This is a genomic window from Sphingomonas sp. Marseille-Q8236, from assembly GCF_965112005.1.
Genome location: NZ_CBCOPO010000004.1, coordinates 1 through 56,242, shown reverse-complemented (window position 1 = coordinate 56,242; position 56,242 = coordinate 1). Strand labels below are relative to the sequence as shown.

Genomic DNA, 56,242 nt, shown 5'->3' with positions numbered 1-56,242 from the left:
CGTACGCTCTCATGACTGCCATCCGAGACGCTGGCCGAGTTTACCTTGTCGCTGGCCGCAAGACCAGCGTTCGCATTGACCTTGGCGGGTGTGCCGCGGACGCCTGATCGACGACGATTGATCATGCTCTCATCCGCGGGTTGGTTACCGCACTACCCGTATCCGTCGCTGGGCCTATCCTCCGTCTAAGTTCGGGCGTCGGACGAACCTGCCCCACCGTACACCGTGGATTGCCCATCACAGTCGGGTGCCCGCGGCACGCCGGCCAAGGCTATGCAGTTGGTGCCCTGGCGCCTCCTCCTGGAATTGTTCTGTGTGGATCAGCCGGCTATCGCTGGCGACACTCGACGGGCGATGTCCCAGGCATAGCCGACCAATTCACGCGCGATCGCGGTGGTCACCTTGGGCTGGGGCTTTCCGGTGGCCGCCAGGCGACGGTAGCGCTGGCACAGGCGAACCTGCGCCTTCCACCCGATCGCTTGGATGTCCTCGGGCAAGTCGATGACCCGTTCACGGTAGCGTCGCTCCTCGCGAGCGGGCAGCCGATACGACCAGCCCGCCTCGATCAACATCGTCCGTGCTTGCGCGTTGCCCGCGCGGGTAATCCGGCCCCGCTTGGTCTTGGCACCGCTGGAGTGCTCGGACGGCACCAGGCCGACATACGCCATCAGTTGCTTGGGATTGTCGAAGCGGGTGAGGTCGCCCACCTCGGCGACCAGCGTTGCGGCACTGACCAGCCTGATACCGCGCAGGACCTGCAGATTGCGGACCAGCGGCGCAAAACACCACGCATCCACCGCTTCAGCCAGCGCCGCCTCCAGGCGCGCGACCCGTGCCTGGACCTCCAGCACCCGCTTCTGCATTTCCTCGAATGCCAGCTGCTGGTGGGGAAACTCAAACCGCTGCTCGGACAACCACCGCCAGTACATTTTCGTCCAAGCCGCCTTGCCGCCAAAACGACGATCATGCCGCAACAGGAAGCTGCGCACCGTCTGCTTGGCCCCGATGGCATCGTCCTGCGCGCTGCGTCGCGCGCGGATGAGATCGCGTACCGCCTCGTGCGCTTCGTCCGGCACCCAGATCGCGGTGAGTTCGCCGGCGCGTAGCAGCCGCGCCAGGGTCATCGCGTCACGCCGGTCCGTCTTAACATGGTCGCCCGGGCGTCGCGGCATCATCGAGGGGGCGATGACGATGCAATTCTGTCCCAGCTTCGACAGCAGCCGATGCAAGCCATACCCACAGGGTCCCGCTTCGTAGCAGACGTTCAACGTCACACCCGGTCCCGTCAGCCGCTTGACCAGCTTCCTGATCGCATCGTCCTCGTTGGCGACCGTGCCGACGAAACGTACCTCGCCTCCGCGTTCCCCATCGGCAACCGCGACCGCGATGGTTTCCTTATGAACGTCCAGACCAACGTATTTCACTGCCTCCGTCATGACTCGTCTCCGCTGCTGACAAATCCATCATCAGCATCTCAGATTCGAGCCTCCGAGGCTCCGGCAGTCATGGGGTCTAAGGATTTGGGCCAGCGATATTCCCCGGTTAGATTGATGTGTTCCCATCCCAACGGCGAGACGTGGGCGAGTAGATCAGGCGCGATATGGGTACCGCTGGCGGCCCGGGTATTGACGACCTCGCCGAGCTTCATGGTGTTCCAGAATATGATGATGGCGGCGAGCAGGTTCATTCCGGCGATGCGATAGTGCTGGCCTTCGCCGGATCGATCCCGGATTTCACCTCGGCGGTGGAAGCTGATGGCGCGCTTTAGGGCGTGGTGGGCCTCACCCTTGTTGAGGCCGATCTGAGCCTGGCGCTGGAGGCCGGCATCAAGAATCCAGTCGATCATGAACAGGGTTCGCTCGATGCGGCCCACCTCTCGCAATGCGAGGGCCAGCTCATTCTGGCGCGGGTAAGAGGCGAGCTTGCGAAGAATCTGGCTGGGGGCGACGATCCCCGCTGCGATCGTCGCCATGATGCGCAGGATGTCGGGCCAGTTGCGCTCGATGAGCGGTTCATTGATCTTACCTCCGACCAGCGCTCGCACATTGGCCGGCGTCGCGTTGGGCGTGAAGGCATAGAGTCTTTTCTGAGGGAGATCGCGGATACGGGGGGCGAACCTGTAGCCGAGCAAGGCGCAGGCGGCGAACACATGATCGGTGAAGCCGCCCGTGTCGGCAAAATGCTGGCGAACGCGGCGGCCCGCGTCATTCATGAGCAGCCCGTCCAGGATATAGGGAGCCTCGCTGACCGTTGCCGGGATCACCTGGGTTGCGAACGGCGCATATTGATCGGACACATGGCTGTATCCCTTGAGGCCCGGGACGTTGCCATATTTCGCGTTGATCAGATTCATCGCCTCGCCCTGCTCGGTAGCAAGGAAGAACTGCCCGTCGCTGGATGCCGATTGCCCTTGTCCCCAGAAGGCGGCCATGGGCAGGGGGACTGTCAGGAATTTTGTGCGAGAGGCCGGTTACCGTCATTAGATGACGAAGCGCTCACCGAAGATTACGGCGAACTGACTTTTGGCCTCACCCCATTCGCGCGGTGGGCGCTTCCATTCGTCCGCCGCGTGATTGAGCACGAGATATAACAGCTTCATCGCGGCATCGTCACCGGGGAAATGGCCGCGGGTACGGACGGCACGGCGAACCTTCGAATTCAGGGCCTCGATGGCGTTCGTAACCGGTATGAGGATGCCGGTGCCAATGTTCCTGCTGCGACTCGCGAGTTGTGGCGTATGGTGCGACCATCCGGGACAGAGGCACCGGGAGCACGAATGTGCGGGCAGGCCGATGTATAGGATGAGCTTCGAGCTCGAGTTAGTAGCTGGCCGCCTCTGCGACTCGCCCGGTTGCGCCGAGAGCGCGGATCCGTAGGTGTCGTGTCGCCCGCCGCTCCCGTCATTGTGCTGACAGGAGGAACCAATGCGACGGAGACTGTTGAAAAACGCGTGCTTGCGACGGCGATGGAGGCGTGATTCACTCTTGGCAGACGGCAAGGGATCACGGACATGATGGGACGGCAGGTGGCACAGGGCGCGCTGTTCTACGGCTTCCGGCTTGATGAGCATGTGCCGGTTGACCACCTGCTCCGACGCATCGACGGCGTGTTGGACTTCGGCTTCGTGCGCGAGGCACTGGCGTCGAGCTACAGCGCGAGTGGGCGACCCTCGATCGACCCGGAGCTGATGCTCAGGATGCTGCTGGTTGGCTATCTGTTCGGCATCCGCTCGGAACGGCGTTTGTGCGAGGAGGTGCACCTCAACCTCGCCTATCGTTGGTTCTGCCGGCTTGATCTGGCCGACCGGGTGCCCGACCACTCCACCTTCTCCAAGAACCGGCACGGCCGCTTCCGCACCTGCGACCTGCATCGCCTGCTGTTCGAGCAGGTGGTCGCACGATGCGCCGTGGCCGGGCTAGTGGCGGGGCGCGACGTGGCGGTGGACGGCAGCACGATCATGGCCGACGCCAGCCGCGAGAAGAAGCTGAAGGGGGCCGACGCCGCAGACGAGCTTCGTGGCAGGGAAAGCATATCGCGACCCGTCGCCGAATACCTGGCGGCGCTCGATGCCGCGTTGCCGCCGGGCCCCGACGAACCGGCGCCCGTCGATCCGACCAGCATATCGCCGACCGACCCGCAGGCGGCGCTCACCTGCAAGCACGGACCGGCGCGATACGCATACGCCATCAACCCCCTGCTTGACCTCGACACCGACTGCATCCTCGACGTGGAGGCCACGCCCGCCCGCTTCGCAGCCGAGGTGGCGGCGACCCGGACGCTGGTGTCACGCGCCGGCACCAGGCTGGGCATCGAACCCGCCAGTCTCTCGGCCGACAAGGCGTATGGTAGCGGTCCGCTGCTCCGCTGGCTGATCGACCGGAACATCACGCCATACATCCCGGTCATCGACCGGACCCGCCAGCGGGACGCCTTCTTCACCCGGGATGCCTTCCGCTACGACCGGGAAGCGGATGCCTACCGCTGTCCGGCGGACAAGCTGCTCGGCTATTGCGGCACCAACCGGACCAAGCAGGTGCGCGTCTACCGAAGCCGGCCGGCCGATTGCGCCGCCTGCGAGCTGAAGCCGCAATGCACCATCGGTCCGAAGCGGGGTGTCACCCGGCTCGTCAGCGAGGAAGCCCGCGATACCGTGCGCGCCCTTGCCGGCACCGACGCCTATGTGCACGCACGGCGTCGAAGACAGCGGATCGAGCGCGTGTTCGGCCATCTGAAACGCAACCTGGGGCTACGAACGCTCAAGCTGCGGGGCCTGTCAGGAGCCGCCGAGGAGTTCACCATGGCTGCCGCGGCATACAACCTTCAGTTGCTCGCCCGGCAGGCCGCGGCGGCCTGATACGCGGCGTATCCCCGGTGGCCGGCGTCACCAGCCATCCGCCACGCCGATTTCGCGCAAGCCTTTTTCAACGGTCTCGACGGGTTGTTGGAATGGACATCCACCGAACGTTTGGCGAGGTGGTGATTTGGGAAGACGGAAAGCTTCGGCACGCGGGTCGGGTCGATATGACCAGAACGGGGCTGGAGGGGTTTTGCAAAAAGCTGCAGGCGACCGACGAGGTCGTGATCGAGGCGACTGGCAACTGCATGGCGGTGTCCCGTGTGCTGTCGCCGTTCGTGGCTCGGGTGGTGATTGCCAATCCGGTCCAGGTGAAGGCGATCGCGCATGCGCATGTAAAGACCGACAAGGTCGACGCAGGCACCTTGGCGAGCTTGTATGCGGCCGGCTATCTGCCGGAGATCTGGACGCCTGATGCCGCGACGGAGCGCAAGCGGCGGCTCGTTGCGCGCCGGTATCAGATCGTGCGGCACCGGACGCGGATCAAGAACGAGGTGCACGCCATCCTGCATGCGCATCTGATCCCGCTCTGTCCGCACGCCGACCTGTTCAGCAAGGTCGGGCGTGGCTGGCTCGAACGACAGCCGGTACCCGATGACGAGCGGGTCGCGATCGAGCGTCATGTCCGCGAGCTGGACCGGATGGGCGAAGACCTCGCCGCCCTCGACAAGGAAATCGCCGGCGAGGCGCTCGATGACGCTGACGTCGCGCGGCTGATTTCGATCACGGGCGTCAATCTGACGGTCGCGACCGGGCTTGTCGCTGCGATCGGCGACATCAGGCGCTTCGCGAGCCCCCAGAAGCTCGTGAGCTATTTCGGCCTCAACCCGCGGGTACGCCAGTCCGGTCTTGGCGCGGCTCATCACGGCCGCATCAGCAAATCCGGACGCAGCCACGCACGTGCGATGCTGGTCGAAGCGGCTTGGGCGGCGGCAAAAGCGCCGGGTCCGCTGCATGCCTTCTTCGTGCGGATCAGGGCGAAACGTGGGCACCAGATCGCCGCTGTCGCGCTCGCCCGCAAGCTCACCGTGCTCTGCTGGCATCTGTTGACCAAGCAGACCGATTACCGGTGGGCACGTCCAGCGCTGGTCGCGACGAAACGACGCGCTATGGAACTGCGCTCAGGCCAACCTCAGAAGAAGGGCAACAAGCCAGGTCCGGCACATGCCTACAACGTCAAGGCGCTTCGAGATCAGGAAATGGATGTCGCTCGACACGCCGAGCAGGCCTACGAGCACTTCGTTGCACAATGGAAGACCAGGCCGAAGGTGCGCGGACGCTCCAAACCGGAAGGACTGTCATGAGGCGGCCTGGTGGAACCTGCATCCGATGTTCCGCTCTTCGCCACGGAGTCGCCCGCGCAGGAGATCCATAGCACATTTTTCGCCTGGAGGTCTTGTCGATCTCATCCGTAGTGTAGATGATCCGGCGGACGCCCTCGGGAAAGGCGAAGAACGGGATCACCTGGTCCCAGTGTCGCCGCCAGCTTATGGCGATGGCCGGGTGTTTCTGGCCCCAGGGGCCTGCCTCGAACGCCTCCAGCGCAGCCATGCCGGCCTCGGGCGTCTCGGCACGGTAGACGCCGCGCAACGCCTGGGCGATGAACTTGCGCTCCTTCCAGGACGCAAAGCTCATGCTGTTGCGGATCAGATGGACGATGCAGGTCTGGACGATGGCCTCGGGGAAGACAGCGTTGATCGCCTCCGGGAACCCCTTCAGGCCGTCGACGACGGCGATCAGGATGTCGGCGACGCCGCGGTTCCTGAGCTCGTTCATAACGCGCAGCCAGAATTTGGCCCCCTCGGTCTGCTCGATCCAGATGCCGAGCACCTCCTTGGTCCCGTCCGGCTGAATGCCCAGCGCGATGTAGACCGCCTTGTTGCGGACGAACCCTTCGTCGCGGATCTTCACCCGGATCGCGTCGAAAAACACCAGCGGATAGCAGGCGTCGAGCGGCCGACCCTGCCATTCGGCAACCGCCTCCAGCACCGCATCGGTGACGGTCGAGATCAGGTCCGGCGAGACGCCGATCCCGTACAGCTCCTCGAGGTGCCCGCGGATTTCGCGCACCGTCATCCCGCGCGCGTACATCGAGACGATCTTGTCGTCGAAGTCGGGGAAACGGCGCTGGTATTTGGCGATGAGCTTCGGGTCGAACGTCCCCGCCCGGTCGCGTGGCACGTCCAGCGTCACCTTCGACGTGCCCGTCAGCATCGTCTTCCTCGATGACCCGTTGCGCCGGTTGATGGTGCCTGCGGCGCCTTCGCTTTCCAGATGATCGTCGAGCTCAGCCGACAGCATCCGCTCCGACAACGCCTTCTTCAGCTCGTCGAGCAGACCGTCCTTTGCAAACAGCTCCTGCGGGTCACGACCAGCCAGAAGCTGGTCCAAAACGTCCTTGTCGATTGCCATATCGATGGTCCCTTCCATTCCATCCTATGGCCTCCCGCACAAAATTCCTGACAGTCCCTCGGTCCGTTACCGGATGTCGGCCGCCAGGTTACCCGCGGTGAAGGACCTAGACGCCTTCGTCTTCGGCGACACTCCCATCAACGAGGGACTGGTGCGCTCGCTGTACAGCGGCTCGTTTCTTCCGGGCCAACGCAACGTCGTGCTGGTCGGTGGAACGGGTACCGGCAAGACGCATCTCGCCACCGCCATCACTGCCAATGTGGTACGAGCCGGCGCCCGCGGACGCTACTTCAACACAGTGGACCTGGTGAACCGGCTCGAGGAGGAAACGCGCCTCGGCAAGGCCGGCACGCTGGCGGCCCAGCTTTCGCGCCTCGATCTCGTGGTGCTCGACGAGCTTGGCTACCTGCCGTTTGCACGCTCGGGCGGTCAACTGCTCTTCCACCTCGTCAGCAAGCTCTACGAGAAGACCTCGGTCATCGTCACCACCAACCTGGCCTTTGGTGAGTGGCCGACCGTCTTTGGCGACCCCAAGATGACCACCGCGCTGCTCGACCGCATTACCCACCATTGCGACATCGTCGAAACCGGCAACGACAGCTGGCGCTTCAAACATCGAAGCTGAAGCCTGGGGCACCGGCAGAGAACGCTTCGTGCTGGTTGCGCCTCCGGTCGGGCTACGCCCGCCCTACGCCGCAACCAGCACGAACGGCACGCCCGCCATACCCGTCACACCGCTTGACAAACGGGGTCCCTTTTGGACGCCGATAGGGGGTCCTTTTTGGACGCCGATTGACATCGTAATCGTCAACCATGCGGACGCGGTGCTCGGCCGCGACGATGATCTGCTGCATGCCGTGGCTGCCTGGGAAGCGAGAACACCGGAAGCCGTTCGGCTGCGTGAGGTCCGCCGTTCGTTCGTCGAGCAGCATCCCGAACTCTATGGCAGGCGCTGACTGTCGTCGGGCACCTCACGGGTGTCTGCGGCGTCCGGCACCAAGCGCCTCCACGACCATCCAGCTCCCGCGAGCACCTCCTCAATCCACTGCGCGACCTGCCCCGGCTCGCCGCTGCAATACCAGGTGAGGTCGTCCCCCTCCTCGCGCACCCAAGCCACGGCATGACCGGCCCGCCGAAAGCCGTAGGAGACCTCCACTCCATCCGGCCCGAACCAACGAGTGTTGGTGAGCGCGCACCAGAGGTCGACGCCGCACGCGCCGTCCGCTCTCACCTGCTCGCCGAGAAGACGGTCGAGAACGGCCTCGAACGCCTTGTAGGGCCGGTAGGCGCGGCTGCTGGGCTGACCTTGAAAGTCGGTGCGGCTAAAGAACGGAAAGGCTGCCTCCATACGTTGGTCCGCACTGGCGCGGTCCCAGGACCATATCACCTTACGCCTTGCGCCACACCGCCGATCGCTCGGGCGGCTAACGCCGGCTTCCCGCGTCCGGAAACAACCCCGGCATCCAGCTCCCCGCCAGCTTGGCTGGAAAGGCGATCTGGAGAGGTGCCCGGGAGCTGTCGGCCGTCAGCACGCCGAGGCTCGTCAGCGCCGAGGTGACCCGGCGCGCCTGGCGTTCGCCGGTGCCGACGATGCTCTCCACCTCGCCACGCGGGAGCTCGCCTCGGTACAACGCTGCGTCGATCACCTGGATGGCCTTGGCCGGCAGCCTTCCCCGATCCGTCTCTTCGGCCGCCCAGCGCCGGATGCGACTGCGCAGCTGCTCGGGCTCGACCAAGCCGGCCATGAAGTCGACCTGGTCGATGCAGGTTTTGAGGAAGAAGGTTGTGAAGCTCGCCAGCTCCTCCTCGCTCAGCGTGCCCCTCCCATCGAGGTCGTTGCGGCGGGCCAGGTCGCAGGCGGCAAGGTGTCGCTTGTAGGCCTGCACGTTGCGGCCGAGGCCGCGCGCGATCGACCACACGCCGCCCGTGTCGAGCGCATCGAGCAGCATGGCATGCGACATGAGGCGGGCGACCCGACCGTTGCCGTCGAGAAACGGATGGATCCAAGCGAACCGGTGGTGCGCGGCCGCCAGCGATACGATGGCGTCGGTTGCGCCGCGCTTCTGATACGCCCAGGCGAAGTGCTCGAGGAAGCGCGGCACGGCCCCGGGACTAATCGCAATGTGCTGCCCGACCCGGACATCGCGGGTCCGCAAGGCACCGGGCTCGACCGGAACGCGCTCGCCGCCGTCGACCGGTTCGATCCAGAGCATCGACTCGGGCAGATGCTCGCAGAAGCGCCGATGGACCTCACGCAGGCCCTCCACGCTCGTCGCGCGGCCCCCCAGCCCTCCCCCATCAATCCAGCCCTGGACTGCGATGTGCGCGGTCGCTTCCAACTGGAGGTCACGCTTGGCCGGGTCGGCGCTGAAATCGTTCTTCAGCGCCCGTTCGATGTCGACGGGATGAGTGTCATGCCCCTCGATCAGGTTGCTGTAGTAGCAGTTCATCGCCCGGACGAGGTCGGCGAGCCCCATCCGCATGGCGGGTGGCAGGCTGCTGCGGAACGCGGCAGATTTGGCGGTCAGTTCGAGCGCGAGATCGACGGCTTCACGGTATCGTGAACCGCCCTCCCCTATCTTCATGGGCTGCATGGCCCCGATGCCCTCGCCCCGGTCGGCGACCGCCTGGATGTCCGGTTCTTTGGCCATGTCCCGCAGCCTCTAGATCACTCTCTTGCCTTGCTAACGTTGTCCTATGCACGTGATACCGGGCCGCTACAATGTCCGGTTTGGAGGCCGGCAAATCAGTGAACATTGAAAAGAACAAAGCTGATCCGCCCGCCCATATCGCCTTGCGATCCCTCACATGTCGAAGTCGTAATCGTGGTCGATTTCGATCTCGGGCTCCTTTATCAGCTCTTTCACGGGAACCGGCGCTTGCCGGATAGCCTCCGGGGCTGGTTTGGTAGGCTCGCTGCCAATGGATCGGAGGGCGGCGCTCATTGCGTCCAGCTGGCGACGATCGCTTGCGCCTGGATCGTCCAGTCGGGGCAGCTCGCCCGTGGCTGGATCGAACCGCTCCCTGCCGGAAAGTGAGAGCTCGGGTGCCACGTCGCTTGCGTGCGGAACGTCACCACGATGCGCTTCGATCGCGCTAGCGAGTGCTTTCTTGTCGTCGGTGTGCAGCGACACGTCCTCGCGCGCGCGGGTCTGGAGCACGTAGTAGAGGCTCTCGCTGTTGAGCAGCCTGTCGCGGCTGTCCATCACCGTGATCGCGCGATCGACCGTCATCCCTTGCGCACGGTGCATGTTGATCACGGCGCCATGGCCAAGCCGCTCGCGCATCGGGTCGTCGGGCCCGATCACATGATTCCGGTCACGGCCGGACAGGTGGAGCGTGTCGCCATCGATCGCAGTAAGGGTCACTGCGGCACCGTTCGACATCCCACGCTTCAGGTCGCTGACCGTAAAGACCAGGCGATCACCCTCGCGCACCTCGATCTCGCCGGGAACGGAGAGCGCGGCCCCCTCCCCCCCCGATCGGAGGCTCTTGGGATCGAAGAGCCCGGTGTGACCGTCACGGGCGAGCTCGAGCATACCGCTCGCCCGATCGATCAAGCCAACCTCGTAGGATCCCGGCACAAGCCCTGACTGGTGGCGATAGATGTCGAGCCGCATACCCTCAGCCCAGTGCCGGATCTGGCGCAGCTCCTCACGGGTAAGGTTCAGCGTATCCCAGCTGCGCAGGCTCACGGCATCCTCGCCAAGCTTGCCCTGAGCAAGCAGCTCGGCCCTGACCGTTTCCAGCACGGCTTCGCGCAGGACGTGGCCTGAGGTGAGCAAGGCGGTGCGGTCGCGCTCCTCGGGCAAAAGCTTCAGATACTCGACGACGGCCGCTCCCGCCGGATGAGCGCTCTCCTGCACCTTGTCCGCGAGCCGTTCGAAGGCGGCAACGACCCTGCCCTCGCGCGCAAGGGAAGCGGCATCACGGAGCACATCGGTCTTTTGGCGCCGGTTCTCGGTGAGCCGCACCGTCGGAGCTCCCGCCTCCTGCAGCAGCGCGAAGGGTCGCCCCGCCTCAACCGCCGGGATTTGCTTCACATCGCCTACCAAGACCAACTTGGCGACGTCGCCGTTCCGGGCGACCTCGAACAGCCCGGCAAGCTGACGCGAGGACACCATGGAGGTCTCCTCCAGCACCACAACCTTGCCCTTCATCAGCGCCGAAAGTTGCTCGTTCGGCTTGGCCGGGCCGGCGCGGCTACCATGCTCCTTCAGCACGGATGCGAGCGAGCGCACCTCCAGCCCCCGTCCGGTCAGGTCATCCAACAACTTGTTCTGCGGGACCAGTACCAGCATCCGCGCCCCTACTTCCGCGCCAATCTCCCGTACGAGTTCGAAGAGGAACGACTTGCCGGTGCCGGCATCGCCTTGGACGACCTGGATGCGGTTGGTGCCGGACAGCATGGCGTGCGCCGCAACGCGCTGTTCAGCGGAAAGTGTGACCTCGCGCCGATCGGCCGCGCGGTCGAGTGCGGTGTCGACCGAGGCCGCATCGAGGATGGGTGTCCCCTGCCCCACCCCGCCATGCGCGGCCGCAACCAGCGCCTTTTCCGTCACCAGCATGTCGCGGGTCGTGAGCCGGTCTGCGTGCAGGCTGCCACGCGGCCCCGAGATGAGGACACCCGCCTCGCGCAGCCGCTCGATGCGCGCCTCGATACCGCGCACCGTCGCGCCCTTCTCGGCCAGATCGAGGCTGCTCTTCAGCAGGTCCGCGTAGGTGAAGCTCGCTTCTCGCTCGCCGAGGTGCCGAACGCCGGCCGCGACCGCGTAGCCGCTCGCCAGTTCGCCGCTCCGGCGCACCGCATCCGTGCCGTGGAGCAGCGGCTCGGGTCGTGGTCCGAAGGCATGGGTGATGCGCTCGAGCAAAGCGGCACCCCAGGCACGCACAGTGCTCAATACCGACCGCGGCCGCTCGACTCCTCGCGCGGCGTCCACGACGGCGGAGATGGCGGCACCATGTACCTCGGCCTTCTCGGCCCACATGGCGCGGGCAACCGTGGCATCGCCCGCCTGTTTGGCATCGCGGGTACTGACCGCGATCGTCTCCATCGCCTTGGGGCCGGAGGCGCCGAGCTCAGCCGCCCGGCTGAGGATCTGTTCGCGCCGGGCGCTAAACGCATCGATTGCGGCACGCGGTATACCGCTGATCTCGAATTGGCCGTGCTTGCCGGTGATCTCGGTCCGGTAGCCGAGCTGCTCCAACCGGGCACGGAAGTCGGCGTGGAAGACGGCACCGATGGTGCTAGAGTGCTTCCACAGGGCCGGATTGTGCAGGGCGACCCAGCGGCCGTCGCCGCGTTGCGCGGCGTTCGCCACGACGACATGGGCATGTGCCTGCGGATCGAGCTTTCGGCTCAGGTCATGGTGAAAGATCGCGTACACTAGGCGACCGGGCTCGATCACCGCGCCGGCCTTGCCTGACCGCACCTCCCCGAACCGCTCCTCGGCCCACGCCATGGTGCTCCGAATAGCTTCGGCAAATGCCGGCATGACCCGCTCATCGCGTCCGATCAAGGCGACCAGCGACACTGACTTCGGCGCGCTGAACGTCAGCTCGAAACCCGGCGCTCGCTCGCCGTTGCCGCCTCTTGCAATGACGGCCCCGTTGGGCAGTTTGCCGTCCAGCACCTCGGAGAATGTTCCGGCATCCACGGTGCCGGACAGACCGAGTTCCTCGGCCCCTCCCCCGCCCCATTCGGACGGTCCCGCCTGCTCGCCGGTGTAGTAGTTGTCGGCCGCGTAATAGCTCGCCGCATCCCCGCCGCCGGCGATCGAGTTTGGGCGAACGGTCACGGCGTCTTGCTTTCCAGAGGCGGAAAGGTGAGCCGGCAGGGAAACGGCTTCTTCATGCGCTTAGCATGGGCCGCGCACTCGGCGTACCGGACCCGAAATGTGTCACTGGCGAGAAGGCCTTTTGTCTCCGCCATGAGCTCGCCAGTCGTGCGCCCATCGCCTGCCAAGCTCCATGCCGCAGGTACCGCGTCACTTTCACCCAGGAGACGAATTGAGAGCCAGCGGGTAGGTGCGGTATTGGCGAACAGCAGACAGATCAGAACAAGTCCGGCGATGCCAAGGGCGGCACCTACGCCAAGCTTTGTACGCGTATCCGACTGACGCTTCTCAATCCGGTCGAGCTGCTTTCCGAAGCCCTTTGCCTGCTCCTCGACGGCTTTAGTGACATTGCCAACGGAGACGGCGAGAGCACCCTGCGCTTCCTTGAACAGGACCGTGAAGTCGGTCTGGAACTTCGCGATCAAATCGCGGAGATGTCCGGTCCCGCCGGTCTCCTTGATGGTGGTCTTGATCGCGTCGAAACCTGCGTTCAAGGCGCCGGGTAGGTCCTTCGATTGTTGGGCGATCAGGGCCGAGACGCGACGGGTAACCTCGCCGATTTGAGCGGTCTGTTCCTCCATCCGATCGGCATGGCGGCGCTCGCGCTGTTGACGCACGGACAAGGCCGCTTGGGCCTCCCTGTCGAACATGGTGGTGACCGCCTGTTCCACGAGATCACGGATGGGGATGTTGCGCCGCTTGGACTCGGCGTCCAGCCGGCTGTGGACGTCACTCGAGACGTCGATGCGCCTGCGACCAGCGTCGGTCATCGCCGCAGTCTCGAACGCGCTTCGGCCAGCATGCGGGTCGCCAGCTCGGCCCGTCGTTGCCGCAACTCGGCAAGACCCTTCTTGCTGTCGGGGCCACGCCCGACCTGCGCTTCCGCGACGACCTCCAGGCCGGCACGGACCTTGGTCAGCTGGTCGAGAAGGATCTCGTCCAGCGGCAGCAGCTCGTCTTCGAGTGAGCGCACCAGCGTGTCCGCTACCCAGGCGCTGCGCGTCTTGCCGACCTGGCCCGCGCGGCGCTCAATGCCGGCGAGCTGGTCGGGTTGCAGGTACACCGTGATCGGTACGCGCGCCATGCGGACACCCCTTCTGCCCGGTAGCGAGTGTGCATTGCGCCTACGGAGCGCGCAAGGAGGAAGTGCAGAGCAGCGCAAGCAAAAACTGCGGGTTTCCTTGCCCTATCCGCTCTGTGGACCAGGACGGACCAGATGGTCCGGGCGCAGTATCCGCATAGGACCATGCGGCCGGAACGACGCAAATCTGCCCTTTTCTGCACCCCTTCGGGGTGCATCGGGTGTGCCCCCTAACCCTACTTCTCAGGTCGCTGGATGTTGCTGCTGTTCGGCTGGTCGGGGCTGATCCGGCGTCCGGCGGGGCAACCAGGCCGGCGTACAAGCCGGCCAGTCGGATCAGTACCGGCTCACCTTGTCGAGACTGCCCGTAAGGCCGCGAGGGTCTCCCCGTCCATCGCTTCAACCCTTTGCACCAATCGATCCCGCATGGCGCGGCGCGCTAACCGGATGAGCAAGGCCAACTCCGGCGCTTCGAACGGGTCGTTGATCGCCAGCTCGCGCGACCGCTCGCCGGCGGTGATGGTGAGGTGGAAGATGCGGGCGTCGGCTGCCGGCAACGCCGGGTCGGGCCGCGTAAAGAAGTCGATCGCATCGGCATGAGCGACGAGATTGAACCAGTCCTCCGGCGTGATTTCGTCGAGCCTGCGACCCTCCTCATGGTAGAGGGTTCCGTGCGCAGTGAACCAGCCCGAGATACCAAGGCCCCTGTGCATTATCAGGACACGGATTCACGGTAGCGGTTTGATGAGCAGCGGCATGAGGCCGTTGGCGTCGAGATCGAGGTGATCGGACCAGACATAATCGCCGGTGAGATTGATGCGATCCCAACCCAACGGCGAGAGCCGGGACAGCATAGCTGGATCGATGGGGCTTCCTCGACGACGCATTTCGTCGACGGCGCGCCCCAGATAGCGACAGTTGAACAGGATAATCGCTGCGGTGACGAGGTTGAGCGCGGCCGCTCGGGTCTGCTGGTTCTCCAGGCCACGGTCGCGAAAACGGCCGAGCCGATGGAAGGCGACCGCCCGGGCAAGGCTGTTGCGGGCCTCGCCCTTGTTCAACTCGGCAGTGACGGTACGGCGCAGAGCCGGATCCTCGAACCAGCGGAGCGTGAACAGCGTGCGCTCGATCCGCCCGATCTCCCGCAGCGCCGCAGCGAGGCTGTTCTGCTGGCGGTAGGCGGACAGCTTCTTCAGGATCAACGATGGCGTGACGGTGCGGTGACGGATCGCGCCAATGACACGTTCAATATCGGGCCAGTGGCTGACGATCAGGTCCCGGTTGAGCCTGTGACCGAACAGTGGCGCAAGCCTGCCATAGCGCTTCGAGGGTTCGAAAGCGTAGAGGCGCCGGTCGGACAGGCGAGGAATGCGCGGCTCGAAATCGAGCCCGAGGAGATGCATCGTCGCGAATACGATGTCGGAAACGCCGCCTCCATCGACGTGCAGCGCGGTCAGATCGGCGTTGCTGTCATGGCCGAGGAGCCCATCGAGCGCATGGATGGCTTCTCCTGCCGTGCCGGCGATCACCGTCTGGTGCAGCGGCGCGTAGCGGTCGGTGATGGTGGTGTAGATCTTGACCACTGGGTCGCGACCATAATGGGCGTTGACCGCTCCGCCGGCTTCGCCCGGCCCGCCCAGGTAGAAGGCCTGGCCATCCGCGGAAGCCCGGTGTCCTTGCCCAAACCAGGCGGCGATCGGCTCGGCGTGGATGGCGTCGGTCAGACAGGCGAGCGCCGCCCGAAAGGTTTCCTCGCGCATGTGCCATGTCTGCATGCGCAGCAGCGCGCGGCGTGACCCTGCGCCGCATACCTCGGCCATGCGCGACAGCCCAAGATTGGTCGCTTCGGCAATCAGAGTGGCGAGGAAGGCCTGCTCATCGCCAGGCGGCAACCCGGTCGAGACGTGCCCGAAGTGCCGGGTGAAGCCGGTCCAGCGTTCGACTTGCGACAACACGTCGGTGATACGCGTGGCAGGCAGCATGTCGTAGCAGGCAAGCGTCAGGCGCCGTCCTTCGTCGTGCCTGGCATCATCGTCCTTCAGTTCCTTGGGAAATCGCAATCGCTCGCCAGCGAACAGGGCAGCATCGCGTCCGGCCAGATTGTGGGCGACGTCGCGCAAGGCGCTGTCGAGCTGCGCGGCGCGCTGATCGAGCCATGCGTGTGGATTACCGAGCGAGAACGGCGGTTGCAGCGCTGCGCCGGATAACGGCGCGAGCAGCACGTCCAGCGACCTGTGCAGCCTTGACCTCGGCACCCAGATATCACCCGAGGCCAGTGCATTGGTGAGCGCGCCGTAAGTCGCCATCTCCCAGTGCGTCCGGTCGATCTTGCCGGCGACCACGACATGGCGGTGCCAGCGCCGCTCGACATGACCGAGCGGAACGTCGGCAGGGAGGGGCTTGCGCCAGTCGCCATCAAGATTCGACAGGATCGCCATCGCGTCGCGCAATGCCGCGGTGCCGGCCCGACCGTGGAAATCGAGCGCTTGCAGGAATAGAGGCCCTGTTCGCTTGAAGGTCCGGTATTCGGCTGCGATCTCGCTCAGCACATCGTCCCTGTGAGGTGCCGCGGTACGACGGATGATTGCGGCATCAGCATCGAGCATGTCGAGAGGCACGATATCCCTGAGGGCCGCACCGATATCTCCGCCGGCGCGTGCTGCCTGGCTAACTGTTTCCAGCACAGTGGCGATCCGCATCAGCCGATCGCGGCCTTCGCGTCCCGAAATCGCGACCCTCTGCTCCAGGCGTTTGCGAGCACGAAGGTGAGCGCGTCCCATCAAGGCGCTGAACATGGCGATCGCCGCGTCGGTAAGCGTGGCCTCCATCTCGCGCAGCGTTGCAAGCAGGATGACCCGCCTGCGGGAGACGCGCATCTGTTGGAAAGCCTGGGCTGTATATCGCACGCCTTCGCGGGCGAACTGCGTCAGGCGGGGCTCGTGCAGGGGATCGACCGGAATGCTGGAAATACCGGTCCTATGGATTATCGCGACCTTCTCGAGGATTTCGGCAAGCGAGGCTGACGCGACGCGGGGCTCTGGTTCGCGCAGCCAGGACAAGCGGCTCTGCCGGTCATGTACCTTCTCATCGATCAGCATATCGAGACGCTGACGCATATCCGCATCGAGTTTAGCATCGACCGCGGCGACCAGATCGGTTTCCGTCCGAAGCATCGCCTCGGCCGCCATCCGCTCAACGACGCTGATGCCAGGGATGACGATGCGTCGCGTGCGCAGCTCGTCCAGCAATCGATCAAGCAAAATGCGCCCGTCCACGATAGCCATGGCTTCGGTTTCCAGCCAAGTCATCATGATGCCGCGCGCTGGCCGGCTCAGATCGGTGAATCCGAAGCGCGCCTTGATGGCGGCAAGCTGATCGTAGCGGGTCGGCGCTCGCCGCGCGAAGTCGGCGACGACGCCTGCATCCACTCCGACCTGTTCGGCGATGTGGTCGAGCATGATTGCAGGCAACAGCTCGCCTGTGCGCAGATGTCGCCCCGGATAGCGCAGGCAGCAGAGTTGCAGGGCATAGCTCAAGCGGGTCGCCGGAGTGCGTGCGAAGCCGATCGCAGCAAGGTCCTCGGCATCGAGGCCATGATGTCGCACCACCGCCGCCTCGCTGTCGGGCAAAGCAAGCAACGCGGCGCGCTGCCGCTGGGTCATCGGAATACGTGCGGGCATGTTTCATCCTCCAAAAACCTCTTGCCTTTTGTTGGCTTAGTGAAAGAGGATTGTGAAAGACCCAAGGCTGCGGAAATTGGTGCATGCTGTTTCCGCCTCCAGATACGGCCGTTTGTGAAAGAGACGCAGATGACGCGCGAACCCTATCTGATCGGTTATGCCCGCGTGTCGAAGGGCGACGACCAGTCGAACGCCGCGCAGCGGCGCGCGCTCGATGCGGCCGGCTGCAAGCGGGTGTTCGAGGAGACCGCCAGCGGTGGGCGGTGGGACCGACCCAAGCTTCTGGAGATGATCGGCCAGTTGCGCGACGGAGACGTCGTCGTCGTCTGGAAGCTTGACCGGCTGTCGCGCAGCCTAAAGGATATGCTGCACATCATGGAGCGGATCGAGCTGGCAGGCGCGGGCTTCCGCTCACTGACCGAGGCGATCGACACCACCACCGCGGCAGGGCGGATGATGATGCAGATGGTGGGAAGCTTCGCCGAGTTCGAGCGGGCCATGATCCGCGAGCGTACCAGCGCCGGCCTTGCCCAGGCTCGCGCAGAAGGACGGATCGGCGGGCGTCGGCCCAAGCTCGGCGACAAGCAGCGCCGCGAAATCGCCGAGTCCGTCACGTCCGGCCGCAAGTCCGGTGCCGAGATGGCGCGGCTCTACGGCGTCAGTGAACCCACCGTCTCGCGCATCGTCGCCGCGCACCGCCAGCAATTCAGTCAGCAGCAGAGGGAACAGGCATGAAGCGTGGTCACGATCTGTCCGGCGTCATGAAGTTCGCCACCTCGCCGGCCTGGGGCGAGCATCTGGGCGAGGCGCTCGGCGATCATCTCGGGCTGGCGATGGAGGAGTTCGACTTCGAAGCGGACGAGCTGGCGGACATCGTCGGCGATCATTGGGCCGGCGTGTTGTGGGGATGCGCGTTCGAGGATCTGCTGACGCGCACCATCCAACCCGACCGGAACATCGTCGATGACTATATTCGGCGCCGGGGCTGGAATGAGAGCGGCCCGACCAAAATCTACCTGCGTGCCCTTCGATCGTCAGTGATGAGCCTCCACGAGGTCAGCGAGGTCGAGCCCGGCAGCGGCTTCCTCGTGCGCGACCTGATCCGGGGCGGCGAGCCGCTTCGAGTATCCGAGCGCAGCGCCTCGCAGACGCTGAAGCAATGGGACAGGATCGGTGCCCGCGTCGTGCAGGTCGGAGGCAAGCACCTCCTGTCGGGCGGCGTGCTGTCGTTCACGATGGAGGCGGCCGAGGCGCTCGTCGCCGATCTACGGCGCTCGAAGGGCAAGCGCAGCCCGCGCACCGCGTTGAACCTAGACGCCGACGATCTGGCTGCACTTCCGGCCCTCATCAGCACGGCATGGCTGTTCGATGTCGTTCCCAAGACCATGGGACCGGCGCCCATCCCCACGCTGCACAACATTGATGGCGAGGAGGTGATGTTCCACCGCGTGCGCTTTCCCTTCGCACGCGGCGTGACCCAGGCGCTGGTCGGCGAGCGGCTTGATACTGTCCCTGCGCTTCAGCGGGAAACCACGCACTTTTGGAACTGGCTGGGCGAGAAACCGAACGGAAAAGCGAAAAGCACCGGGCGCATGGCGTGGGGTGTGACGATGGCGGACGGCACCCCGGTGCTCGGCAATGTCGAATTGAAAGGCCGCGCCCTGATGCTCGCCGTCACCTCGGCCGAGCGAGCGAAACGCGGCACCGCGCTTATCAACGATGCGCTCGCCGGGTTGGTCGGCTCGCCGCTGACCACGATTGAGACGGTCGAACAGGCCATGGCGGCGCGGGCCGAGGGGCTGACATCATCCGAACCGGCACCCGCCATTGCGCCAGAGGTTGCAACCCCGCTCATCCATGCCATGCTCGACCGTCAGTACCGCGCGACGCTCGATGAACCCGTCGGCATGCTCGGCGACATCACCCCGCGCGCAGCCGTTCAAACTGCCGCAGGCCGGCACCGAGTAGCCGGGTGGCTCAAGCATCTCGAAAACCGCAGCAGCAGCCAACTCGACGCGAACGACCCGATGGCCACCTACGACTTCACTTGGATATGGCGCGAACTTGGCATCGAGAACCTGCGCAAATAGTTCGCTACCCCTGACGTCGATGCCTACCGTGAATCCGTGTCCCTACAATGCACAGAGGCCACCAAGGGTGACGGCGTTCGTCATGAGCTTGTACCCTCCCCTATTCCAGCACCACGCTGATGGTCATGATGGTCGGATTCAGCACCCGGCGACTCAGTTGAATGAAGCGGCATCGCCGCGTTCCCCGGGACGGCTTCGACCGTGTCGGGGTGACTACACGAAAGTGACGTATCTGCACGGAAAGGGCGAACGGATAGCGAACGTCACGCGGCAAGTAGGGAGTTGACGGCGCGCAGCGGTCGCAAGGCGTCCGGATCGGGTTGATCTTCAACATTCCAGCTATAGTCACCGGTCAGCGAGATATGCTCCCAGCCCAATGGCGCGATGTGGCGTGCGATTTCGTCGGCTGTGCCGATGTCCGCCAGCGCCATTTCGAGATAGCGAGTGTTCCACAAGATGATGGCGGCGACGAGCAGGTTGAGGCCGGAGGCGCGATAGGTCTGGTTCTCGAACCGACGATCGCGCAGTTCGCCGAGCTGGTTGAAGAAGAGCGCGCGGGCGAGCGCGTTGCGGGCTTCGCCTTTGTTGAGGCCCGCCTGGGTGCGCCGGCGCAGGTCGATGTCGCGCAGCCAGTCGAGCATGAAAATGGAGCGTTCGAGGCGGCCCAGCTCGCGTAGTGCGAGGGCCAGTCCGTTCTGTCGCGGATAGGCGGACAAGCGGCGCAGCATTGCCGAAGCAGTGACGGTGCCGGTGCGGATCGACGTGGCGAACCGCAGCAGTTCGTCCCAATGCGCCGCGACATGACCCAATGCGATCGGTTCGGCCGTCATGCCGGCAAGCAAGGGGCCGGATTCTTGGCCGGGAAGGAGGTGTAAACGACGCTCCTTGATGTCGCGCAGGCGCGGCGCGAAGCGGTAGCCGAAGAAGGGCATGAGGCCGAACACATGGTCCGATGCCCCGCCCGTATCGGTGTAGTGCTCCTCGATCGTCAGGCCGGTCTGGTGATACAGCAAGCCATCCAGCACATAGGGCGCTTCGCCAGCGGTCGCCGCGATCACCCGACTTGCGAAGGGGTCATATCGATCCGAGACATGGGTGTAGAAGGCAACGCCTGGTTCGTTGCCGCTGCGCGCGTTGATGTCGCCGATCGCGGCCCCACGGCCCCCGGCATGAAATTGCTGTCCGTCGCTCGACGAAGTGGTGCCGTCTCCCCACAGCGCGGCGAGCGGCATGGCGCGATGGGCGTCGATCAGCCTTCCCAACGCTTCGCCATAGGCGGCTTCGCTGATGTGCCAGTCGTGAAGATGGGCGAGCTGACGCAGACTTGCGCCCCGGCAGGTTTCCGCCATGCGTGTGAGGCCGAGATTGATGCCATCGGCGAGGATGACCGTGAGCAGCGCATTGCGATCGTCGGCTTCCCGGCCCGAACGACGATGGATGAAGCATTCGCTGAACCCGGTCCAGGCATCGACCTCCAGCAGAAGATCGGTGATCTTCACGCGCGGCAGTCGATCATAGGCGGCGCGACGGGCAATCTCGGTGGCGGGCGGTGTTGCCGCCTTCAGCGGCGAGATGATGAGACCGTTTTCGTCAAGCTTAACCTGGGGCAGCTCCCCTTGCCGTGCAAGGACCGTTACCTGCTCGATCGCCGTGTCGAGCCTGGTGCGCCGTTCCTCGATATGGCGCTCGAAATCCGTTTCGATGGCGAGCGGCAACGGCCCCTTCTCGCGCAGCGCCGCAAAGGTCGCCGGCGGTATGAGATAGCTGTCGAAATCGCGAAACTGCCGGCTTCCCGCGACCCATATATCCCCGGCTCGCAACCGCTCGCGTAGTTGCGACAAGGCGCATAGTTCATAAGCGGCACGATCAACGATGCCATCCCGCAGGACGAACGGGCGCCATGCGGGCGGCACAAAGCGTAGCGGCACGCGATCAGGCAAGCGCCGTTTGCCGGTCCGATATAGCTCCGCGATGATGGCCAGCGCTGACAGGAGCCCCTGAACCGCGCCGGCGCCGCGAAACTCGAAGGCGTTGAGAAAAGCGCCGACAAAGAGCTTCACCGTCCGATGCCGCTCGATCAATTCGGCGGTGCGATCGACGGTTTCCGGTCGCCCGAGCACTTCGGCCTGCTCGACGGCCACGGCGAAGTGCTGCCAGTCCAGCGCCTCGATCTGCGCCAGAGAATCCACGCCCTTGCTGCGCGCGTCGATGAGGAGGCGGCAAGACCCCGTGAGCGTCCGAGGTGGCCTTGCAACTCGCGCACCGTCTTGAGGGCTTTGTCGCGGGTCCGGTTCTCGGCGCGGCGCGCCATGCTGCCCAACAGCTTGTCGAACATCGTCAGGGTGGCGTCGGTCAGGCTTTCCTCAAGCCGGATGCCGGTTGCCGCCAGCGTCGCATGGCGGCGCAGGGCATTGAGTTCGCCAAGGTGCTGGGGTGTGATGCGGCTGCCTTCGTCCGCCAGCCTGTCAAAAGTCAAAGCCGGGATCATGTCGGCACGGGCGCGATCGAGGCCCAGCGCGCGGATATAGGCGAGCCGTTCGATCAGGCGCAGGATGTTGCGCGCTGCCGGCGATTGTGGCGCATTGCGCATCCAGGATAGCCATGTCGCGACCTGCCCCGGTCGTCGGGCCAGCAAATCGTCCAGGCCCTGAAGGGTGTCAGGCAGCAGGCCATTCGTGAGCACTTCATAGGTAAGCTGTTCGGCTTGCTGGCGCGCCCGCCGCAGCACCGCTTCGAGAATCGACGGAGAAGGCAGGAGGATCTGCAGGCGCCGGAGTTCATCGACGATGACGTCTGCCATCTGGCCGGGGTGTATGATGGTCTGCGCGATTGGGACCGAGAAGGCGACAACTTCACGGAAAGCGTTGCGGTCAAAAATCCTGAACCCGTGCGATCGCCGGATTTCGACGAGATGCTCGCGACGGGTCTGGTCCCGATGGGCATAATCCGCGAAGGCTGCCGGCGCGACGCCGAGTTGCTGCGCCACATAGGCGAGCACAGGAGCGGGCGGGACTTCGCCCGCTTCCAGCGCACGGCCAGGCCATCTCATATATAGCATGAGCATCGCATAGCCGAGCCGGGTGGCATCGCCGCGACGGCGGCCGACAATTTCCAGGTCGTCGCTGGTCAGCGTATAATGACGCGCGATCTCGCGCTCATCGAGCGGCGCGCCATAATGCCTCGCCCAGATTTCCAGGCTCACCAGTCGCCGTCTCGCCAAGCATCATCTCCTTCGCTTTGCGTGTCCGTCAGACGGTCCTCTGGCGGCCAACAGGAATATGTCCGTTAACTCTGGACCTGTAACGGCGATTCGGACAAGATCGCATAATGACGGGAAAACGGACAGGATCGGGCATCATGTGGCGCTGATCGGCTATGCGCGCGTCTCGACCGCAGACCAGAAGCTGTCGCTCCAGCTTGACGCGCTGAACACTGCCGGGTGCGACCGTATATTCGACGATCACGCATCCGGGGCAAAAGCCGATCGGCCTGGCCTAACCGAAGCGCTCGCCTATTTGCGCCCCGGCGACACGCTGGTGGTCTGGAAACTCGACCGCCTCGGCCGCTCGATGAGCCACCTGATCGAGAAGGTCGGCGAGCTTGCGGCGCGCGGCATCGGGTTCCGCTCACTCACCGAGAATATCGACACCACCACTTCGGGCGGCATGCTGGTGTTCAACATCTTCGGCTCGCTGGCCCAATTCGAGCGTGACCTGATCCGTGAACGCACTCATGCCGGCCTCAAGGCCGCACGCGAGCGGGGCAACAAGGGTGGTCGCCGGCCTGTCGTTACCCCCGACAAACTACGTAAAGCGCGGGCGCATATCGCAGCGGGCCTCACTGTTCGTGAGGCGGCGGCCCGGCTCAAGATCGGCAAAACCGCCCTATACAAGGCTCTGGAAAACGCGTGAAACCGCTGGCGATCAAGAACTCGTGGGTGCTGGTCACAGGGGCTTCGACCGGTTTGGGCAGAGCGTCCGCCCTCCGCTTGGCGGCATCGTACCAGGCCAAGCCCCTGATTGTTGGACGAAGGCTCGACAACTTGCGGGAGCTACAGACCGAAATTGACGAGCGGTTCAATGTGCCGTGCGAGATTATAGTGGCTGATCAACGTGAAATCGAGGGCAGGGAGAAAATCGCGGCTAAGGTTGCAGAATTGCAAGTAACAGCCGCTTTGTTGGTTGCCGGAATGACGAGCGTTGGTTCATTTGATGCAGGCCGTGCCGACACTTATGCCGAGGTAATTGAAACAAACATACTCGGTTTCACGGATTTGCTGGCTCGCCTGATTGCGATTTTCAGGGAGCAGCCGTTTGAATCCTCAGTAATCGCCGTGTCGAGCCTGGCGGGCGAAACATCCGTGCCCTTCCAAGCGGTCTACGGCGCGTCGAAAGCCTATGTGAGCACCCTCATGCGAGCGCTTTCCGTGGAGCTTGCCGGGACGGGAGTGAGTGTTGGGTCTTTTGCACCCGGTGGAATCGACACAGACATGGCTGCCCTCAGCGATTTGAAGTGGGGGAGGTTGGGTTTGATGGACGTTGACCGGTGCGCGGCCCATGCAGTCCACGCTCTGGTTTATCGGCAATCCTTCGCCATACCGGGGATGGGCAACCAGCTCACATATTTGGCGAGCAGGGTTCTACCTCGATCGTTGGTCAATCGGATTGCCGCCCTCCCATATCGGCGCCCGTAGGGCGGCACCACATAAAAGGGGCAGGAAAGCCTGCGAATAGCATCTGCTGGCATCGTACCGGATTTGTTCGCCCTTAGCGTGCAGATACGTCACTTTCGTGTAGTCACCCCCAATTGACCCCGACAAGCTGATGTCGCTACGCATGGCTTAAGTGGCGCTGCTGGGATCCTGATCCATCAACGGCTGCGGACCCGGCGATTCATTCGGTGATCGTAGGCAGCCTCAATTTTTGCCGCGTGGGCGGGCTCGGGTGGGCCGGTGCTGCGTGCGGACCAGGCTTGCGCCCCAAACCGATTTTCTTTGCCATAGCGCGCCGGGCTTCTGAATACGCCTCTGCCACCATCGGGTAGTCCGGCTTCAGATTGTAGCGTTCCCGATATTGCTCGGGCGTGAGTCCATGTCCGCTTAGATGACGGCGAAGCGTCTTGTACGGCTTGCCGTCGATCAGCGAGATGATATGATCCTTCGACGCCAGCGATTTACGTACCGACACCGCCGGCGTGAACTGGGCGGCCGTCGCTTCCTGCGGAACTGCTGTGCTCGATTGGTCGATCAATCCTGTGATGCTGTCACGCATCCGGGTGAGAAATGCCGGCACGTCCTCGGCCGCGACGCGCGTGTTGGGATTGCTCAGCCATGCGATCGTCAGCTCGGTTGCGAGCTCGATCGCGTTCGGGCCGGTATCGATTTCTGTGGTCATGAGGAAAGCTTGTCCTTGAGTGCCTTGGCCGGTGTGAACACCATTTTGGTCGACGCGGCGATCTCCATAGCTTCGCCGGTCCGGGGATTGCGACCGGTCCGGGCGTCCCGGGCCTTGCTGGAGAACTTGCCGAAACCCGGCAGCGACACCTCCTCCCCCCGCGCAACCGCATCGCCGATGTCACCGAACACGCGGTCGATCAACGCCCGGGCCTTGGCGGCACTCAGATCGCTTCCCTCGGCAATGCCTTTCACAAGATCGTCTAGCTTCATCAAATATCTCCCGTAAACGTGCACCGGGATAATCGTTCCGGTCACGGGCGCAACAGTGCATCCCCTTTCCGGGTGGCGCCGGCAAGATGCAGCGGGCTGGCGACACCGTTGCGTAGCGTGCGTAGATCGCGATCATGCAGCGATGATGTTTGTCCTGCACATCCGATGCCCGTTAATTGAGCAACCTCACTGATGGCGGGTCCGCGCATCGGCGGGCGTCGACCGATAAGCTGGCGGCTCGCGATCGTCGTGGCGGTGGTAGCCCTGTTCGCCAGCAACGCCTGGCTCAAGGGCATCTTTGGCTATGGCGAGATTGCGACCGACATTCCGTTCCTGCTGTTCGGCGTGATCCTGTTCTTCACCTGGCGCGTCAATCGCAATGCCGCCAACCGGCAAAGCGAGCTGCTGGGGTCCGCCCGCTTCGGCGACCGCGCCGACGTGCGAAAGCTGGAGGTGAGCGGGGATCTCCTGATCGGCCGCTCGGCGAAGTTGGGCAAGCTGCTCCGCTATGACGGCGCGGCGCATCTGCTGACGATGGCCCCCACCCTCTGGCCAGGCCGTCGGCACGATCATCCCCAACCTGCTCCTGCTCGATCGCTCGGTCACCTGCATCGACCCCAAGGGCGAGAACGCCCGCATCACCGCCCGCGCCCGCGCCGCTAAAGGTCCGGTCTGGTGCCTCGATTGGTTCGGCGTGTCGGGCCGGCCCCCTGCCCGCTACAATCCGCTCGACCGGCTCGATCCCACCAGCCTCGATCTGGCGGAAGATGCCAACACGCTCGCCGACGCGCTGGTCCACGACGCGCCGGGGCAATCGGGCGACGCCCACTGGAACGAGGAAGCCAAGGCGCTCATCGCCGGGCTGATCCTCCACGTCGTCACTACCGAACCCGCCGATCGGCGCACACTGGCGACGGTGCGCGATTATCTGACCCTGGCCCCTGCCGGCTTCGCCGCGCTGCTCGCGGCGATGCAGGGCAGCACCGGCGCTGGTGGCCTGGTCGCGCGCGCCGCCAACCGCCAGCTCGGCAAGTCCGATCGCGAAGCCGCGGGCGTGCTGTCCTCGGCCCAGCGCCACACCCACTTCCTCGATAGCCCGCGCATCGTCGCCAGCACGGCCGCGTCCGATTTCACGTTCGCGGGATTGAAGGAGTCGACCGCAACGGTGTTCCTGTGCCTGCCGCCCGATCGGCTCGACACCTATGCGCGCTGGCTGCGCCTGCTGGTGAGCCAGGCCGTCACCGACATGGCGCGATCGACCGCTCGCCCTCCCCGGCCGGTGCTGTTCCTGCTGGACGAGTTCGCCGCCCTCGGTCGCCTCGAACCGGTCGAGCGGGCGATGGGCCTGATGGCCGGCTATGGTCTCCAACTCTGGCCGATCCTCCAGGACATGCACCAGCTCCGCGCCAACTATGGCGAGCGCGCCGGCCCCTCGGAAAGCGTCAGCGCGCACGTCACCGCCGGGCAACTCGCCACGCCTGATGAAATCATGCGGATGCGGCCCGACCAGATTCTGTTGCTGCGCCAGGGGGAACACCCGCTCGCGGTCGAGAAAATCCGCTACTATGACCAGCGCGAGTTCGACGGCCTGTTCGATCCGGCCTAATTAAGCCCGCTGGGGGCGCTCGCGCCGATCGGCATCCCAAACCACCTAAAAGCCCCTCTTTTGCCTCCACGTCGCGCCTGGACGGCCGTAGCGGGCGATTCCGTCGCTACCCGTCCCCACTTCTTTCCCGCCTAGCTAGCGGCGCGTAGCGCCGCCCCTGTGACGCCGAAGGCGGCACGCAGCGAAAGTGCATCGGCCGTTAGGCCGATTCCGCTTGTCCTTTTTTCCACTGGTTGGTGGCGAGCGGTCGGTCTGTCTTGCGCACTATCGGGGTTTTGGCCCCCGATCCGATGGACCAATCGGGGTTATCCACAGGCCTGAGTCCTTAAGAAGAGTCTCCTATGTAATAGGAGGTTTAAGACCCTTACGGAGCGGTTTCGGCCTGTATCGTCAAAGGGTTAGCGGCCGTTTCAGGGGCCAAAACCCCGTGATTCGCGGGGCCAAAACCCCGTGATTCGCAGGGGCCATTCCCCCGATAGTTGGAGCCTCACCACTATCGGGGTTTTGGCCCCTGGCGATCAGTCGGCCGGAAACCCCATCGGCGGGCGCGGCAAGCGCTTGAACTGGAACCCTGGATGGTCGGTCGAAAGCTGGCAACGCTCTGTGAAGTTAAGAACCTCCTCGCCTTCATCGTTCCTGACCAGCTCCAGCCAGTAGCCGGGTAGCCGCTGCCGCTCGACCGCGCGCCGAAGCTCCTTGGCGAAGTCGGCCACGCGCTGGGTGCTGCCGCTCTTGTGGTGGAGCTGCTTCATGGTGAAGGCCCAACCCGCCGCTTGGTGGCCGCCATGCTTGCGCACGACACGGTAAAGCCAACGTTCGATTCCGCCGGTCAGCTTGAAATAGGCTCGGTCGATGCCGAGCACGAGGCGGTCGGTCAGCACGCCCTCGTAGAGCCAATCCGATATGGTGAACTCGACGCCCGTGGATCGGCCTAGGTCGTCGGTCGGTGCCGAGTAGCGCTCGATCCAGTGGAAGCCCTCGGGGCGCTTCTTCTTGCCCTGGCGAATGTTGGTGCGGATCAGGGTGGCGCTCAACCGCTCAAGTGCCTCTACGATGCGCCGGTACTCGTCTCCCCCGGTCGGCCGATCGATCCCGCGTAGCAGCTCATAGAGCGGGACGTGGAAGTGCGGCGTGGTCGGCTGTCCCGCCGCCTTCGCCGCCCTGAGCTGCGACACCGCCCATATCAGGATGTCGCAATCCCAAATGGTGGCGATACCGATCTCGGCCGGGGCCGTGACGTTGACAGTTATGGTCGTGGCGCCGTTCTGCACCTGGTAGTCGATCGGCTCGCTGCGGCGCTGCTTGGAAAGGCTGAAGAACGGCCGCTCCATCATCTCCTGTTCGTCATGAGTCGGTATGTCGCCTGGCAGCGTCACGAACAGGTCGAGCTGGTCGAGTACGCCGGCGCGACCGCCTTCCTTCCTTCTGACCTTCTTAGTCATAAAGGCTCCAAGGGTCAGAGGTCAGCGGCGTGATCGGCCGCTCGGCACACTGGCGGCTACCGCCTCCAGCGGCTCCAGCCCGCGCGCCTCCAAGAGCCGGTTCCACGCCTCATGCCCCAGCTTCTGCAAAGACAACCCTGTGTCGAGGCTGAGCTGGCGAAGCCGGCGACGATCGCGCGGGGTGACTTGCACGTTGATCGGCACGATCACCGGCGAGGCGGTGTCCCGCACGGGTGCTGCCTCGGTCGCCGCCGCGGTGCTCGGGGCCGCGGCCGGCTCCTCGTCCAGCTCGCCCATTACGTCGGCGAGCGCGCGGCCGGTGCGCTTACTGCTCATGTCGTATCTCCTGAATCCAGCTCCAAACCTGACGCAGCTCGTCGGCCGCTTCGCGGGCCGCATGGCCGCGCATTTCGGTGACGCCCCTCCCCTCAAGCGAGGCGTCCAGATAGATCGTCCGATCGGATAGGTGGATCGGGCAAACCGGGACCGGGTAGCGCGACAGCGCGGCACGCGCGGCAATCGCGCGGGCCTCGTTCTTGGCCGCGTTGACGATGACGGCCGCACGTCGGTCGAGCCGGCGGAGGATCTTCAACGTTTCCCCGACCGCCTCCAGGTCGTCTGGCGACGGCCGCACCGGGACAATCACCAGGTCCGCCACGCGCGCGGCCTCGGCCTCGGGCTCCTCGACGGCAGGACGCGTGTCGATGAACAGCGCGCCGTCGGACTTGCGCCGGAGCCGCTTGGCCGCGTCAGTCAAATTGGTGCCGTCCAGGTCGACCAGCTCGGGGCGCTCAAAGGCCGGCTCGATCTGCTCGCGCCGCGTCCACCACTTCGTCGTCGTCCGCTGCGGGTCGCGGTCGATGATAAGGCTGGGCTCCGCCTCGCCCGCGAGAACCGCGAGCTGACGGGCAAGGGTGCTTTTCCCAGCTCCGCCCTTCTGGCTGACAAGTGAGTAGATTTGCACCTTCGCCCCTTCTGGCTCTCTTTCCTGTGACACTATGAAGGTGATTGAGAGTGAAGGAAAGACCCTTTTCACCTTCCCGCGCGAGCGATCGTCACGCGCAAGCGCCGAGACGCTGTAAGCGGCTCGGTCGGAGCGCAACGGAGATAGAGCGCGGTCCCGCCAGGGACGAGCTCGCCATGCAACTATTCCCTAGCGCTTGGGTTTCTGATATGTCGGCCAATGCCTGTCGTCCATCGCATCGGCGGCCTGCGGGTCGTGATCTGGCCCAACGATCACCGCCCGGCGCACGTCCATGTGAAAGGCGCGGAAGGAGAGGCGGTGTTCAACCTGAACTGCCCCGGTGGTCCGCCCGAGCTGCGGGAGAGCTTCGGCTTCAAGGTGCCGGACGTGAACAAGATCGAGGCCGCGCTGGTCGAGCTGGTGCCGGCGCTGTGCGCGGAATGGAGTGCGATACATGGCGATTACTGAGCAAGAGCTGGCGCAAGCCGAAGCGCGCATGGAAGCGACCCGCGCCGCGGGTCATGCCGTGTCCGCCCGTTACGATCGTCGGCGGTCGCGCGTCGTGGTCGCACTCAATACCGGGGTCGAGCTGACATTCCCGACGCAGCTCGCCGAAGGGCTGGCCGATGCGTCGCCCGACAACCTCGCTGAAATCGAGATCAGTCCGGCGGGGCTGGGGCTTCACTGGCCCAAACTCGACGCGGACCTCTATGTCCCGGCGCTGCTCCAAGGCGTGTTCGGCTCGAAGCAATGGATGGCCCGCCAGCTCGGCGCGGAAGGGGGCCGCTCCCGCACGGCTGTTAAGGTCGCCGCTTCGCGCGCGAACGGCCGGAAGGGCGGTCGGCCGGGTAAATTCGCGGCGGCTTGATCTGGCACTACTGGCCTTTTTGCCTGTAACACTAAGAAGGTTTTTAGGCGAGTAGGGGGGTGTATGCGAAGTTTCCGCTTTCGTTCCACCCTCCGATGACTCATAGAATCGTCATGCCGATCGCGCGCGAACATCGCTGGCTCTACCCGATCGACTGGCGCGAGCTGTCCAATCTCATCCGGTTCGGCCGCGCCAAGGGGCGGTGCGAGCATTGCCGTCGCCCGCACGGCCGCGACGTGCTGCACGTAGAGAATGGCGTCTGGTGGGACGAGGACGCCGCGACCTGGCGCGACGGGCAGGGCAGGGGGCTTCGCCGCCTGCCGACGCCGGTCCAGCTGCCAATCGTGCAACCGGGGTTCGCCGGGATCGGCGCGCCCGCGCCATACCGCGTCACGCGCGTCGTCCTCGCCAGCGCGCACCTGAACCACGATCCCGGCGACAACCGGCCGCGAAACCTCGCCGCGCTCTGTCAGCGTTGCCACATGGTCCACGACGCCACCGAACATCGTCGGCGCCGGTGGCTCAACGCCTTCCGACTGCGCGCGATCGGCGACCTGTTCGCATGACTGCCGGGCCGTAGGCGCGACCCAAGGGTTGGGTGGGGGGGGCAAGACGCGGCCGCCCCAATCGGGCGGCCTCCGCTACGCCGGCGGGCCTAGCGAGCTGCGCCCGCCCGGTATGTGCCGATAGAGCGTGGACGGCTGCACGCCGATCTGCGCTGCCACCTCCTCGACGGTGATGGTCGGGTCGGCGAGCATCGCCCTGGCGCGCTTGATCTCGGCCGGCCCCATCGCCGGCTTACGCCCGCCGCGCCGCCCCAGCGCCTTCGCTTGGGCAAGCCCGGCATGGGTGCGCTCCAAGGTCAGCTCGCGCTCGAACTCCGCCACGGCTGCGAAGACGTGGAAAACGAGGCGTCCGCCGGGGCTGGTGGTGTCGATCGCCTGGGTGAGCACCCTAAGGCCGATCTCGCGCTTGGCGAGATCTTCGGCCGTCTCCACGAGCTGCCGAACGGAGCGCGCGAGCCGATCGAGCTTCCACACCGCCAGCGTGTCGCCGGCGCGAAGATAGTCGAGCGCCGCCTTCAACTCCGGCCGATCGCGCTGCGCGCCGGACGCTTTCTCCATGAACACCCGTTCGCATCCGGCCTGGCGGAGCGCGTCGAGCTGTAGGGCAGGGGACTGGTCGCGAGTGGACACGCGCGCATAGCCGACGAGCAAGGGTGTAAACGCTCGCGCTAAGTGGCGGCATTCTGATCGCGCTATTTGTCGGCGAGCGTCGCTACGCGGCTACCGGCTTGGTCTCGGCCGATCGCACATAGGCGTAGAGTGTTGGCTTGGAGATGCCGAGCATCGAGCAAATCTTGGCGATCGGCATCGTGTTCTCGTGGTAGAGCCTGACGGCCAGGTCGCGCTTGTCCTTGCCGAGTGCGGCCGGCCGGCCACCCTTCTTGCCGCGAGCGCGGGCTGCGGTGAGACCGGCCTGGGTCCGCTCGCGGATCAGGTTGCGCTCGAACTCCGCCAATGCCCCGAACAGGTGGAAGGTAAGCTTGCCCGACGTGGTGGTCGTGTCGATCGCCTCGTGCAGGCTCAGCAGCCCGACCTTTTCCTCGTCGAGGTAGGTCATCCATCCGATCAGATCACGGAGCGAGCGGCCGAGCCTGTCGAGGCGCCAGACCACCAGTGTGTCGCCGGCGCGAAGCAGCTCCTTCACCTTTTCCAATCCAGGGCGAGCGGCAGTCGCCCCGGAGGCCTTGTCGGTGATGACCTTCTCGCAGCCGGCAGCCTTCAGCGCATCACGCTGGAGGTCCAGGTTCTGCTCGGCGGTCGATACGCGGGCGTAACCGATTTTCATGCGTAGGGCCGGTGGCGCCCCGATCGGGCGCGGTTTGGGAAGAAAGTCGTCATCGGCAGGTCTATGTTGCCCTAGTTTTCTTTACCGGGTAGATTTACGTCGAACAGGCCGGTTTGGCAACGCGTGTCAGTTTTCGAAGCCAATGTCAGCGAAAGCCGAATGAACGCTTGCTAAGCGGGGCCGGCGTTTGTCACACTCGGCGTCGCTGGTGATCGGAGTCGATGTCAGCAGCTTGCACTTCCCTCGAAGTGGAGGTCGGCAGTTGGCGGAAGCAGCTTCGGACCTGAGCCTCGTTCCCGGGCCGTCATGGCAGGAGGCAGAGCGACGTGCGGCGGTGCTTCGGCCACTGGCGGCGCTGCCGGCCTGTCCCCGCGAGCAGGCCCGCGCAGCCGCAGTCGTCTTGGGCGTGTCCGAGCGTCAGGTTTACCGCTTGCTCCGAAAATGCCGCGAGGGCGGCGGTACGGTAACCACGCTGGTCAGCAGCGGATCGGATGGCGGGCGCGGCAAGAGGCGGATCGAGGAGCGCCGCGAGGCCCTGATCCGCGATGCCGTAGCCGAACTGTACCTGACGCCGCAGCGGCTGTCGGCCGAGAAGATCGTGGTCGAGGTTCGCCGGCGCGCCCGCGACCAGCATGTGCGCCCGCCATCGGCGAGTACCGTCCGGCGCAGGATCGCGGCTTTGTCGCAGGAAGAGCGGCGTAGACGCGGTGACGTGGCTGTTCCGGAAGCGGTGCTGGGATCGACCGTGACCGCCCAGGCGCCGCTCGACGTGGTGCAGATAGACCATACGCCAGTGGACCTCATCCTGGTCGATCCGATCGAGCGCCGCCCGATCGGCCGCCCCTGGGTGACGGTCGCAATCGACGTGTTCAGCCGCTGCATCGCCGGCCTCCTCGTGACGCTGGAAGCACCGTCCGCTACCAGCGTCGGGCTGTGCCTGGCGCATGTCGCGTCGGACAAGCGGTCGTGGCTGACAGCTATCGGGGTCGATGCGGACTGGCCGGTGATGGGACGCCCCCGGCAGATCGGCGTGGACAATGCCGCCGAGTTCCACTCCGAAGCTCTGGAACGCGGCTGCGCCCAGCACGACATCACGATCGACTGGCGACCATTCGGGCGACCGCAGGTCGGTGGTGTCGTGGAACGGGTGATCGGCACGCTGATGGAGTTGGTGCATGGCCTGCCCGGCACGACCTTCTCCAACGTCATGCAGCGTGGACGCTACGACAGCGACAAGGCCGCGTGCCTGACGCTCGCCGAGCTGGAACGATGGTTGGCCGTCGCAATCGCCAAGCTCTACCATCTGCGTCCCCATGCCGGGTTGGACGGCGAAGCCCCATTACAACGCTATCAGGAAGGCGTGCGCGCCCTTGCCACCGAAGGACTGGCACCGCCGTCGCCGCGTGATCCGCGCGCGTTCCTGATCGACTTTCTGCCTGTGGTCCGGCGGACCTTGCGGCGCGACGGGGTAGTGATCGACCACATCCACTATTTTTCGGATGCGCTGAAGCCCTGGATTGAACGGGACGGACCACCCCGGCGCATACTCATCCGCCGCGATCCCCGCGACCTCAGCCGCATCTATGTCCACGACCCCGACGACGGTGGCTATCTCGAAGTCGGCTACCGTGAACTTTCCCGGCCACCCGTCTCGCTATGGGAACACCGTCTCGCCCGATCCCGCCTGCGTCGCCAACGGCAAAGTGAGATAGACGAAGGCATACTGTTCGCCGGGATCGAGGAGATGCGTGAGATCGAGGTCCAAGCGCGAACCGCGACGCGCACGACCCGGCGCAATCAGGCCCGCCGGCTTGGGCTGCGTGTCATCACCGATCCCGCCCCACGGTTGAGCGAACCTGCTTCGCCTTGGCCTGTGCGAGCGGTCGATGGCACGGCATCATCCGAGCCTTTCGATGTAGAGGAGTGGTGAGCATGATGGGCGAGCCGGATCATCTCTCGCCCGCTGCCCGCCCTATCGCCGACCTGCCATCGTCGGAGCGCCTGGCGCATATGCACGGCCAATGGTGGATCGCTCATCCCCACGCGGAAGCGGCCCTGGCGCGGCTCGACGACGCCTTCCGATTTGGGCCAGGCCGCGTCCGGCCGCCCAACCTGCTGATCGTGGGGCCGACTAATAACGGCAAGAGCATGATCGCCGAGAAGTTTCGGCGCCTGCATCCGCCGTCACCAAGTTCGTGCGGCCAGCGCGAAGTCGTGCCGGTCGTGGTGATGCAGATGCCGACCGAACCAAGCGTCCGACGCTTCTACGGTGCGATCCTGACGGCGCTCAACGCGCCAGTGTCGTTCAACCTCCCCGGCGAACGTCTCGAACGCTATGCACTCGACCTTCTGCGCGCGGTCGAGGTGCGGGTGCTGATCGTGGACGAGCTGCACAACCTGCTCGCCGGCACGCACCGTCGCCGCGCCGAATTCCTGAACATGCTCCGCTTTCTCGGCAACACGCTCCGCATCCCGATCGTCGGCCTGGGCACCAAACAGGCTCAGATCGCGGTGCGCAGCGATGACCAGCTTGAGAACCGCTTCGAGCCGATCCCGCTACCGGCATGGCAGGACGACGGTGTGTTCGCGCGCCTCCTCGCCAGTTTCGAGCGCGCGTTGCCTTTGCGCGAACGATCGGCGTTGGCGGACGCTCCTGAAATACGCAGTATGGTGCTGCGCCGATCGACCGGCCTGATCGGCGAGGTCGCGGCCTTGCTCACTGCCGCGACGGTTCATGCGCTGCTGCATGGACGCGAACGGATCGACCGCGTGATGCTTGAAGGGTGCGACTTTCGTGGGCCGGACGAACGGCGCGCCCTGTTCGAAGCGTCCTTCCCCCGTGTTCGATGAAGTCGAGCTGATGGGCGACCTACCGCGCCCGCGCTGGCCGCTGCATCCGCAACCGCGTCCGTTGGAGAGGCTGGACACTTACGTCCGCAGACTGGCCGACACCTACGGCATGGGTGTAGCGACCTTCTGTCGATATGGCCTTGGCTGCAATGTCGGCGATCTTGACCGCTGCGCGGACGATCCGCCCCAAGCCTTGCTGGAACGCCTGTCGAGCGGCACCGGTCAGTCGATCCGCCGGCTCCGCAACATGACCGACGCCCGTTGCCATGCTCGAACCAAGGTGGCGGCGCGCTGGGTAATCCGCTGCGATCCAGAAATCGTCCACAAAATGCGGTTCAGATTTTCTGGACACGGCGGGTTTGTGGACAGTATTTAGAGACGGTCGGCGCCCGATTTTGCGAGCGCCGGCCCGCTTGTCCACAAACCGAGCGGATTAGGGACAGGGGTTACACCACGATGCCGGACGTGCTGGGCTATGCCCGCGTCTCCACCAGCGACCAGGACCTGGAGGTGCAGCGTCGCCGGTTGCGCGACGAAGCGGGCGCGATCCGCGTGTTCGACGATGTGATCTCGGGCAAGAGCTTCGATCGGCCCGGCCTAAACGAGCTGATTGGCTTCTGCCGACCCGGCGATATCATCTGCGTCGTCCGGCTCGATCGCCTCGGCCGATCGCTCAAGGAGCTGCTGGAAACCGTCGACATGTTCAAGGCGCGCGGGCTCGCATTCCGTTCGCTGGAGGAACGGCTCGATACATCCTCGGCTGCAGGCGAGCTGGTGTTCCATGTGTTCGGTGCCATCGCGCATTTCGAGCGCCGGCTGATCGTCGAGCGCACCCGCGACGGCATCGCCGCGGCGCGCGCGCGGGGAAAAGTGCCTGGACGCCCTACGCTCGACGCCGACAAGCTGGCGTCGGCGCTCAAGCTGATCGAGGCCGGCGTGCGTCCGGCGCAGGCGGCGAAGCAGCTTGGGCTTGGCCGATCCACTCTCTACCGCGAACTCGCTGCACTCAAAACCGAGGCACCCACCACGCCCGCACTCAACGCCGCAGAATGAGCCGTAACGTCGTGGCTGTCATCGTCTCTGACATATAGCTGACATCGACTTTGAAAACCGACACAGGAACCTCATGACCATCCAGCGTGTCCGCAAGGCAGTGTTTCCCGTCGCGGGTCTCGGCACCCGCTTCCTGCCCGCCACCAAGTCGATGCCCAAGGAGATGCTGACGGTCGTCGACAAGCCGTTGATCCAGTATGCGGTCGAGGAAGCGCTGGAGGCGGGGATCGAGCAGATCATCTTCGTCACCGGTCGCGGCAAGGGCGCGCTGGAGGATCATTTCGACGTCTCGTTCGAGCTGGAAGCGACGATGAAGGCGCGCGGCAAGTCGATGGCGATCCTCGACGGCATCCGCCAGAAGCCCGGCTCGCCGGTCTATGTCCGCCAGCAGGAGCCGCTGGGCCTTGGCCATGCGGTATGGTGCGCGCGCGAGATCGTCGGCAACGAGCCGTTCGCGGTGCTGCTGCCCGACGAGCTGATGGTCGGCGGGTTCCTCCGGCAGATGGTCGAGGCGTATGACAAGGTCGGCGGCAACGTCATCGGCGCGCTGGAAGTGCCCGACAGCGAGACCGACAAATACGGCATCATCTCGCCGGGCAAGGTGGACGGCAAGCTGACCGAAGTCACGGCGCTGGTCGAGAAGCCCAAGGGCAAGGCGCCGTCCAACCTGATGATTCCGGGCCGCTACATCCTCCAGCCCGAGGTGATGCAAATCCTCGACGCGCAGGAGCCGGGTGCTGGCGGCGAGATCCAGCTGACCGACGCGATGGCCAAGCTGATCGGCCGCCAACCGTTCCACGGCTTCACCTTCGACGGCAAGCGCTACGACTGCGGCGACAAGGCGGGTTGGGTCCAGGCGAACATCGCGCTGGCGCTGGCGCGCGCCGACATCGGCCCCGCCGTGCGCGCCTTCGCCGAAGAGGCGCTCGCGGCGAAGTAGGGCCCGCTCATCATCTGCAGCGAAGACCGGCAGCCGGAATCCTCGGGGCAGCGCCTGCGTACGGAAGCGAGAGACCAGCAAGTCGTGCCATGCCCCTTGTCCGCGAGGAGGGCCTGCGTGCGCCTTGTTCCTTCGATGCACGCGGGTGCCGCCTTCCCGTCGCCGACCGTCGGCATCCGGGCGCCGGGACCACCGACGACATCCTGATCCATCCACCGGTCAATCGCGAAAAATCATTGTTCCTCAAGATGCCGGTTGGGTGCGGACCCTAAAAGGCATTCCGATGCAGCAGCACGCCGAACGTCTGGAAAACGATGGTGACATCGCGCCATATCGACCAAGAGTCGAGATAATCCAGATCCGCCTGCAAGCGGTTGAGCAGGTCGTCATGGGTTTCGGTGTTCCCGCGGAACCCCTTCACCTGCGCAAGCCCGGTAAGACCCGGCTTGACGGCATGCCGGTTCCAATATTGCGACGTGACTTCCCAGTACAGCGCATCGCCCGCCAGGGCGCCGGTCGCATGGGGACGCGGCCCCACGACGCTCATCTCGCCGCGCAACACGTTGAGCAGCTGCGGCAGTTCGTCGATACTGGTCTTGCGGATGAAGCGGCCGATCCGCGTCACGCGGGAATCATTCCGGCTCGTCAGCTTGCTTGCCTTGTGGTCCAGCTGATCGGCGCGCATGCTGCGAAACTTGAACATCGGGAACATGCGATTTCCCTGTCCGATCCGCTGCTGCACGAACAGGATCGGACCGGGCGAGTCCAGCTTGATGCAGATCGCGATAATGGCGAACAGGGGCAGGAGCAGGATAGCGGCGGGCACGGCGATGGCGAGATCGAACAGCCGCTTGATAAGTCGGTCGACGGCGTTGAGCCGGCCCGAAGCGATCAGCGCCGTTGCCGTGCCGTGATAGCGGGTCGTGTGGATCGCGCCGATCTCGTCCAGTTCCGGTGCCAGTACCTCGACATTGACACCGGCCCCCTTCAGCGCGCGCGACCAGTCGCCGCGGCGCTCGGGCGGGCAGGAGACGATCACCCGATCGGCATCGCAGACCAGCATGCCCAGACGGTTGAGCATCACCGGATCGTCGATGCTGGGTTCGATCCCGAGACCGCGCAGGTCGACCTTGTACGCACCGCAGGTATCGGGCGGCAGGACACCGTCGATCAACACGACTTCACTCTCCGGACTGCCGTCCAGCAAGCCGAAGGCGTAGCGGGAAAAGAGAAAGCGGCTCACGACGAGCAGGACCGCTCCACAGGTGGTCCCGGTAATCGTCAGCATGCGCGACAGGTTGTCGGTCGATTTCAGCACGAAGGTGACGGCGATGACGATCAAGGCGGCAACGCACAGCGACAGGCAGGCGCGCCGGGTGCTGCGTGTCGCGCTGATGACGACGTTCAGCCGATACGCCTGCTGCCGCACCGCGACCAGGAAATAAAACGGTACCAAGAGCGGTAGAAACGAAAACATGGTTTCATGCCGGATATTTCCCAAATACAGCCACGCGAACATCGTCTGCCCGAAAAATATCGACATAAAATCAAGGGTAGTCAGCATCGCCAATATTTTCATACGGATGCCGTTCTTGGATTTTTTCACTCGATCACCCGCAGTCGCCGACTGATACGGGGCATTCGCACGGGCCAATGCAGGTATCGTCGTCATATATTCCGTTTCCGTAGCCGGTCCATCGGCTGTAGGACCGATATCGGTCACCCGTTAGACATTTTGCTATCGCTTGAAAATGGTCGCCATTCGTCCGGTACACCGGCGTGCACGGACGATGCACAAAGCCGGAGCGGCTTCCGCGCGGGAGCCGGGGTTGCCCTGTCCCATACCCGTCTTTATAGGCGCATCGCACGGGTATTCGGCGGTCAGGCCGCTCCCAATGAGGGTGGGATGGTTCGACACGACACGATTCCGTCGCCAGAACGCAGATTCTGGATACTATGCGCCTTCCTGCTTTTCATGTTTCTTACCGGCGGCAGTTCCTGGGCCAATGCGCCGACGCTGATCGTGCTGCGCCCGGTCAGCGTGTTGATGCTTGGCTATGCGCTGGCGACCATCCGCCGGGATGACCTGCGGCACGGCTATTGGCTGCTGATCCTGGCAGGGCTGATCGCCGCCCTCACGATCCTGCATCTGGTCCCGCTGCCCCCTGCCTTGTGGCAGGCGTTGCCGGGCCGGGCCATCGTTACCGAGCTCGACGCCGCGCTCGAGTTCGACGCGATGTGGCGTCCGCTCTCGCTGGCGCCGGATGCGACGTGGAACGCGCTGTTCTTTCTCGCCGCCCCGATGGCGGTCCTCCTGCTGGCGCTCGGCCTCTCGCAACAGGACCGACTGCGGCTCGTCTACGTCATCGTTGCACTGGGTGCCCTGAGCGCGTTGTTCGGCCTGATCCAGGTGGTCGGGATCCCGATCTCCTTGTATCCGTCGCCTGCGCCCAACGCCGGGTTGTTCGCCAATCGCAACCATCAGGGCGCCTTGCTCGCGGCGATGCTGCCCATGTTGATGGTCTGCGCCCATGCCGGCAACCTGGTGCGGTTCGCCCCCAACCTGGCCAGGCTGGGAAGCGCGGCGCTCGCAGTCGTCCTGATCCCGCTGATCATCATCACCGGGTCGCGTGCCGGCATGCTGATCGCGGTGGTCGCCATCCTCAGCCTGCCCCTGCTCAGGATCGGCCTGTCGCAGCCGCAGCAGCAGCGCAGGCGTCGGCGCATGCTTCCGCTGATCCTTGGTGGCGTGCTGCTGGTCGCGCTGGTCGGCCTGGTCGTCGTGACGTCGCGTGATGTCGCCATCGCACGCATGGGTACGATCGGCGAGGATATCCGCTATCCGGTATGGGTGAGCGTGGTCGAGGCAACCCGCAACTACCTGCCATGGGGCTCCGGGATCGGCAGCTATGTTCCGGTCTATCAGATTCACGAACCGGCGGCGTTGCTGCGACCGACCTATTCCAACCATGCGCACAACGACTGGCTGGAAGTGGTGCTGGTCGCCGGCGTGCCCGGCATGCTGTTGCTACTGATGGCGACGGTGTTGTTCCTGTTCGCCGTACGACGACAATCAGCTGGTTCCGGACTAGAAGGCATCATCGCGCGCCTGGGACTGATTACGATATTTCTGTTCGCGCTGGCGAGCATGGCCGATTATCCGCTGCGGACGCCCATCGCCGCGTCGATCCTCGTGATCGCCGCCACATGGGCACTGCCGGCACGAACGATGAGAGACAAAAGTGAGCAGTAACGGGATGAACGTCGGCAAGACGCGACCAGAACGGATGACCCAGAGCCTTGCACTGGCGCTGATGCTGGCACTGGGGGGGTGTGGCGGCAATCGCCCGCCGGTCGGCGGTGCCGCCGGGCTTTCGGTCGTTCCCGCAAGCGAATTTCCCTCGCCGACCGTCAACGATCTGGTTCCTGATCCCCGGCCCTATCGTATCGGTCCGCTCGATACGCTGGTCATCGACGTGTTCGGCAACGAGGATCTGAAGGCGCGCGAAATCCAGGTGGACGCCAGCGGGCGCATCTCGTTTCCGCTGATCGGAACGGTCGAGGTCGCGGGCAAGACCCCGCGCGAGGTCGAGACCGACATGACCGCACTGTTGCGTCGCCAATATCTCCGCGACCCGCGCGTCACCGTGAACCTCAAGGAAATCGTCAGCCAGAACTTCACCGTCGGCGGCGAAGTCACCGAACCCGGGGTCTATCCGGTCATCGGGGAAATGACGCTGCTGCGTGCCATCGCGCGCGCCAAGGGGCTGACGGAATTCTCGAAGCGGCGCGAGGTCATCATCTTCCGTACCGTCGGCCAGCGCAAATATGCCGCCTTGTACGATGTCGGCGCGATCGAACGCGGCGTATATCCCGACCCGCAGGTATTTTCGAACGACGTCGTGATGGTCGGCGATTCCAAATCGCGGCGCATCTTCCGCGACGTCCTGACGGCATCGCCGCTGGTCGCACCCGTCTTCCTGCTGCTGAACTAAGATTGATCCGATATCTATGAGCAACATGGTTTCCCCCGCCGCGCCGTTCATGGCCCCGGAACCGCTGCAGCCCCTGCAGCGCGAAGGCATGGAGCAGACGTCGCAGCCAATATTGCTGCAATATTGGAACACGGCACTGCGGTGGCGGTGGCTGATGGTCGGCATCATCGTCGCCTGTGTCGTGGCGGGGCTGGTGCTGACGCTCCTGACTTCGCCCAAATACACCGCGCGGACGCAGGTCGAGATCAGCCGTCAGCAGAAGCAGGTCACCAACGTCGAGGGTCTCGAAAGCGAAGAGGCCGGGCGGGACCAGGAATTCTATTCGACGCAATATGCCCTGCTCGCAACCCGTCCGCTGGCCGAACGTGTCGCCAGCCAGCTCAATCTGGTGAACAGTCGCGAGTTCTTCGACGGCCACGGCCTCGACTGGGACTATCCCGACGAGCGCGACGGCAAGAACGCAGCCCAGATCCGCAAGGAACGTCAGAAGCTCGTTGTCGATACGCTGCTGAAGAACATCGATATTTCGCCGGTGCGCACATCGCGTCTCGTCGAAATCTACTATACGAGCCGTTCGCCCGATCTTTCGGCCAGGATATCCAACAAATGGGCAACCGCGTTCATCGAACTGAGCATGGACCGGCAGTTCGCTTCGACCGCGGATGCGCGACGCTTTCTGGAAAACCGGCTCGTATCGCTGCGGCAGCGGCTCGAGGAGTCGGAACGCCAGGCGGTGTTGTTCGCATCGCGGTCGGGCATCGTCACGATCGAGCAGCAACGCGACCGTGACGGACGCAGCGTCGGCAGCCGCACGCTGACCACCAGCAACCTAGAGGAATTGAGCACCGCGCTCAACCAGGCGATCGCGGCACGGATCGCCGCCCAGTCGCGGGCATCGAGCCAGGGAGAGAACAGCGGAGAGGCGCTCAACAACCTCACCCTGACGAACCTGCGCCAGCAGCGGGCGGTCGCCGCCGCCGAATATGCCAAGCTCCTGGTGAATTTCGAGCCGCAATATCCGGCGGCCCGCGCCATCGCCGGGCAGATCCGCACGATCGACAGTGCGATCGCACGCGAAACCGGGCGGATCTCTTCGGTTCGTCAGCGCGAATATCAAGAAGCAGTAAGCCGCGAGAACGAGCTTCGCCAGCAGGTAGCTGCCGTCCGCAGCGAACTGGACACGCAGAACCGTTCAAACATCCAATATGCGATCTACCAGCGCGAAGCCGACACCAATCGCCAGCTGTACGACGCACTGCTGCAGCGCTACAAGGAGATCGGCGTCGCCGGTTCGATCGGCGCGAACAACATCACGGTGGTCGAACCGGCCATCGTTCCCGAAAAGCCCTCGTCGCCCAAGCTGTTGCTGAATCTAGCGGTCGCGCTGGTACTGGGCATCGGTCTGGCGGCGGTCACCGCGATCGTCCTCGAACAGATCGACGAAGGGGTGCGCGACGTCACGCAGGTGGAACCGCTGTTCAAGCTGCCCCTGCTGGGCACGACGCCTGCGATCAAGGGCAATGCAATCACCGAGTTGCGGGACAGCAAGTCGCAGCTCTTCGACTCCTACTTCAGTATCCGGTCCAACCTCGCCTTTTCGACCAATCACGGCTTTCCGCGATCGCTGGCGATCGTCAGCACCGTGCCGGGCGAGGGCAAGTCGTCGACGTCCCTGTCGCTCGCGACCGTGCTCGGCCGTACCGGCAAGCGGGTATTGCTGGTCGACGCGGACATGCGTTCGCCCTCGATCCATCACATGGCGGGGGTCGAAAACGAGGCCGGGTTCAGCAATTACCTCGCAGGCGAGGATAATTGGCGCGGTCTGGTGCGCGATACCGACACCCGGAACGTCGCGATCATCGCCGCAGGACCGCTGCCGCCCAGCGCCGCGGAACTGCTCAGCGGCGATCGGCTGCGTTCCTTCGTGCAGGACGCGCTGACGCAATATGACCATGTCATCATCGACAGCCCCCCGGTGCTCGGGCTGACCGATGCTCCCCTGATCGCCAATGCGGTCGAAGGCATCGTCTACATCGTGCAATGGGCCGGACCCGCGACGCGCGGTATCCAGGCGTCGATCAAGCGGTTGCAACTCGTCAACGCCCATATCTTCGGCATCGTCCTGACCAAGGTGGAAACCAGCAGGGAAGGCTATGGCTATACCTATGGCGAGCGATACGGCGAGCAGGGCTGATCCATGCCGCTGAACGGGCTTCCCCGACAGATCGGCGTCGGCATCATCGCGGCCGCCGCCCTCGGCGGGGCCTATGCGGCATGGCGGGATGCGTTCATCGACGTGGCGCGCTCGTCCAACCCGGCCATCGCCTATGCCATGCGACCGGACGATGCCGCGACCTTCACGGCGGTGATCGACCGGCGCAGCGCCGATGGCAAGAACGATCCCCTGTCCGCACGCGAAGTACAGATCGGCCGGCGCGCGGTGATGCAATCGCCCATCAATCGGGGCGCGGTGCGGATTCTCGGTGTGGATGCCGCGGTGCGCGGCGATCCGGCCGCCGACCGGATCATGGCGGTCGCCGACCGGTTGTCGAAACGCGACGCCGGCACCCAGTTGTGGATGATCGAACGCGCGGTCCAGCGCAACGATATCGCCGCGGCCATCACCCACTATCACTATGCGCTGACCGTGCACCCGCGGCTCGAACCGGTACTGTTCCCGATCCTCGCGAACGCGATTGCCGAAGAACCCATTCGCGCAGCGTTGCGGCCCTATGTCCGTCGTCAGGTTCGCTGGGTCAGCCCGATGCTGTTCCATGCGATCGTTCATGGTGATCCACGTAACGTCCTGCGCCTTTTGTCCCCGGTTGCGAACGATATCCACAGCGACGCGATGGACGGGGTGAACGCGCGCCTGATCAGCAATCTTGCCGACATGGGCGAGGTGACGGCCGCCCGCGACTATGCGCTGCGGGCGACGCGAAAGCTCGACGCCGCGGCGCTGGCGCAGCTTGCCGCATCGCCGACCACGACCGACGGCCGCCTCGGCAATCTGGCATGGTCGATCGATCCGACCCCGGGCATCCTCGCATCCATGAACGAGGATGGCGGCTTCGACATCCAGATCGACCCGCTGGCCAACGGCCCGGTCCTGTCCCGTATCCTGCCGGTCGTGGGGGGTCGGCAGTATCGGTTCGCGATGCGCGTGACCCCGGGGCAGCGCCAGTCCGAGGCCGCGTGGCGCTGGCGCCTGTCCTGCGTCCCGGGAAGCGGCCAGACACCGTTCTGGCAGCAGGAAATTTCCGCCGGAGGCGAAGCCGGAGCATTCCAGCGGGACGTGCCGGTTCCCGGAAACTGCCGCGGCATACGCTTCGCGCTGTCCGCGCGCGGCGGCGATGGCCAGGACACCGCATCCGTTTCCTTCGGCCAATTGTCGTTCCGATAAACCATGCGATACGGCAACCGCCGCACCCGCGCGACCCGCAACAGGACATAAGACGCGGCATGGCCCGGAAGATCATCGAGAATGCCGCAGCGCTCGGCCTGCTGCAGATCGTCAACCTTGCGTTGCCGTTGCTTGCCCTGCCGTATCTGGCGCATGTCCTGGGCCAGGACGATCTGGGCCGAATGGCATTCGCCCTGTCCGTCGCGCAGGTCTTCGTAATCCTTACCGATTACGGGTTCACGCTGAGCGGTCCCAAGAACATCGCGTTGCATCGCGACGACATCGATGCCGTTGCCGGGATATGGTCGGCGATCACCTGTATCCGCGTCGCCTTCTCGATTGCCGGATTTGGGCTGCTATGGCTGCTGGCCCTGTGCTTTGAACGTTTCGCCAGGGATCTGCCGATCCTGATCGCCGCTTATGGCATGGTGGTCGGCAACATCCTGTATCCCCAATGGCTGTTCCAGGGGCTCGAACGCCTGAAAGCGGTCAGCGCGATCCAGGTCGCCGCCCGGCTGATCGCCTTCGGTGCGCTGTTCGTGGTGGTGAAGGGGCCGGATGACCTGTATCTGGCGACCTTCCTGCAAGGCAGCGGGTTCCTGATCGGCGGGTTGCTGGCGTTGCCGCGGACGCTGTCGGCGCTGCGCGGCGGACGGATCGCATGGCCGACCGGCGCGCAACTACGTCACCAGTTGCACGAAGGGTGGCACGTCTTTCTATCCACTGCCGCCATCAACATCTATACGTCGAGCAACGCCTTTTTCCTGGGTCTGCTCGCCCCCGCGGCGGTGGTCGGCCAGTTCCACGTTGCGGAACGGATCATCCGCGCCGTGCAGATGCTGTATGCGCCGATCGGCAACGCGCTCTATCCCCATGCGTCGCGGCTTGCCGCACAGGCGCCGGAACAGTTGCTGGCGTTCAACCGCAAATTGCTGATCTTCCTAGGCGGCGCTGCGGCCGCCGTGTCGATCGCGATTTTCCTGCTCGCACCGTTCGTGGTCGGGATGTTGTTCGGCCCCGATTACGCACTGTCCATTCAGGTATTGCGCATCCTTTCTCCCCTGCCTTTCATAGTCGTATGCTCCAATATATTCGGCACGCAGACGATGATACCTTTGGGCATGAGCAAGATATTCAGTAGAATATTGCTGATTTCAGCCATATTCAACTTGGTAGTATTTATTCCTCTCGCCTATTATTACGGTGCGATCGGTGCGGCAATGGCGAATATCGCGGTTGAAATAGGTGTAACATTGGCTATGGTCGCGGCGCTTCGCGCGACCGGCCGCGGCCCGTTTTCTGGAAAAGTGAGGATATGGTGAACACCGAAACCGTCGACGCGCTTCGCGGCCCCGACGTCCTGGTCGTTGGCGCAGGCTTTGCCGGCAGCGTCGTTGCCCGCGAGGCCGCCGATGCCGGGCTGTCGGTGCATGTCATCGACCGTCGCCCCCATATCGCAGGCAATGCCTATGACAGCATCGATGCGAACGGGATCATGGTCCATGATTACGGACCGCACATCTTCCATACCAACAGCGACCGGATCGTCCGCTGGCTGTCGCAGTTCACCGACTGGCGCTTCTACGAGCATCGGGTGCTGGCGAAGGTAGGCGAACAACTCGTTCCGATCCCGATCAATCGTACGACGATCAACACGCTCTACGGCCTCGACCTCGACGAAAAGGGCGTCGCCGAATTCCTCGAGCGGGTGCGCGAACCGCGCGATCCGGTGAAGACCAGCGAGGATGTGGTTCTCAATTCGGTCGGCAGCGATCTGTGCGACAAGTTCTTCCGGGGCTATACCGCCAAGCAATGGGGACTGGACCTGTCCGAACTGTCGGCAGGGGTCGCCGCGCGCATTCCGACACGCACCAACGATGACGATCGCTATTTCGCCGACACGTATCAGGTGATGCCGGTCGATGGATATACGCGGATGTTCGAGCGCATGCTCGACCACCCGAACATCCAGGTCATGCTCGGTACCGATTTCGCCGATTACCGGACGCGCGTCACCCCGCGCAAGACCGTCTACAGCGGCCCGGTCGACGAGTTCTACGATTTCCGCTTCGGCAAGCTGCCGTATCGCTCGTTGCGGTTCGATCACGAACATCTGGCCGATCAGGACCGGTATCAGGATGTCGGCACGGTCAACTTCCCCAACGACCATGCCTATACCCGCACGACCGAATTCAAGCACCTGACCGGGCAACAGGCGTCGGGTACGTCGATCGTGCGCGAATATCCGCAGGCGGAAGGCGATCCCTATTACCCCATTCCGCGTCCGGAAAACGAAGCGCTGTTCAAGCGATACAAGGCGCTGGCGGATGCGGAAACCGACGTCTATTTCGTCGGCCGGCTCGCGCAGTATCGGTATTACAACATGGATCAGGTCGTCGGCGCGGCACTCGCGACCAGCCAGGATCTGCTCACCGATCTTGCGCTGCGCTGACGCCGCGCGGCATCCCTAGCGACCGGTATCCAGTCTCATGATCTATATCGCCTGCCTTCCGAAATTCGCCACCGGCGGCACCGAACTGTTGCATCAGTTCGGTGCCGAGCTGATGGCGCGCGGCGTCGACGTCCGGATGCTGTATCATGGTGCGGAAGGCGATCCGGTCGCCCCCCGTTTCAAGAAATACGCCGTTCCCTATGTCACCGACATCGCATCGCCCGGCGCCGACGACGTGATCGTCGTGCCCGAAGTGCTGACCGACCTGCTCTATGAATGGCCGGGAATGCGCAAGGTCATCTGGTGGCTCAGCATCGACTTCTATTTCCGGTCGTTCTGGTCGAAGCGCAACCTGCGGCGCCGCTGGTTGCAGCGCAAGCGCTTCTATCGGTTCGACGATCCGCAGGTGATGCACTTCGTCCAGTCCGACTATGCCCGCGGCTACCTGACCGGTCGGAACGTGGCCGTCACCGGCGACCTGTCCGATTATCTGGGGGACGATTTCATCGCGAGCGCCGCGCAAGGCGCCAATGCGCAGCGACAGCCGATCGTAGTGTACAATCCCAAGAAGGGGATCGCGTTCACCCGCAAGCTGATGGCGCTGGCTCCGGACGTGACCTTCCGCGCGATCGAGAACATGACTCCGGTCGAAGTCGCCGCGCTGTTGCAGTCCGCGGCGGTCTACATCGATTTCGGCAATCATCCGGGCAAGGATCGCATTCCACGCGAGGCCGCGATTTCCGGTTGCATCGTGGTAGTGGGCAAGCGCGGATCGGCGAACAGTTCCATCGACGTGCCGATCGATCCCATGTTCAAGTTCGATACCGACAAGGCCGGCCTTGCCGCGACAGCGGAACTGTTGCGCCGCGCGGTCCGTGATCCGCAGGCTTATATCCCGATGTTCGATGGTTATCGTGCGATGATTTCTGGCGAAAAGAAGATTTTTCAACACCAGGTCGATGATTTTATCGGACATATGGGATGAACATGCAGTTGATATCCAGAAGAATAGGAATATTCTTCTGGATACTGATCATTCTGCCGAAACTGAATCTGCTGTCCTTCGCGGGAGAGAGCGCGGGTATCCGGATCGACGACCTGCTGATCGCGGCAAGCATCCCGCTGCTGTATCATCTTGTCGCCAAGGGGCATGTGGCCCTGCCGCGGACCGGCCTGTTGCTGATCTTTTTCGGGTGGTGCATCGGTTGCACCCTCATCAACAATTTCGTTTTCGGCCGGGGATCGATCCTCTACCCCATCCGGTTCATGGAATATGCGACGTTCCTGATCGCCGGTTCGGCGGCATGGAACGGCGGTATCAACCTTGCCCGGCCGCTCGCGGTCCTCGTCGGACTGAACACGGTCGTCATCCTGCTGCAATATGCCGGCATCGTCGGCGGTTTTTCGTCGGAAGGCTATGTCGCCTCCGTCGCCGACCGGCCGATCGGCCTGACGGGCGGGCCATGGGAAGTCGGCGTACTGATCGATTTCGCCTTTGCCTGGTATCTCTGCTATGAGCAACGCACCCTGCCCCGGCTGATCGGGTTCGCCGTGGCGGCGGCCCTGGTGCTGATCACCGGTGCGCGCATGCCCTTGCTGGCGTTGCTGATCATCACCATGGCGGTGATGATCCTCAGTGCGCGTCGCAATCCGTTGCAGACACCGACGGTCATCGTGATCGGCCTTGCCATCGCCATGGTGCTCATCTTCGTCGACAATCCGCTGACGTCGCGATCGGCCGGGCTGTTCTCGTCGAATAACGTCGACTCTTTTGCCAACGCCCTCGCTTTCCGTGGGAAGGACACGGATTTCGACGGGTTCGCCGAGTTCGCGGAGGTCGAGGATGGCGATGCGAGCTGGATGATGCGTGTGATCAAATGGAGCACGGCGATCTCCATCTTCCTGTCGGACGATTTCTCGTTCCTGATCGGTCTGGGTCACGGAATATGGGGTCCGGCGCTCGACGGCGGCTTCTTGCGTCTCGTCACCGAAGGCGGGTTTCTTGCGCTGATCCTTTTCTATCTGGCGTGGATCCGGATGATCAACACCCGCGTCATGTGGCTGTGCCTGATCGTTTTCACGATCAACATGTTCATGATCGACGTCTATCTCTCCTACAAGATCATGGGGATGCTGTATTTCATGGCGGGCTATTTCTGGAACCTGGGATTACGAGACCGGACGGCCCGCGACGGGAAGAGCGCATGAGCGCCACCGCGCCTTCGCTGTCGGTATGCCTCGCCAGTTACAACGGCAGCGCCTATCTGCGGGCGCAGATCGACAGCATCCTCGCCCAGCTCGGCCCCGATGACGAGTTGCTGGTGTCGGACGACGCATCGACCGACGATACGCTCGCGATCCTGCGATCCTATGGCGATCGAATCCGGATCGTCGGCACCGATCGTTCGGGCGGGGTGGTCCCCAATTTCGAGCGCGTCCTGCGTCACGCCACCAAGGACGCCATCGCCCTGTCGGACCAGGACGACGTCTGGCTCGACGGACGGGTCGATCTGATCCGCACCTCGCTTCGCGATTGCGAGCTGGTCATGCTCGACGGCATCTTGGTCGATGGCGCGTTGCAGTCGCTGGACACGACCGTGTTCCGCTCGGTCGGGGTGCGCGGCGGTTTCTGGCGCAACCTTGCCAAGAACAGCTTCGTCGGTTGCTGCATGGCATTCCGTCGCGACCTCGTGCAATCCGCCCTGCCCTTTCCGCGCGGATTGCCATGGCACGACTGGCTGATCGGCCTGCTCGCCGAACTGCGCGGCGGCGTCCGCCGGGTCGAGACGCCGACGATCCTGTTTCGTCGCCATGGCGCCAATTCCTCGGCGACCGGGGAGAAATCGACCTTCTCGATCGGCCACCGACTGGCGATGCGGGCCGCGGTACTGCGTGCGATCGTCCAGATCCTGCTCCGGCGTCCGAACCGCCGCATGACGTGAAGCGGTATATGCCGATTCCGCACGCCTTTTCCCGCTGGAAATATTCGATATGACGCCCGTGTCGGGCGCGCCCACACCCATTTCGCTGACTTGACGCCAGCGACGATCGGAACCTTCGTATGACGCTTCGCATCGCCTGCATCGTTCCGACCTACAACGGGCGCGATGACCTTGAACGGCTGCTCGATTCACTGCGGATGCAGACCGCGCGGTTCGATCTGTTCATCGTCGATTCCTCGTCGCGGGACGGTACGCTCGAACTGGCGCGCGAACGGACGCCCAATGTCACGGTCATTCCGTCCCGCGAATTCAACCACGGGGGAACGCGGCAGCGGATGGTGGACGAGCATCCGGACTATGACATCTATGTGTTCGCGACCCAGGATGCGTGCCTGGTCGATGCGCATGCGATCGAGCGGCTCGTCGCTCCCTTTGCCGACCCCCGCATGGGGGCCGTCTGCGGACGCCAGTTGCCCCACCTCGATGCGACCCCCTCGGCCCAGTTCGCGCGGCATTTCAACTATCCGGCGACCGGGCGGGTCAAGACGCGCGACGATATCCCCGAACTAGGCCTCAAGACCGTGTTCATGTCGAACTCCTTCGCCGCCTATCGTGGCGAGGCATTGCGCGAAGTCGGCGGCTTCCCCGACCATGTGATCTTCGCGGAGGATATGTACGCTGTCGCGAAGATGGTGCTGTCGGGGTGGAAGGTCGCCTATTCCGGTGATGCGCAATGTCGACATTCGCATAATTACACCCTGAACGAGGAATTCCGCCGGTACTTCGACATGGGCGTATTCCATGCCCGCGAACCCTGGATCCGGCGTGCCTTCGGCGGTGCCGGCGGTGAAGGCTTTCGTTTCGTCCGGTCCGAACTCGCATTTCTGGGGACGGGACGCCTGCATCTCTGGCCCGGAGCGATCTTCCGCAGCGCATTGCGTCTGCTGGGCTACAAGCTGGGACAACAGGACGCCCGATTACCGCTCGGGCTGAAGCGTCGGATAGGCATGTATCGCGGTTACTGGAGCAGCCCTGCCGGGTTGTCGGTACCGTCCCGGAACCGATCCTGAACGGGTGCCGTTTGAGGTTGATCGCCCGGGCAACAGACGGTCAGCACGACACATGACGGAAAAGAACGCTGTGACGGACGGAATCACGCGCCGGGCGGCGCTGGCGACGGTGGCGGTCGGCGGTGTGGTCCCCGCCGCCCATGGGATGCAGTCGACACCGCGGCCGGTAGAGCCGGTCGGCGACCGCCGGGCCGCCACGCGCGCGATTTCCCCCACCGATTTCCTGCCCGACACCCCGCCCAGCGCGGCGCAGTTCACCGCAGCATTGCAGCAGGCGATCGACCGCAGCACGACCGGAGAAGTCTATGTTCCCGCCGGCATCTGGCCGGTCGAACCGCAAGGTCATCCCGCGCTTCCGGGTACCTTCGGTACCAACAGCGTCTGCATCCGTCCGAAATCCAACCTGCACCTGCACGGGCCGGGAACGTTGCGCCTGGCCGACGGCAAGGGCGGCGGTTCAGGAGCCATCATCGGCAACTGGGACGGCAAGCCGATCGAGAACGTCCGCATCGCCTGCCAGATCGACGGCAACGCGACCGCCGCGGGCGGCAAGATGAGCGGTATCGTACTGGTGAACGCGCGTGACTGTACGATCGCCGCGGGCTCGATCCGCAACATGTCGTTCAATGGCGTACAGATCGCACGCGGTTCCACCGGTTGCACGATCGACAACATGCGTTTCGACAGCATCGGCTATATCGGCATCCAGTTGCAGCACGCCGCCAATGCCATCCTGTCGAACAATACCCTTACCAATATCGGCAATAATGCCATCGACCTTGAAAGCAACAATCAGTCGCAAGGTCAAAACGTCATCAGCAAAAACATATGCTCCGGATGCGCTACCTTCGTTTTTCTTGAATCTGGCGGCAACAGCATCGTATCAGAAAATAATGCTCAGGATATAGAAGAAGCAGGAGTTTGGCTTAATCGCATCAATACCGGAAGCGAAAATAACATTATTGTTAACAATAAAATACAAAAAGGCAAGGGTTCTGGAAAATTAGGTGGTATATATTGCAATAATTCCTCCGGACGATCGATGATTTCCGGAAATATGATAGACGGATTCGATTACGGTATGTATTTTACCGGTAGAAGTCACTATCTGGCAATAGAACAGAATTATTTCCGTAACATAGGAAAGTTTCTATATTATATTCCGGCGGAAAACAGCACGCTGGTCAAATCGGTCATTCGACAACCTTATTACGAAGGACCGTTGCGCGGGCGGCTGCCCTATACGGCGCCGCCGCTCGGAAATCCGTCGAATCATGCGGATCGCACGTTTCATGTCGCCGTTGCGAGCATGTGGAACATGGACGAAGGCAGCGCGCGCGCCGAAACCGCCGATGCCGAATACCACACCGGCGCAGCGGGGACGTTGACGACCGAGCCGGCATGGAACGGGCAATGCAGCCGCCGCATAGGAGGCGAGACGTTGGTACGCCATGCGGGCGGAACGATGACCGTCGGCCGATATGTCCGCATCGACACCTCCGTCTATTATGTCCAGGCGCTGCGCGGCCCCGGAATAGCGGCATTGCGGACCGCGGATGGGACAAGCGGCGATTTCACCGGGACATTACAACCCGGCATGGCATGGTATGAATATTGGCCCGAATGGCAGACCAGCTGATCGATTTCCGTCGATCCGTTCCAATAGGCTGTCGTGCTGTCGCCCGATGGCGGTTTGATCGTCGAAATGCTGGTGCGCAACATGCCTGTCCGTGCTTGCCGATCGGATGCGTCCGCATTCCGGAACGACAGCGATGTTGCGGCCATCGCCCGCAACAAAATATCCCTTGCATCCTATCACGACGAGATCGGGGTATTTTCATGTACTGCGCAAGAAATGTACGATCCGGCCAACGCCACATTGCGACCTTTCCGCCATCCGGGTAGGTACCCGCTATGACCGATACCCCCCCCGTCCAGCTCATCCGCCCCCGGCGCTTCGGCGACGCCCGTGGCTGGTTCACCGAGGTCCATTCGGTGTCCGCCTTCGCGAAGCTCGGGATCGACTGCACCTTCGTGCAGGACAACCACTCGCTCTCGGTGCCCGCCTTCACGCTGCGCGGGCTGCATTTCCAGACGCCGCCCAGGGGCCAGGACAAGCTGGTGCGCTGCATCCGGGGGCGGATCTTCGACGTGGCGGTCGACGTGCGCCGGGGATCGCCGACCTGGGGCCAGTGGGTCGGCGCCGAACTCTCGGCCGAGAACGGCCACCAGCTCTTCATTCCGATCGGCTTCGCGCACGGCTTCGTGACGCTCGAGGAGAATTGCGAAGTCACCTACAAATGTTCGGACACCTATGCGCCGGACCATGACGGCGGCATCCGCTGGGACAGCGCCGGGATCGACTGGCCGATCCCGGAGGGCGTGACGCCCGAGCTCAGCCCCAAGGACAAGGTGCAGCCGACCCTTGCCGACTTCGACAGCCCGTTCGCCTATGACGGCCGCCCGCTGGCCCCGCTCGACTAAAGGAACCCCCAGGATGCGCATCTTCGTCACCGGCGGCGCCGGCTTCATCGGATCGGCCCTCGTCCGCCACCTGATCGAGAACACGACCCACGAAGTCCTGAATTTCGACAAGCTGACCTATGCGGGCACGCTGACCACGGTCGAGCGGGTGGCGGCCAGCAACCGCTACCGCTTCGTGCAGGGCGACATCTGCGATGCGGACGCGGTGCGCGGGGCGATCGCCGAGTTCAGGCCCGACGTCATCACCCATCTGGCCGCCGAGAGCCATGTCGACCGCTCGATCGACGGGCCGGGCGCGTTCATCCAGACCAATGTCGTCGGCACCTTCGTGATGCTGTCCGAGGCGCGCAGCTACTGGCTGGGCCTCGAGCCGGAAGCGAAGCAGGCGTTCCGCTTCCACCATATCTCGACCGACGAAGTGTACGGGACGCTGGGCGAGACCGGGCTGTTCACCGAGGACACGCCGTACGACCCGCGCTCGCCCTATTCGGCGTCGAAGGCGGGATCGGACCATCTGGTGTCGGCATGGGGCCATACCTTCGGGCTGCCGGTGCTCATCACCAACTGCTCGAACAACTACGGGCCGTATCACTTCCCCGAAAAGCTCATCCCGCTGATGATCGCCAAGGCGTTGGACGGCGAACCGCTCCCCATCTACGGCAAGGGCGACCAGATCCGCGACTGGCTCTATGTCGAGGATCACGTCCGCGCGCTGCAGGCGGTGTTCGAGCGGGGCGAGGTCGGGCGGACCTATAACGTCGGCGGGCATAACGAGCGCCAGAACATCGAGGTCGTCCAGACGCTGTGCGCGATCCTCGACGAGCTGCGCCCCCGCGCCGACGGCAGGCCCTATGCCGAGCAGATGACCGAGGTTGCCGACCGTCCGGGCCATGACAAGCGCTATGCGATCGACGCCTCGCGCATCGGCGACGAGCTGGGCTGGCATCCGCAGGAAACCTTCGAGAGCGGCATCCGCAAGACCGTCGAATGGTATCTGGCGAACGAGGCATGGTGGCGTCCGCTGGTCGCGGCCAAGGCGTCGGAGCGTCGCGGCATCGCCGCGTAGGATTGTCGATACGTCGACATGTCGACATGGCGGAGAATGATGTGACCAAGGCGATCCTCGTGACGGGTGCGGGCGGACAGCTCGGCACCGAACTGCAACGCTGCGCATGGCCCGCGGGCTACGAGGTCGTCGCGGTCGACGTCGACACGCTCGACCTGACCGATACCGCCGCGATCGCCGCCATGGTCGCATCGCGCGACTGGGCCGCGGTCATCAACGGCGCGGCCTATACCGCGGTCGACAAGGCCGAGAGCGATCTCGTCACCTGCTGGGCGGTCAACGCCATGGCGCCCGCCGCCTTTGCGGAAGGCTGCGTCAAGGCGGGCATCCCGCTGGTGCAGGTGTCGACCGACTATGTCTTCGCCGGCGACAAGGACGGCGCATGGGAGGTGAACGATCCGGTCGCGCCGCTCGGCGTCTATGGCGCCTCCAAGCTCGGCGGCGAGCTGGCGGTCAGGACCTCGGGCGCGCGCCATGCGATCGTGCGCACGGCATGGGTCGTCTCGGCGCACGGCAACAATTTCGTCAAGACGATGCTGCGGGTGGGCGCCGCGCGCGAGCAGCTGACCGTCGTCGCCGACCAGCACGGCTCGCCCACCAGCGCCGCCGATCTGGCGGGCGCGCTGATGACGATCACGCTCAGGCTGATCGAGGACGCCGACGCGCCTGTCGGCACCTTCCACTTCAGCAACGCGGGCGCGACCCACTGGGCGGGCTTCGCGACCGAGATCTTCCGCCAGAGCGGCGAGCGCGGCGGGCCGACCGCGCAGGTCGTGCCGATCCCGAGCAGCGACTATCCGACCCCGGCGAAGCGCCCGGCCAATTCGCTGCTGAGCCACGACGCGATCCGCGCCGCCTATGGCATCGAGCCGCGGGGCTGGCAGGCGGCGCTTTCCGACATCCTCGACGAACTCATCGGCACGACAAAGGACCATGACGCATGAAGGGCATCATCCTCGCCGGGGGCTCGGGCACCCGCCTGCACCCCGCCACGCTGGCGGTGAACAAGCAGCTGCTGCCGGTCTATGACAAGCCGATGATCTATTATCCGCTCAGCGTGCTGATGCTGGCCGGAATCCGCGACATCCTGATCATCTCGTCGCCCGAGTTCATCGACAACTACCGCCGCCTGTTCGGCGACGGATCGGCGTTCGGCCTGACCATGGCCTATGCCGAACAGCCCAGCCCCGACGGCCTGGCGCAGGCGTTCACCATCGGCGCGGACTTCATCGGCGACGATAACGTCGCGCTGGTGCTGGGCGACAACATCTTCTTCGGCGCGCACCTGACCGACCTGCTGGCGAGCGCGGTCGCGCGGCCGAGCGGGGCGACCGTGTTCAGCTACCGCGTCGAGGACCCCGAGCGCTACGGCGTGGTCGAGTTCGGCGAGGGCGGCCGCGCGATCAGCCTCGAGGAAAAGCCCGCGGTGCCGAAGTCGAACCACGCCGTCACCGGCCTGTATTTCTACGACAACCGCGTCGTCGACTTCGCCCGCAACCTGAAACCCTCCCCGCGCGGCGAGCTGGAGATCACTGATCTCAACCGGCTCTACATGGAAGCGGGCGACCTGTACGTCGAACAGATGGGCCGCGGCTATGCGTGGCTCGACACCGGCACCCACGACAGCCTGCTGGAAGCGGGCGAGTTCGTCCGCACGCTCCAGCACCGCCAGGGCGTGCAGGTCGCCTGCCTCGAGGAGATCGCGTTCGAGATGGGCTTCATCTCGGCCGAACAGGCACGCGCGGCGGGCGAGCGGTTCAAGAAAACCCATTACGGCCGGGCGATCCTGAAGGCGGTGGACGGGCGCTGAGCGTTCGGCGCGGGGCGGGGGTATTCCCGCCCCGCGCATTGCGACGATGCGTCTATATCGTCAACATACCGCAAGTGCCCCATCACAAGCGCGTGCCTCCTCCTTTGATGCGCAGCGCCAAGGCGTTGCCCGTCCGGTACCGCACCGACGCGGCACCCGGGGTCACGCTCTGGCCGGGCTGGTCCAACCGATCCACACCAGCGTATCGATCAGCATCGAACGCGCGACGCCGGAGTTCCGGCACACCGCCGCCTTGCTGGCACCTGCGTTGATCGCGGCGAGAACCGCCTCGATCTTCTTGGGGAACGGTGAGAGGATGGTCGGAAA

Annotated in this window: 49 protein-coding genes and 5 pseudogenes; 34 read left to right on the top strand and 20 right to left on the bottom strand. The window is 64.3% G+C overall.

Translation table 11 applies throughout. The features are described 5' to 3' along the window. Positions 1-320: 320 nt before the first annotated feature. From ACWPWT_RS20720 to ACWPWT_RS20710, 3 genes and pseudogenes are all read right to left on the bottom strand, one after another. Positions 321-1,436, bottom strand: coding sequence for an IS110 family RNA-guided transposase (locus ACWPWT_RS20720; RefSeq protein ID WP_285139443.1), 1,116 nt, complete (start codon positions 1,434-1,436; stop codon positions 321-323). A 38-nt stretch (positions 1,437-1,474) separates the two neighbouring features. Continuing rightward, a pseudogene (locus tag ACWPWT_RS20715) lies at positions 1,475-2,437 on the bottom strand (Tn3 family transposase); the annotation flags it as partial. Positions 2,438-2,479: 42 nt separating this feature from the next. Continuing rightward, positions 2,480-2,689 (bottom strand): annotated as a pseudogene (locus ACWPWT_RS20710) (transposase); the annotation flags it as partial. 321 nt (positions 2,690-3,010) lie between these two features. Between ACWPWT_RS20710 and ACWPWT_RS20705 the strand changes: the two are divergent. Beyond that, positions 3,011-4,354 carry an IS1182 family transposase gene (locus ACWPWT_RS20705; protein ID WP_047867256.1) on the top strand — a complete coding sequence of 448 codons (1,344 nt, stop codon included), beginning with the start codon at positions 3,011-3,013 and terminating at the stop codon, positions 4,352-4,354. Positions 4,355-4,446: 92 nt separating this feature from the next. Next, positions 4,447-5,658, top strand: a complete 1,212-nt coding sequence (locus ACWPWT_RS20700) for an IS110 family RNA-guided transposase (protein ID WP_248006229.1) — start codon at positions 4,447-4,449, stop codon at positions 5,656-5,658. Positions 5,659-5,752: 94 nt separating this feature from the next. Here the strand turns inward: ACWPWT_RS20700 and ACWPWT_RS20695 are convergent. Then, positions 5,753-6,766 (bottom strand): annotated as a pseudogene (locus tag ACWPWT_RS20695) (IS256 family transposase); the annotation flags it as partial. Positions 6,767-6,824: 58 nt separating this feature from the next. Here ACWPWT_RS20695 and istB point away from each other — a divergent pair. After that, positions 6,825-7,391: pseudogene (gene istB / locus ACWPWT_RS20690) on the top strand (IS21-like element helper ATPase IstB); the annotation flags it as partial. A gap of 28 nt (positions 7,392-7,419) precedes the next feature. Continuing rightward, positions 7,420-7,722, top strand: a complete 303-nt coding sequence (locus tag ACWPWT_RS20685) for a hypothetical protein (RefSeq protein WP_454281086.1) — start codon at positions 7,420-7,422, stop codon at positions 7,720-7,722. On the opposite strand, the gene ACWPWT_RS20680 is transcribed toward ACWPWT_RS20685, so the two are convergent. The 7 genes from ACWPWT_RS20680 to ACWPWT_RS20650 form a co-directional block, all read right to left on the bottom strand. Further along, complete coding sequence (locus ACWPWT_RS20680) at positions 7,707-8,114, bottom strand: hypothetical protein (RefSeq protein ID WP_285139555.1); 408 nt, start codon at positions 8,112-8,114, stop codon at positions 7,707-7,709. The two genes, ACWPWT_RS20685 and ACWPWT_RS20680, sit on opposite strands and share 16 nt — an antisense overlap. A 76-nt stretch (positions 8,115-8,190) precedes the next feature. After that, a complete protein-coding gene (locus tag ACWPWT_RS20675; protein WP_285139556.1) occupies positions 8,191-9,417 on the bottom strand; it encodes a Fic family protein in 1,227 nt (408 codons plus the stop codon). A gap of 153 nt (positions 9,418-9,570) precedes the next feature. Next, positions 9,571-12,564 (bottom strand): MobF family relaxase, encoded by a 2,994-nt coding sequence (gene mobF / locus ACWPWT_RS20670; RefSeq protein WP_285139557.1) that lies wholly within the window; start codon positions 12,562-12,564, stop codon positions 9,571-9,573. Then, entirely contained in the window at positions 12,561-13,373 is an 813-nt protein-coding gene (locus tag ACWPWT_RS20665) for a hypothetical protein (protein WP_115381515.1), read from the bottom strand. The genes mobF and ACWPWT_RS20665 overlap by 4 nt, the downstream gene beginning before the upstream one ends. Beyond that, positions 13,370-13,687 carry a hypothetical protein gene (locus ACWPWT_RS20660; protein ID WP_116463041.1) on the bottom strand — a complete coding sequence of 106 codons (318 nt, stop codon included), beginning with the start codon at positions 13,685-13,687 and terminating at the stop codon, positions 13,370-13,372. The genes ACWPWT_RS20665 and ACWPWT_RS20660 overlap by 4 nt, the downstream gene beginning before the upstream one ends. A gap of 344 nt (positions 13,688-14,031) precedes the next feature. After that, positions 14,032-14,397, bottom strand: a complete 366-nt coding sequence (locus ACWPWT_RS20655; protein ID WP_285139562.1) for a hypothetical protein — start codon at positions 14,395-14,397, stop codon at positions 14,032-14,034. Between the two features lie 15 nt (positions 14,398-14,412). Continuing rightward, complete coding sequence (locus ACWPWT_RS20650; protein ID WP_228168062.1) at positions 14,413-17,364, bottom strand: Tn3 family transposase; 2,952 nt, start codon at positions 17,362-17,364, stop codon at positions 14,413-14,415. Between the two features lie 129 nt (positions 17,365-17,493). On the opposite strand from ACWPWT_RS20650, the gene ACWPWT_RS20645 reads away from it, so the two are divergent. Together ACWPWT_RS20645 and ACWPWT_RS20640 are read left to right on the top strand one after the other, a co-directional pair. Beyond that, positions 17,494-18,099, top strand: a complete 606-nt coding sequence (locus tag ACWPWT_RS20645) for a recombinase family protein (protein ID WP_026109404.1) — start codon at positions 17,494-17,496, stop codon at positions 18,097-18,099. 26 nt (positions 18,100-18,125) lie between these two features. Then, complete coding sequence (locus tag ACWPWT_RS20640; protein ID WP_020817906.1) at positions 18,126-19,454, top strand: hypothetical protein; 1,329 nt, start codon at positions 18,126-18,128, stop codon at positions 19,452-19,454. A gap of 263 nt (positions 19,455-19,717) precedes the next feature. Here ACWPWT_RS20640 and ACWPWT_RS20635 read toward each other — a convergent pair. Then, a pseudogene (locus ACWPWT_RS20635) lies at positions 19,718-22,674 on the bottom strand (Tn3 family transposase). Between the two features lie 139 nt (positions 22,675-22,813). On the opposite strand from ACWPWT_RS20635, the gene ACWPWT_RS20630 reads away from it, so the two are divergent. Both ACWPWT_RS20630 and ACWPWT_RS20625 read left to right on the top strand, forming a co-directional pair. Next, complete coding sequence (locus tag ACWPWT_RS20630) at positions 22,814-23,365, top strand: recombinase family protein (protein WP_004213210.1); 552 nt, start codon at positions 22,814-22,816, stop codon at positions 23,363-23,365. Next, positions 23,362-24,147 carry an SDR family NAD(P)-dependent oxidoreductase gene (locus tag ACWPWT_RS20625; RefSeq protein ID WP_004213209.1) on the top strand — a complete coding sequence of 262 codons (786 nt, stop codon included), beginning with the start codon at positions 23,362-23,364 and terminating at the stop codon, positions 24,145-24,147. Before ACWPWT_RS20630 ends, ACWPWT_RS20625 begins: the two co-directional genes overlap by 4 nt. 199 nt (positions 24,148-24,346) lie before the next feature. Here the strand turns inward: ACWPWT_RS20625 and ACWPWT_RS20620 are convergent, their stop codons facing one another. Further along, on the bottom strand, positions 24,347-24,847 hold the full coding sequence (locus ACWPWT_RS20620) for a MucR family transcriptional regulator (RefSeq protein WP_016509662.1): 501 nt from the start codon (positions 24,845-24,847) through the stop codon (positions 24,347-24,349). Beyond that, positions 24,844-25,119, bottom strand: a complete 276-nt coding sequence (locus tag ACWPWT_RS20615) for an HU family DNA-binding protein (protein ID WP_035386333.1) — start codon at positions 25,117-25,119, stop codon at positions 24,844-24,846. The genes ACWPWT_RS20620 and ACWPWT_RS20615 overlap by 4 nt, the downstream gene beginning before the upstream one ends. Positions 25,120-25,311: 192 nt before the next feature. On the opposite strand from ACWPWT_RS20615, the gene ACWPWT_RS20610 reads away from it, so the two are divergent. Together ACWPWT_RS20610 and ACWPWT_RS20605 are read left to right on the top strand one after the other, a co-directional pair. Then, a complete protein-coding gene (locus ACWPWT_RS20610; RefSeq protein ID WP_156843923.1) occupies positions 25,312-25,782 on the top strand; it encodes a hypothetical protein in 471 nt (156 codons plus the stop codon). Continuing rightward, positions 25,688-26,725, top strand: a complete 1,038-nt coding sequence (locus ACWPWT_RS20605) for a type IV secretory system conjugative DNA transfer family protein (protein WP_419790022.1) — start codon at positions 25,688-25,690, stop codon at positions 26,723-26,725. Before ACWPWT_RS20610 ends, ACWPWT_RS20605 begins: the two co-directional genes overlap by 95 nt. Positions 26,726-27,243: 518 nt before the next feature. Here ACWPWT_RS20605 and ACWPWT_RS20600 read toward each other — a convergent pair. The 3 genes from ACWPWT_RS20600 to ACWPWT_RS20590 are packed head-to-tail and all read right to left on the bottom strand — an operon-like array spanning position 27,244 to position 29,131. Beyond that, positions 27,244-28,167, bottom strand: a complete 924-nt coding sequence (locus ACWPWT_RS20600) for a replication initiator protein A (protein WP_016509643.1) — start codon at positions 28,165-28,167, stop codon at positions 27,244-27,246. Between the two features lie 21 nt (positions 28,168-28,188). Next, on the bottom strand, positions 28,189-28,503 hold the full coding sequence (locus ACWPWT_RS20595) for a hypothetical protein (protein WP_035386332.1): 315 nt from the start codon (positions 28,501-28,503) through the stop codon (positions 28,189-28,191). Beyond that, positions 28,493-29,131 carry a nucleotide-binding protein gene (locus tag ACWPWT_RS20590; protein WP_016509639.1) on the bottom strand — a complete coding sequence of 213 codons (639 nt, stop codon included), beginning with the start codon at positions 29,129-29,131 and terminating at the stop codon, positions 28,493-28,495. The genes ACWPWT_RS20595 and ACWPWT_RS20590 overlap by 11 nt, the downstream gene beginning before the upstream one ends. A gap of 219 nt (positions 29,132-29,350) precedes the next feature. Here ACWPWT_RS20590 and ACWPWT_RS20585 point away from each other — a divergent pair, with 219 nt between their 5' ends. The 3 genes from ACWPWT_RS20585 to ACWPWT_RS20575 all read left to right on the top strand — a co-directional run bounded on the left by ACWPWT_RS20585 (position 29,351) and on the right by ACWPWT_RS20575 (position 30,565). Next, a complete protein-coding gene (locus ACWPWT_RS20585) occupies positions 29,351-29,599 on the top strand; it encodes a DUF4160 domain-containing protein (protein ID WP_035386331.1) in 249 nt (82 codons plus the stop codon). Next, a complete protein-coding gene (locus tag ACWPWT_RS20580; protein ID WP_035386330.1) occupies positions 29,586-29,999 on the top strand; it encodes a DUF2442 domain-containing protein in 414 nt (137 codons plus the stop codon). The genes ACWPWT_RS20585 and ACWPWT_RS20580 overlap by 14 nt, the downstream gene beginning before the upstream one ends. Positions 30,000-30,112: 113 nt before the next feature. Then, complete coding sequence (locus ACWPWT_RS20575; protein ID WP_285161384.1) at positions 30,113-30,565, top strand: hypothetical protein; 453 nt, start codon at positions 30,113-30,115, stop codon at positions 30,563-30,565. 75 nt (positions 30,566-30,640) lie between these two features. Here the strand turns inward: ACWPWT_RS20575 and ACWPWT_RS20570 are convergent, their stop codons facing one another. Both ACWPWT_RS20570 and ACWPWT_RS20565 read right to left on the bottom strand, forming a co-directional pair. Beyond that, entirely contained in the window at positions 30,641-31,216 is a 576-nt protein-coding gene (locus tag ACWPWT_RS20570) for a recombinase family protein (protein ID WP_285139582.1), read from the bottom strand. 61 nt (positions 31,217-31,277) lie between these two features. Then, on the bottom strand, positions 31,278-31,850 hold the full coding sequence (locus ACWPWT_RS20565; RefSeq protein WP_007407197.1) for a recombinase family protein: 573 nt from the start codon (positions 31,848-31,850) through the stop codon (positions 31,278-31,280). A 334-nt stretch (positions 31,851-32,184) separates the two neighbouring features. Between ACWPWT_RS20565 and ACWPWT_RS20560 the strand changes: the two genes are divergently transcribed. The 5 genes from ACWPWT_RS20560 to galU all read left to right on the top strand — a co-directional run bounded on the left by ACWPWT_RS20560 (position 32,185) and on the right by galU (position 36,693). After that, positions 32,185-33,780, top strand: a complete 1,596-nt coding sequence (locus ACWPWT_RS20560) for a Mu transposase C-terminal domain-containing protein (protein ID WP_454281077.1) — start codon at positions 32,185-32,187, stop codon at positions 33,778-33,780. A gap of 2 nt (positions 33,781-33,782) precedes the next feature. Further along, the gene (locus tag ACWPWT_RS20555; RefSeq protein ID WP_021245552.1) at positions 33,783-34,700 is read left to right on the top strand and encodes a TniB family NTP-binding protein; all 918 of its coding nucleotides are present in this window, start codon (positions 33,783-33,785) and stop codon (positions 34,698-34,700) included. Next, on the top strand, positions 34,690-35,076 hold the full coding sequence (locus tag ACWPWT_RS20550) for a TniQ family protein (protein ID WP_021245551.1): 387 nt from the start codon (positions 34,690-34,692) through the stop codon (positions 35,074-35,076). The genes ACWPWT_RS20555 and ACWPWT_RS20550 overlap by 11 nt, the downstream gene beginning before the upstream one ends. A gap of 80 nt (positions 35,077-35,156) precedes the next feature. Continuing rightward, on the top strand, positions 35,157-35,753 hold the full coding sequence (locus tag ACWPWT_RS20545) for a recombinase family protein (RefSeq protein ID WP_021245550.1): 597 nt from the start codon (positions 35,157-35,159) through the stop codon (positions 35,751-35,753). Between the two features lie 73 nt (positions 35,754-35,826). Next, on the top strand, positions 35,827-36,693 hold the full coding sequence (galU, locus tag ACWPWT_RS20540) for a UTP--glucose-1-phosphate uridylyltransferase GalU (RefSeq protein ID WP_285139424.1): 867 nt from the start codon (positions 35,827-35,829) through the stop codon (positions 36,691-36,693). Positions 36,694-36,961: 268 nt separating this feature from the next. On the opposite strand, the gene ACWPWT_RS20535 is transcribed toward galU, so the two are convergent. Then, positions 36,962-38,257 (bottom strand): sugar transferase, encoded by a 1,296-nt coding sequence (locus tag ACWPWT_RS20535; RefSeq protein ID WP_454281085.1) that lies wholly within the window; start codon positions 38,255-38,257, stop codon positions 36,962-36,964. Here ACWPWT_RS20535 and ACWPWT_RS20530 point away from each other — a divergent pair. The 16 genes from ACWPWT_RS20530 (at position 38,177) to rfbA (ending at position 55,915) form a co-directional block, all read left to right on the top strand. Next, on the top strand, positions 38,177-39,946 hold the full coding sequence (locus ACWPWT_RS20530; RefSeq protein ID WP_454281084.1) for an O-antigen ligase family protein: 1,770 nt from the start codon (positions 38,177-38,179) through the stop codon (positions 39,944-39,946). The two genes, ACWPWT_RS20535 and ACWPWT_RS20530, sit on opposite strands and share 81 nt — an antisense overlap. After that, complete coding sequence (locus ACWPWT_RS20525; protein WP_285139427.1) at positions 39,936-40,688, top strand: polysaccharide biosynthesis/export family protein; 753 nt, start codon at positions 39,936-39,938, stop codon at positions 40,686-40,688. Before ACWPWT_RS20530 ends, ACWPWT_RS20525 begins: the two co-directional genes overlap by 11 nt. A gap of 16 nt (positions 40,689-40,704) precedes the next feature. Further along, complete coding sequence (locus tag ACWPWT_RS20520) at positions 40,705-42,882, top strand: GumC family protein (RefSeq protein ID WP_285139428.1); 2,178 nt, start codon at positions 40,705-40,707, stop codon at positions 42,880-42,882. A 3-nt stretch (positions 42,883-42,885) separates the two neighbouring features. Further along, entirely contained in the window at positions 42,886-44,091 is a 1,206-nt protein-coding gene (locus ACWPWT_RS20515) for a hypothetical protein (RefSeq protein ID WP_285139429.1), read from the top strand. A gap of 59 nt (positions 44,092-44,150) precedes the next feature. Continuing rightward, a complete protein-coding gene (locus ACWPWT_RS20510) occupies positions 44,151-45,413 on the top strand; it encodes a flippase (RefSeq protein WP_285139430.1) in 1,263 nt (420 codons plus the stop codon). Then, on the top strand, positions 45,407-46,543 hold the full coding sequence (gene glf / locus ACWPWT_RS20505) for a UDP-galactopyranose mutase (protein ID WP_285139431.1): 1,137 nt from the start codon (positions 45,407-45,409) through the stop codon (positions 46,541-46,543). The genes ACWPWT_RS20510 and glf overlap by 7 nt, the downstream gene beginning before the upstream one ends. A 37-nt stretch (positions 46,544-46,580) precedes the next feature. Continuing rightward, complete coding sequence (locus ACWPWT_RS20500) at positions 46,581-47,528, top strand: glycosyltransferase family protein (protein ID WP_285139432.1); 948 nt, start codon at positions 46,581-46,583, stop codon at positions 47,526-47,528. 2 nt (positions 47,529-47,530) lie between these two features. After that, entirely contained in the window at positions 47,531-48,751 is a 1,221-nt protein-coding gene (locus ACWPWT_RS20495) for an O-antigen ligase family protein (protein ID WP_285139433.1), read from the top strand. Next, positions 48,748-49,485, top strand: a complete 738-nt coding sequence (locus tag ACWPWT_RS20490) for a glycosyltransferase family 2 protein (RefSeq protein WP_285139434.1) — start codon at positions 48,748-48,750, stop codon at positions 49,483-49,485. The genes ACWPWT_RS20495 and ACWPWT_RS20490 overlap by 4 nt, the downstream gene beginning before the upstream one ends. 119 nt (positions 49,486-49,604) lie before the next feature. After that, positions 49,605-50,555 carry a glycosyltransferase gene (locus ACWPWT_RS20485; protein WP_285139435.1) on the top strand — a complete coding sequence of 317 codons (951 nt, stop codon included), beginning with the start codon at positions 49,605-49,607 and terminating at the stop codon, positions 50,553-50,555. A 52-nt stretch (positions 50,556-50,607) separates the two neighbouring features. Then, positions 50,608-52,194, top strand: a complete 1,587-nt coding sequence (locus ACWPWT_RS20480) for a right-handed parallel beta-helix repeat-containing protein (protein WP_285139436.1) — start codon at positions 50,608-50,610, stop codon at positions 52,192-52,194. A 33-nt stretch (positions 52,195-52,227) separates the two neighbouring features. Further along, complete coding sequence (locus ACWPWT_RS20475) at positions 52,228-52,473, top strand: hypothetical protein (RefSeq protein WP_285139437.1); 246 nt, start codon at positions 52,228-52,230, stop codon at positions 52,471-52,473. Further along, positions 52,470-53,039 carry a dTDP-4-dehydrorhamnose 3,5-epimerase gene (gene rfbC, locus ACWPWT_RS20470; protein ID WP_285139438.1) on the top strand — a complete coding sequence of 190 codons (570 nt, stop codon included), beginning with the start codon at positions 52,470-52,472 and terminating at the stop codon, positions 53,037-53,039. The genes ACWPWT_RS20475 and rfbC overlap by 4 nt, the downstream gene beginning before the upstream one ends. 13 nt (positions 53,040-53,052) lie before the next feature. Continuing rightward, positions 53,053-54,105, top strand: coding sequence for a dTDP-glucose 4,6-dehydratase (gene rfbB, locus ACWPWT_RS20465; RefSeq protein ID WP_285139439.1), 1,053 nt, complete (start codon positions 53,053-53,055; stop codon positions 54,103-54,105). Positions 54,106-54,131: 26 nt separating this feature from the next. Then, positions 54,132-55,049, top strand: a complete 918-nt coding sequence (rfbD, locus tag ACWPWT_RS20460) for a dTDP-4-dehydrorhamnose reductase (protein ID WP_285139440.1) — start codon at positions 54,132-54,134, stop codon at positions 55,047-55,049. After that, positions 55,046-55,915, top strand: a complete 870-nt coding sequence (gene rfbA / locus ACWPWT_RS20455; protein WP_285139441.1) for a glucose-1-phosphate thymidylyltransferase RfbA — start codon at positions 55,046-55,048, stop codon at positions 55,913-55,915. Before rfbD ends, rfbA begins: the two co-directional genes overlap by 4 nt. Positions 55,916-56,242 lie beyond the last annotated feature (327 nt).

Coding starts and splice junctions, on each gene's coding strand:
- ACWPWT_RS20720 (WP_285139443.1), bottom strand. CDS start 1,436: ATGACGGAGGCAGTGAAATACGTTGGTCTGGACGTTCATAAGGAAACC.
- ACWPWT_RS20705 (WP_047867256.1), top strand. CDS start 3,011: ATGATGGGACGGCAGGTGGCACAGGGCGCGCTGTTCTACGGCTTCCGG.
- ACWPWT_RS20700 (WP_248006229.1), top strand. CDS start 4,447: ATGGACATCCACCGAACGTTTGGCGAGGTGGTGATTTGGGAAGACGGA.
- ACWPWT_RS20680 (WP_285139555.1), bottom strand. CDS start 8,114: ATGGAGGCAGCCTTTCCGTTCTTTAGCCGCACCGACTTTCAAGGTCAG.
- ACWPWT_RS20675 (WP_285139556.1), bottom strand. CDS start 9,417: ATGGCCAAAGAACCGGACATCCAGGCGGTCGCCGACCGGGGCGAGGGC.
- ACWPWT_RS20665 (WP_115381515.1), bottom strand. CDS start 13,373: ATGACCGACGCTGGTCGCAGGCGCATCGACGTCTCGAGTGACGTCCAC.
- ACWPWT_RS20660 (WP_116463041.1), bottom strand. CDS start 13,687: ATGGCGCGCGTACCGATCACGGTGTACCTGCAACCCGACCAGCTCGCC.
- ACWPWT_RS20655 (WP_285139562.1), bottom strand. CDS start 14,397: ATGCACAGGGGCCTTGGTATCTCGGGCTGGTTCACTGCGCACGGAACC.
- ACWPWT_RS20650 (WP_228168062.1), bottom strand. CDS start 17,364: ATGCCCGCACGTATTCCGATGACCCAGCGGCAGCGCGCCGCGTTGCTT.
- ACWPWT_RS20645 (WP_026109404.1), top strand. CDS start 17,494: ATGACGCGCGAACCCTATCTGATCGGTTATGCCCGCGTGTCGAAGGGC.
- ACWPWT_RS20640 (WP_020817906.1), top strand. CDS start 18,126: ATGAAGTTCGCCACCTCGCCGGCCTGGGGCGAGCATCTGGGCGAGGCG.
- ACWPWT_RS20620 (WP_016509662.1), bottom strand. CDS start 24,847: ATGACCACAGAAATCGATACCGGCCCGAACGCGATCGAGCTCGCAACC.
- ACWPWT_RS20615 (WP_035386333.1), bottom strand. CDS start 25,119: ATGAAGCTAGACGATCTTGTGAAAGGCATTGCCGAGGGAAGCGATCTG.
- ACWPWT_RS20610 (WP_156843923.1), top strand. CDS start 25,312: ATGGCGGGTCCGCGCATCGGCGGGCGTCGACCGATAAGCTGGCGGCTC.
- ACWPWT_RS20600 (WP_016509643.1), bottom strand. CDS start 28,167: ATGACTAAGAAGGTCAGAAGGAAGGAAGGCGGTCGCGCCGGCGTACTC.
- ACWPWT_RS20595 (WP_035386332.1), bottom strand. CDS start 28,503: ATGAGCAGTAAGCGCACCGGCCGCGCGCTCGCCGACGTAATGGGCGAG.
- ACWPWT_RS20585 (WP_035386331.1), top strand. CDS start 29,351: ATGCCTGTCGTCCATCGCATCGGCGGCCTGCGGGTCGTGATCTGGCCC.
- ACWPWT_RS20580 (WP_035386330.1), top strand. CDS start 29,586: ATGGCGATTACTGAGCAAGAGCTGGCGCAAGCCGAAGCGCGCATGGAA.
- ACWPWT_RS20575 (WP_285161384.1), top strand. CDS start 30,113: ATGCCGATCGCGCGCGAACATCGCTGGCTCTACCCGATCGACTGGCGC.
- ACWPWT_RS20565 (WP_007407197.1), bottom strand. CDS start 31,850: ATGAAAATCGGTTACGCCCGCGTATCGACCGCCGAGCAGAACCTGGAC.
- ACWPWT_RS20555 (WP_021245552.1), top strand. CDS start 33,783: ATGATGGGCGAGCCGGATCATCTCTCGCCCGCTGCCCGCCCTATCGCC.
- ACWPWT_RS20545 (WP_021245550.1), top strand. CDS start 35,157: ATGCCGGACGTGCTGGGCTATGCCCGCGTCTCCACCAGCGACCAGGAC.
- galU (WP_285139424.1), top strand. CDS start 35,827: ATGACCATCCAGCGTGTCCGCAAGGCAGTGTTTCCCGTCGCGGGTCTC.
- ACWPWT_RS20530 (WP_454281084.1), top strand. CDS start 38,177: ATGCCGGATATTTCCCAAATACAGCCACGCGAACATCGTCTGCCCGAA.
- ACWPWT_RS20535 (WP_454281085.1), bottom strand. CDS start 38,257: ATGCTGACTACCCTTGATTTTATGTCGATATTTTTCGGGCAGACGATG.
- ACWPWT_RS20520 (WP_285139428.1), top strand. CDS start 40,705: ATGAGCAACATGGTTTCCCCCGCCGCGCCGTTCATGGCCCCGGAACCG.
- ACWPWT_RS20515 (WP_285139429.1), top strand. CDS start 42,886: ATGCCGCTGAACGGGCTTCCCCGACAGATCGGCGTCGGCATCATCGCG.
- ACWPWT_RS20510 (WP_285139430.1), top strand. CDS start 44,151: ATGGCCCGGAAGATCATCGAGAATGCCGCAGCGCTCGGCCTGCTGCAG.
- glf (WP_285139431.1), top strand. CDS start 45,407: ATGGTGAACACCGAAACCGTCGACGCGCTTCGCGGCCCCGACGTCCTG.
- ACWPWT_RS20500 (WP_285139432.1), top strand. CDS start 46,581: ATGATCTATATCGCCTGCCTTCCGAAATTCGCCACCGGCGGCACCGAA.
- ACWPWT_RS20495 (WP_285139433.1), top strand. CDS start 47,531: ATGCAGTTGATATCCAGAAGAATAGGAATATTCTTCTGGATACTGATC.
- ACWPWT_RS20490 (WP_285139434.1), top strand. CDS start 48,748: ATGAGCGCCACCGCGCCTTCGCTGTCGGTATGCCTCGCCAGTTACAAC.
- ACWPWT_RS20485 (WP_285139435.1), top strand. CDS start 49,605: ATGACGCTTCGCATCGCCTGCATCGTTCCGACCTACAACGGGCGCGAT.
- ACWPWT_RS20480 (WP_285139436.1), top strand. CDS start 50,608: ATGACGGAAAAGAACGCTGTGACGGACGGAATCACGCGCCGGGCGGCG.
- rfbC (WP_285139438.1), top strand. CDS start 52,470: ATGACCGATACCCCCCCCGTCCAGCTCATCCGCCCCCGGCGCTTCGGC.
- rfbB (WP_285139439.1), top strand. CDS start 53,053: ATGCGCATCTTCGTCACCGGCGGCGCCGGCTTCATCGGATCGGCCCTC.
- rfbD (WP_285139440.1), top strand. CDS start 54,132: ATGGCGGAGAATGATGTGACCAAGGCGATCCTCGTGACGGGTGCGGGC.
- rfbA (WP_285139441.1), top strand. CDS start 55,046: ATGAAGGGCATCATCCTCGCCGGGGGCTCGGGCACCCGCCTGCACCCC.